Consider the following 56,571-nt stretch of genomic DNA (forward strand, 5'->3'; position numbering starts at 1 on the left):
GCGGATCGTTTTCCGGAAGCCTTCGGATCGCGGATTTTTAACCCGCTCCGATGGAGGCCCCCGACGGGCGGAAGGTTGACGCCCCTTCCGGACCGCCCGGGCGATTTCAGCCCGGGCCTGCCGCGTCCGCCGATCCTTCGCCGCCAGGGTTTCGTCCTCATGGAGGAGCCTGCCCTGGACCGCCGCGAAGGCGTTCATTCAAGAACCACCGACGAGCGCTTCCCGCTCGACCGCCCCTGTCGCACGTATCGGTCGCCGGCCGGACGTCCTCCCCACGACAGGGCGAGGACCAGTATGCGGGTGGTTTCAGCGCGGCGGTGCTTGTGACGCTGCTTTTTTTGCAGGGCGTTGAATAAGCTGGAGTTCGCCGTGGCGTTCGCGGGGATTGAGCGCGCTGTATCCCCGCGAACCCATCCCCAACGCCCTTCCCACGTCCGTCATCCTCGGACTTGTTCCGAGGACCCCTGCCTCAGCCGAGAAGAAGGATGATCCGTGAAGCGGCGAGGTCGTGGGCCAACCCAAACGGCAAACCAGCGGACACAGGGGGCCTCGGAACAAGTCCGAGGATGACGGAGGTTGGGGGTGTCGGAAAGACCGCCCGCAACGGCGAGGCCGCGCCTTGAAACCTTGGCTGCCAGCATGCTCTGGGGACTGACCGAGTCAAGGACGGCGCGCCGCGCCGCCGCTCCGCGGCCGCCGGAGGCGGTCCTTGACTCGGTCAGTCCCCAGAGCTCCCATCCACCAAGGGTTTAAGGTGGGGTCGCATCCGGCGGGGCGGATGCGGCTATCGTTCCACCGATGTCTGCTCAGTGAAACTCTCTATGGCGCCGCTAAACTACGCTCGGACGCCGTAAATTCAAAACATATTTGGATCCGACAAAGCAGTGGCGAAAGCTTCATCCATGCCTGTCGGCAGAATGTTAATCCTCAAATCATCGTCGACTTCCCAAACAAACACGCCAAACGCCCAGAGCACGCGCTCGGCGTGACGGCCCAGAGCGATCAGTTCTTTGTATGACCGCCATTGGCCGCGACGCTTCCAAGTATAATTGAGATCGCGTTTGAAGTCCTCGAACCAGGCGCGAAGACCTCGTGTAGCCAACATATCAGCCAGGCCATCGGCCTCGATCATCGCATCGATCTGCATGCCGTGTGCGGTACCTGCCAACATTCCCAGATGGCTAATCAGCGTCTCTACAAGGGCCGACGAACTGCGCCACAAAGCCCCGTAGTCGTCTGTTCGATGGAGCGCTTCGCGGGCCGCAGCCACGCCCTCCACGGCCTGCCGAAACGCCGCACGAACATTCTCCTGAGCGACGATCAAGGTACGTGGAGCGAAAGCCGCGCTGGCACGAGCGGCAAAGTAAGCCTTCCACGCATCTCGCGTCACCTCATGCATCGCTGCCTCGGATGGTCGCAGCATGGGTCTTGTGCCATCATTCCTAAAGGCGGCGTCGTAGACGGCGGAAAAGCCAGCGCGAGCGAATAGGTTCGCGACGACCATCACACCTTCTTCCCAGAATGCATCGTCATCGGCGACCAGAGCGCGGGCGATGGCACCATCGAAGACGAGATGGCACAGGACTTCCCCGTCGCGCCGGACGTGTACCAATTGCCCCACGCTTTGTGCCTGTTCAGGCGTGATCGGCGACGGCAAGGCGGCGTCATGCTGGTCGATCCTTGCCAACGCTTCAGCGTAGTCATCGGCGAAGGTCACGGCGGAGACTTTGCCGAGCGGAAGGTCCCACGTTGGATTGAAGATGATGGCCTTGATCGCTTCTGCGACCTTATTCGCCATCGCGGCGTCAAAGTCGCCGCTGAACGTTATGGGGAAGCTGTGATCCGGTGAGGTCAAGGCAAGGCCGAACACGCCCGATGGTAGGGGTGCGGGTTCATTGCCGCCGACGAACCCCTGCGGACCTTCCGCAATCACTTCGTCCAAGGCAACGGTCGACCGCGTACCAATCGAGCTTAGCAAGGCCAGAGTCTCGGGTGTTCGGCTGGCCCTGAGGAAGTATGTGTGGCTGCATGCGGCGGCCGCTTGGTTGAAGTGGCTGATATCGAAGGTCGGTGAGACGTTAACGGCGGTGCCGACTAACAATCGCCGCGATGACAGCGGCAGCAGCACCTCTTGGATATCCTTGACGCCGCTGGTCGCAAAAGGCAGCGCTCTTCCGGCCGTATCCACGCCAAGTGCGACGCAATCAGGCAAGGCGAGGTCGATGGGGCTTTCGACTACGCGCCAGACGAGCTTCCTTAGCCAAGTCTCGCGCTCGTTCGATTTGGTAGGGAGGGTGGCGAGCGCCTTGTTGTGACTCTCCTTGGCGATCTGAGGCGCTTCGCCGAGGACGGCCCCAAAGGCTGCCAACATCATCGGGCGTTGCGAACTCATCAAAGCTGGGAAGTGCTCGCGGACTAGCGCCAGGATCAGCCGCTCAAAGACCGCCATGGGAATGCCGAGGTCCTGCGCTCTGGGATCGGCCATTAGGTTGTCGACGATTTGCTTTAGCAGTTTGTCTGAACCGGTCGGGCCGTCGAGGCCCAGGAACTGCCTCAGAAGTTCGTCGTCTTGCATGACCTCGGTAACCACCCCGAGCATTCCTTGGGCCCCCAAGGTGAAGACTTCACGCAGGTGGGCATTGCGGAACGTCAGATGGACGATGATTTCAGCTGCGACCGATCCGTCGGCCTCGTCGCCGGGTGCCACGGCGCGCAGCGTCCGCACCAGTCCACTAAGGTGCTTCTCATAGTCGGTGATGTCGTCGTCGAGCGTCCGTTCCCCATCGGCGGCGGGTGAGGAGTAAAAGTCCTCTCCGTAGCCGACCTTTTCGATATTGCGGTCGAACGACCGGCCACCGCGCCGGAACACGAAGATGCGCTCTGCATCCGCGCTGGTAGGGATCAGAAAGCCTCGCTGAAATAGACGGGGGATTTCATGCTGCTTTCGGCCTGCCAAAACTACCTCCGCCCAAACAGCCTCTCAATATCCGCCAACTTCAACTCCACATACGTCGGCCGCCCGTGGTTGCACTGGCCCGAGTGCGGCGTCGCCTCCATCTCCCGCAGCAGGGCGTTCATCTCCACCGCGTTCAAACGCCGCCCGGCCCGCACACTCCCGTGGCAGGCCATGGTGGAGCAGACCTCCTCCAGGCGTTCCTTCAGGGCCAGGGCCTGGCCGTTCTCGGCCAGGTCGTCGGCGATGTCGCGGACCAGGCCCGCGGCGTCGGTCTTGCCCAGCAGGGCCGGGGTCTCGCGGACCAGGACGGCGCCGGGGCCGAAGCTTTCCAGGACCAGGCCCAGGGCCGCCAGTTCCTCGGCGCGGGCGACGACGCGTTCGGCCTCGGCGGGGTCCAGCTCGACCACCTCGGGCAGCAGCAGGGTCTGGCGGGCGACGCCGCCGGCGGCCATTTCGCCCTTCATCCGCTCGTAGACCAGGCGCTCGTGGGCGGCGTGCTGGTCGACGATGACCACGCCGTCGCGGGTCTGGGCGACGATGTAGGTCTCGTGCACCTGGGCTCGGGCCGCGCCCAGCGGGAAGTCGACGGGGTCGAAGGCCGGGGCGGGGCCGTGGTCCGGCTGGCCTGGATAGGCGATGCTGGGCGCGGCGTCGTAGCCGCCATAGGCCGCCTCGCGCACCGCCTCGGCGACGCCGCCGCCGCCGGTCCCGAAGGCCTCGGCCCGGGTGGCGTAGGCCTCCTCCGGCGCGGCCTCGTATCTCGCCGAGACGTCCGACAGGCCCGGCAGCACCTGGGGCGCGGGTCGCGTCCAGCCGCCCTGCTGCCAGGCCGAGAAGCCGGCGGGCGAGGGGCCCCCTTGATAAGAATTGGGTTGGTAGCCGGGATAGCCGCCGCCACCGCCCGGCGGCGGGACCATCGACTGCGCCCGGATGGCGTCCAGCGCGCTCGCGGCCGTGGTGGTCGAGGCCCGGTGGCCGGCCGCCGCCAGGGCGTGGCGCAGGGCCCCGACGATCAGGCCGCGCACCAGGGCCGGGTCGCGGAACCGCACTTCGGCTTTCGCGGGGTGGACGTTGACGTCGACCTCGGCGGTGTCGAGCGAGACGTAGAGGGCCGCCGTCGGGTGGCGGTCCCTCGCGAGGAAGTCGGCATAGGCCGCGCGCAGGGCGCCCTGCAGCAGGCGGTCGCGCACGGGGCGGCCGTTGACGAACAGGTACTGGTGGGCGGCGTTGCCGCGGTTGTAGGTGGGCAGGCCGATGAAGCCGGACAGGCGCACGCCGTCGCGGGTCTGGTCGATCTCCAGGGCGTTGTCGTGGAAGTCGCGGCCCAGCACGGCCGACAGGCGGGCCAGGCGGCCTTGAGGTCCGGGATGCTCGGGCGGCAGGCGCAGGATGCGGCGGCCGTCGATGTCCAGGCTGAAGCCGACGGCCTCGTGGGCCATGGCCTGGCGCTTGAGCTCCTCGGTGATGGCCAGGGCCTCGGCGCGCTCGGACTTCATGAACTTCAGGCGGGCGGGGGTGGCGTAGAACAGGTCGCGCACCTCGATCCGCGCCCCGTGGTCGCCGGCGAAGGCGGCGGGGGCCACGTCGCCGACGCTGCCGCCCTCGACCAGGATCGAGAAGGCGTCGCGCTGGCCCTTGGCGMGCGAAGAGATGGAGAGGCGCGCCACCGAGCCGATCGAGGGCAGGGCCTCGCCCCGGAAGCCCATGGTGTGGATGCGCAGCAGGTCCCACAGGCCGTCCTCGTCGGGGGCCAGCTTGGAGGTGGCGTGGCGCTCGATGGCGACGGGCAGTTCCTCGGCCGACAGGCCGCAGCCGTCGTCGGCCACCAGGATGCGGGTCAGGCCGCCGCCGTGGGCCTCGACCTCGATGCGGCTTGCGCCGGCGTCGATGGCGTTGTCGACCAGCTCCTTGATGGCGCTGGCCGGGCGCTCGACCACCTCGCCGGCGGCGATGCGGTTGACGGTCTCGGGCGGCAGGCGGCGGATGGGCATCGGGGACGGCTTTCGGCGCGGCCGGGGCCGCATTGCAGCATGGTAATTTGACGGCCCAGCTTGGGGCCCTTCCAACTGTGGAAGACCGATCATCCTAGATCGATTCCGCCTCGGCTGGAGACACACAGATAGTGACGCAGTTCCGTTTGGCCGCCTCGTTGGCGGCCCCAGTGGTCGCGATGGGCTTGATGTTCTCCGGTCCGGCCTTCGCCCAGCAGGCGGTCGACGCCTCCGGGCCGATCAACCTGCGCAAGGTCGACCCCGAGGCCAACATGGTCGAGGAACTGGTGGTCAACGCCCGCCTGCCTGGGCCGGCCTGGTGGAAGGTCAGCGACGCCGACACCACGGTCTACGTGCTGGGCGTGCCGGCCCTGACGCCCGCCAAGCTGGAGGTCGACGAGTCGGTGTTCAAGCGGCGGGTCGACGGGGCCAACGTGCTGATCATGGGCCAGGAGGCCGACGTCAGCGTGGTGCGGCTGATCTCGCTGGCCCTGGCCGGCAAGCGCTACTTCATCACCGACAAGCCGATGCGCCAGACCCTGCCGCCGGACCTGCGCGCCCGCCTGGAGGCGCGGCTGGCGGCGATGAAGGAAAAGCCCGACAGCATGGACGAGGTCAAACCCGCCTTCGCCGGCTTCCTGGTGGCCAACGGCGGGGAGGGCGGCGACATCTCGATCCATCTGGGCGGCGTCACCGACGCCATCCGCGACATCGCCAAGGGCAAGGACCTGGACAAGCGCCCGCGCATCCAGAACCTGCCGGGCTACAGCTTGGTGGACGCCATCAAGTCGCTGGGCGGGGCGCCGCAGCCGCTGCAGGAGCTGTGCCTGGACGCGGGCCTGCGGCAGGCCGAGAGCGGCCAGGAGGGGATCAAGGCCCTGGCCGAGCGCTGGGCGCGGGGCGAGGTGCGCCAGGTGGTCTCGGCGGACCGCGGGTTCCAGCGCTGCCTGGCCTCGACCCCGTCGATCGCCCGCGAGCTGCGCGACGGCCGGGACGACGCGGTGCGGGCCATCTCCGCGGCGCTGAAGACGCCCGGCAAGGCGGTGGCGGTGATCGAGCTGCGCTCGCTGCTGGCCGAGGACGGGGTGCTGGACCAGCTGCGGGCCAAGGGCTTCACGGTGACGACGCCGGGGGAGTGAGCGGTTCACCTGCCCACTTCAACAACCGTCATCCCGGGCCTTGTGCCCGGGACCCCTGGTTCAGCTGACGGTGAGACGCAAGCGGTTCGTTGGCGAACCGCCCCCGCTGCACCTGCGGCGGACAGAGGGGTCCCGGGCACAAGGCCCGGGATGACGGTTGAATAAGGATGGCGGGAAGGCGCTGATGGGACGCGGCGATTCCCGATGGAGATCAGACATGCGGCKACTGGCGATCCTGGCGGCGGGCTTCGCCCTGACCCCGGCCCTGGCCTCGACCCAGACCCCGCCCGCCCTGGACGATCCCGAGGCCAATGTCGTCGAGGCCCTGGTGGTCAGCGCCAGGCTGCCGGGACCGGCCTGGTGGCGGATCTCGGACGGCGACACCACGATCTACATGCTGGGCGTGCTGCAGGCCCTGCCCAAGGGTCAGGCCTGGGACACCAGCGTGCTGGACCATCGGCTGGACGGCGCCTTCGCGGTGATCCTGCCGCCCGAGGGCAAGGCCGGGATCGGCGACCTGCCGGCCGCCCTGGCCCTGCGCGGCAAGCTGAAGTCGAAGGAGCCGCTGGACGCGTCCGCCGGCGCCCTGGCCCCCAAGCTGGCCAAGGCCCGCGCCACGTTGGGCAAGGGGCCGGACGCCTACGAAGGCTGGAGCCCGCTGGGGGCGGGGATCATGATGGCCGGCGACTACCGCAAGTCGGTGCGGCTGGAGACGGCCGAGCCGGAGCGCACGATCGGCCGCCTGGCCCGCAAGCACGGGGTCAAGGCCCGGCCGGCCGCCACCTACAAGGCGATGCCGCTGATCAAGACGGCGGTGCGCGAGCACTCGCGCGAGGCCGGGCTGATCTGCCTGGAGGGCGTGCTGGACGAGGTCAACGCCGGCCCAGAGGCCGCCCGGGCCGCCGCCCGCGCCTGGGCGCGCGGCGACGTGCGCGGGGCGATCGCCGGGCCGAGGAACTTCCAGCGCTGCCTGCTGGCCCTGCCGGGCATGGCCGACCTGGAGCGCAAGGGGACGGGGGACGAGGTCGCGGCGTTGTCGGCGGCGATGAAGACGCCGGGGCACGCGGTGGCGGTCTACGGCATCCGCAGCCTGGTGGCCAAGGGCGGGGTGCTGGACCAGATGCGGGCGCGCGGGTTCGAGGTGAGCACGCCGGGGGAGTAGGCCCTCTTCCCCCTGTGGGGGAAGACGATCGCGAAGCGATCCGTAGGGGGCAAGTGGGTCATAGGGCGCCGAGGCTCACCCCCTTGCCCCCACCTGGCGGCTTCGCCGCCTGTCCGCCCCCATAGGGGGCGGAGGTCAAAAGAAAAGGCCCGGAAGTCTCCCCCCGGGCCTTTCGAACTTCAGCAGGTCAAAACCCGGCCCTACAGGCCCGGCAGCTTGATCTTGCTATCCTTTTCGCGGGCGATGACGATCGTGCCGTTGCCGGTCAGTTCCTTGAGGCGGGCCTCTTCGGTGGCGGCGTCGACCGGGGTGGCGTCGGTGGCGCCGGTCTCGGACGCGGTCGGGGCGGCGGTCTTGTCGCCCTTCTTCCAGAACATKACCTTCTGCGAGAAGCTCTCGTCCTTGTGGGCCAGGTCGCCGTTCTCGTCGTCGACGACGAAGCGGATCAGCGGATCGGCCTTGTCGACGCCGGCCTTGGCGACCAGCAGCTTCTCACCGTCCGAACGGCCGGCGGCGTTGCTCTGGCCGATCAGGGCCTGGCGCGCGGCGCTCTCGGGCTGCAGCTCCTGCGGGCGCGGCTCGCCGGGGGCCGGCGGGCGCAGGCTGTAGTCGGGCGGCACCACCAGCGGGGCCTTGGTGACGACGCGGAATTCGTCAGGAACCACCTTGCTCATGCCCAGCGCCTTGGACGTGGACTGGCAACCGGCGAGGCCCATGGCGGCCACGGAGGCCAGAACGCCCAGGGTCGCGACCCGATAGAAACTCATGAACCTGCTCCAGCGGCCCCCCGGGCCGTAAATTCGGACGCTCTCGATACGACATCCGAGGCCGGGCGCCAATCTTAGTTCAGATCGTGGCCAGCTTAGGGCGGTTGTGTCGCGATGAGGAGAGCCCGCGGGCGGCGTTTTGACGGGAGGGCAGGCCCCAATTCCCCCACGCATCGTCATTCCCGCCCTTGTGGCGGGAACCCCTCTGTCCGCCGCACGTGCAGCAGGGTGGCGCGCCGGCGCGCCACGGCGATTCCCTCGCGGGCTGAAGCAGGGTTTCCCGCCACAAGGGCGGGAATGACGGTGGAGGGGAGGGCGAGGCTACAGCCCGTGGCCGTCCGGATTGGCCAGCTTCTTTTCTTCCGACACGAAGCTGTCCAGCAGGAGCAGGCAGACGCCGACGGTGATGGCCGAGTCGGCCACGTTGAACACCCAGGGGAAGTGCAGGCGCGAGACGTCGATGAAGTCGACGACGTAGCCGTAGCGGATGCGGTCGATCAGGTTGTTGCCGAACGCCCCGCCCATGATCAGGCCGATTCCCGCCGCCACCAGCGGCTTGGCCGCCTTGCGCGCCCAGACCGCCAGGCCGATCACCACCACGGCCGAGAACAGGGTCAGCAGCCAGCGGCTCAGCTCCGAACCCCGGAACAGGCCGAAGCTCATGCCCAGGTTATGGACGAGGGTCAGGTAGAACGGCCCGGCCACGTGCTGGCTGGCGCCGGGCGCGGTCCCCAGGGTGGAGAGGATCCAGGCCTTGCTGATCTGGTCCAGCACGACGGTGATCGCGGCGATCAGATAGGCGGTCCAGCCGAGGCGGGTGATCTTGAGCATTCTTCGTCCTTAAGCCGCCGCAAAACCGTTGTCATCCCGGAAGCCCCGCAGGGGCTGTCCGGGACCCAGGGGACTGGGCCGGCGCGGTGCAGCCGCCCCTGGGTCCCGGACAAGCGCTGCGCGCTTTCCGGGATGACAACCGTTGGGTTCTAAGCGCTTGCTGCGGTGTGGTGAGCGTCCCACCACGCCACAGCTTCGGCGTCGCGCAGGCTAAGTTCCGGATAGCGGGGATCGGTTCCCACCTCCGGCAGGATGCGCCACGAGCGGGCGCACTTCTTGCCCTCGGCCAGCTTGGGCTCGACCGCCACGCCCTTGACCTCGTCCAGGGCGAAGGCGCCGGACGCGGTCCCGGCGACCAGGGTCGCCTGGCTGGTGCGGAAGACTTCAGCCGCGTCGACGCCGTCGAAGGCCGCCAGCAGGTCGGGCTCAGCGATGTGGACGACCGGCGCGGCCTCCAGGGCCGAACCGATACGCTTCTCGCGACGCTCGACCTCCAGGGCGGCGGTCACCACCGAGGTCACGGCCTCGACCTTGGTCCAGCGGGCGGCCTCGGCGTCGTTGCGCCAGGCGGCCGGGGTTTCCGGCATCACGCGCAGGACGTTGCTGCCCGCCTCGGGGAAGCGCGTCGTCCACGCCTCTTCCATGGTGAAGCTGGTCAGGGGCGACAGCCACACCGTCAGGCGCTCGAACACATAGTCCAGCACCGTGCGATAGGCCCGGCGGCGCAGGGCCGTGGGCGCGTCGCAATAGAGGCTGTCCTTGCGGATGTCGAAGAACAGCGCCGACAGGTCGCCCTGGCAGAAGTCGATCAGCGGCCGGATCACGTCGCTGAAGCGATAGGCCTCGTAGGCGGCCTTCACCTGGCCATCCAGCTCCCACAGGCGGTGCAGGATGTACTTCTCCAGCGGCGGGAAGTCGGCGTAGTCGGTGATCCGCTCGGCCTCGTCGAAGCCGGCCAGGGCGCCCAGCAGGTAGCGCGTGGTGTTGCGCAGCTTGCGATAGGCGTCGGTGGTGGTGGCCAGGATCGTCTTGCCGATCCGCTGGTCTTCCGAATAGTCGACCATGGCGGCCCACAGCCGCAGGATCTCGGCGCCGGACTCCTTGGTGATGGCCTGGGGCTCGACGGTGTTGCCCTTGGACTTGGACATCTTCTCGCCGTTCTCGTCCTGGGTGAACCCGTGGGTCAGGACGCCCTTGTACGGCGCGCGGCCGCGCGTGCCGCAGCTCTCGAGAAGCGACGACTGGAACCAGCCGCGGTGTTGGTCGCTGCCTTCCAGATAGAGGTCGGCCGGCGAGCGGCTGTCGTTGCGGCCTTCCAGGGTGAAGGCGTGGGTGGCGCCGCTGTCGAACCAGACGTCGAGGATGTCGACGACCTTCTCGTACTTGGCCGGGTCGTGGTCGCCCAGGAAGTGGCTGTCGGGCAGCTCGAACCAGGCGTCGCTGCCGCCGTCCTGGATGGCGTCCAGGATGCGGCGGTTGACGGCCTCGTCCATCAGCGGGACGCCCGTCTCCTTGTCGACGAACATGGCCAGGGGCGTGCCCCAGGCGCGCTGGCGGCTGATCAGCCAGTCCGGACGGGTCTCGACCATCGAGCCGATGCGGTTGCGGCCGGCGTCGGGGTGGAAGGCGGTGTCGGCGATGGCCTTCACGGCGACCTCGCGCAGGGTCTTGCCGCCCAGCGAAGGCACGGCCTGGTCCATGCGGATGAACCACTGCGGCGTGTTGCGGAAGATCACCGGGGCCTTGGAGCGCCAGCTGTGCGGATAGCTGTGCTCGACGCGGCCGCGCGCCAGCAGGTTGCCGGCCTCGATCAGCTTGTCCATCACCGCGCCGTTGGCCGGGCCGAACTTGCCGGCCTTCTTGCCCTCGGTCTCGATGACCTTCAGGCCCGCGAACAGGGGCACGTGCGGATAGTAGGCGCCGTCCGGATCGACGGTGTCGGGGATGGAGTCGAGCGCATAACCGCTCTTCAGCCAGACCAGGTAGTCGTCGGCGCCGTGGCCCGGGGCGGTGTGGACGAAGCCGGTGCCGGCGTCATCGGTCACGTGCTCGCCGGCCAGCAGCGGCACGTCGAAGCCGTAGCCGGCATCGAACTGGGCCAGCGGGTGGGCGCAGATCAGGCCGGTCGGGTCGACCGGCTCGGCGCGGCGCCATTTCGCGACCTTGGCGGCCTGGCGGACGTCCTCGGCCAGCTTGTCGGCCACGATCAGGCGGTCGCCGACCTTGGACCACGGGGCGAACTCGAGGTTCTCCTCCAGGGCCTCGACCTCGTAGAGGCCGTATTCGACCTTKGGCCCGAACGAGATCGCCCGGTTGGCCGGGATGGTCCACGGGGTGGTGGTCCAGATCACCACGCTGGCGTCGTTGGGCGGCAGGCGGAAGACATTGTCGCCGGCCGCATTGCCCGACACGGCGTAGCGGTCCTCGTCATAGGCCCTGACCGGGAACTTCACCCACACGGTCGGCGAGACGTGGTCGTGGTACTCGATCTCGGCGTCGGCCAGGGCCGTGCGCTCGACCGGGCTCCACATCACCGGCTTGGAGCCGCGATAGAGCTGGCCGGTCTTGGCGAACTTGTGGAACTCCTCGACGATCGTCGCCTCGGACGCATAGTCCATGGTGGCGTAGCGGTTCYACCAGTCGCCCAGCACGCCCAGGCGCTGGAACTCGACCTTCTGGGCCTCGATCCAGCCGGCGGCGTATTCCCGGCAGCGCTTGCGGAACTCGGCGGCGGGCACCTCGTCCTTGCGGCGGCCCTTGGCGCGGAACTCTTCCTCGATCTTCCACTCGATGGGCAGGCCGTGGCAGTCCCAGCCGGGCACGTAGTCGACGTCGTAGCCCAGGGCGAAGCGCGACCGGACCACGAAGTCCTTCAGCGTCTTGTTCAGGGCGTGGCCGATGTGGATGGCCCCGTTCGCATAAGGCGGGCCGTCGTGCAGCACGAACAGCGGGGCGCCGGCGGCCTGGCGCGCGGCGCGAACCGCGCCGTACAGGCCCTTGTCCGACAGGGCGGCCCAGCCCTCCAAGATCTCGGGCTCCTTCTTGGGCAGGCCCCCGCGCATCGGGAACGGGGTGTCGGGAAGGAAGACGGTTTCGCGGTAGTCGCGGGCGGTCGTCGTGGCGTCGTCGGCCATGGGGGAGCTATCCAGCGTAGGGGTTCGGAATGGTCAGGTGCGGGGTCGTCGTCCCGGCGCGCGCTGGAATCTCGTCCGGCGGCGTCACGCCGGGCGGTTAATTCGCGAGGTCTTCCGAACGAAAGGCATGGGCGGGGGATAGCAGACGAGGCGGGGAGGGGCAAACGCGTTGCTCTCACCATCCCCATCACCTGTACCGCCCCCAGCACCCGTCATCCTCGGACTTGTTCCGAGGACCCCTGATTCAGCCGAGAAGAAGGGCGATCCGTGGAGCGGTGAGGTCGCGGCCCAACCTCAGCCGGCAAACCGGCCGACAGAGGGGTCCTCGGAACAAGTCCGAGGATGACGGGCGTGGGGATGTTGGGTGGGTGTTGGAGAAGCACAAAAAGCAGGGGCGCGCTCGCGCACGCCCCCGAGGTCCTCCTCCGAGGTCGGAGATCAGTGGACGGCCGCGACTTCCGAGGCCGCCGGGGTCTTGGCGATCTGGGCCGGATTGCATTCGCCCAGTTCGGCGTCCGACAGGGTCACGCCGCGATAGCCGAAGCCGGTGATCGGCCCCAGTTCGCGCGCCAGGCGCTTGCAACTGCGCAGGGGCGGCAGCGACTTGACCTGGGTCGAGCGGCAGACGTCGGCCTTGCAGCGCCACAGCGTGCCGTCGAACACCAGATGGTCCCGGGTGGTGGGGGCGGCCAGCGTCAGCCAGCCAGTCTGGGGTTTGGTTTCGGCCATGGCGGGGCCGCCCGCCGCGGCCAGGGCCACGGCGGCGATGATCAGGTTACGCATGATGTTTCTCCTGGGGAGTGGAGCGGTTAGGGGCGGGGACGCTCACTCACGGCGGGGATAGGGCCGTACGGCCGCGCTGTGAGCGCGCGTCCCCAGTTCAGGCCGCGGCCTTGAACAGGGTGAATTCCTCGTCGAAGGCCGTGGCCACCGAGGGCCGGGTCTGCAGGCGGTCGCGATAGGCGGCCAGGTTCGGATAGGGCGTGAAGTCGATGGCCAGGTAGCGGGCCCAGGTCAGCATCACGAACAGGTAGGCGTCGGCCACGCTGAACTTGCCAGCCAAGAACTCGCGGCCCTTCAGGTGGGCGTCGAGGAAGGCCAGGCGCTCGGCCAGCAGCTCGCGGGCGAAGGTCTTGGCGCCCTCGGGGGCCTTGGGGTTCAGCAGGGCGATGAACACGCCGGTGTGCAGCTCGGTCCCGACGAAGCTGAGCCAGCTCTGCACCTTGCGGCGCTCGGCCCCGTCGGTTGGGATCAGGCCGGACGCCGGGAAGCGGTCGGCCACGTATTGCAGGATCACCGCGTTCTCGACGATCAGCTCGCCGTCGTCGGTCCGCAGGACCGGCACCTGGCCCATGCCGTTGAGGGTGAGGAAGGCGGTCCCGTCCTCGACCACCTTGGGCCGGGCCTTGGTGTCGACCTTCAGGAACCGGATGTCCGCGCCGGCCTCGTAGGCGGCGATCCGCGTCGCCATCGAACAGGCCATCGGCGAGAAGTAGAGATCCATCGAACCCTCCATTGCATTTCCATACTGTTTCGCATAAAAATAACGGTGGTCAAGGAATAAACTGCGAAACGGTACAAAAAGAAGATTCCGGACCAGGAGAGTCAGATGTCCGAAGCCCCCGCCAAGCGGCGCGGCAGACCCCGCGCCTACGATCCCGACGTCGCCCTGGCCAAGGCCACGGAGATCTTCTGGTCGCAGGGCTTCGCCGGCGCCTCGCTGGACGACCTGGCCGCCGCCACCGGCATGAACCGGCCCAGCCTGTACGGGGCGTTCGGCGACAAGCAGGCGCTCTTCAGGACCGCGCTGGACGCCTATATGGACCGCTCGCGCGCGGCGATGACCGAGGCGTTCCGAGGCGGCGGTTCGCTGCGCGACATCCTGACCCGCATCTATCACACGGCCCTGGGCTTCTACCTGTCGGACGACTTCGGCGGGCGAGGCTGCTTCCTGGCCAGCGCGGGCCTGGGCCAGGCGCTGATCGACGACGAGGTGCGCCGGATCGTGGCCGACGGCCTGCACGAACTGGACCGCGGCGTCGAAGGCCTGCTGGTGCGCCGCCAGGCCAAGGGCGAGCTGCCCTCGACCGTCGATCCCGTCGCCCTGGGCCGCGTGGCCAGCATGATGATGAACGCCCTGTCGGTCCGCGCCCGGGCCGGCGAGACGCGCGAGCAGCTGGAGGCCACGATCCCCGTCATGGTCGGCCTGATCTGTGGCCCAAAACTGGAACAGCAAGCATCGGAATGACGCCGTAGGTCATGGCGCGCATGCTCCTTCTCACGAAAGGAGTTTTCCCATGACCGCTTCCATCCCCACCACCGACGACGCGCGCTGGGAGGCCATGCGCCGCCGCGACCGCGACCTGGACGGCGCCTTCTTCATCGCCGTGCGCACCACCGGCGTCTACTGCCTGGCCAGCTGCGCCGGGCGGCCGCTGCGCAAGAACGTCGAGTTCCACGACACGCGGGAGAGCGCCCGCGCCGCCGGCTTCCGGGCCTGCCTGCGCTGCAAGCCCGACCAGCCGCGCGAGACCCTGCGCTGGGCCACGGTCCCGACCAGCCTGGGCCTGGCTTTGGTGGCCCGTTCGGACGCCGGCCTGCGGCTGGTGACCCTGGGCGACGACGCCGAGGTGCTGGTCCGCGACCTGGAGCGCCGCTTCCGCTCGGCCCGGCTGACCTCCGATCCGCAGGGCCTGGCCGCCGACCTGGAGGCCGTGGCCAACCAGGTCGACCATCCGGAGGCCAGGCTGGACCTGCCGCTGGACGCCCGGGGCACGCCGCTGCAGCAGGCCGTCTGGGCGGCGCTGCGGGCCATCCCGGCCGGGACGACCGCCTCGTACAAGACCGTCGCGGAAGCCATCGGCCGTCCCGCCGCCGTGCGGGCCGTGGCCCAGGCCTGCGGGGCCAATCCGCTGGCGGTGATCACCCCCTGCCACCGGGTGGTGCGGGCCGACGGCGGCCTGTCCGGCTACCGCTGGGGCGTCGAGCGCAAGCGCGCGCTTCTGGAAAAGGAAGCCGCGTGAGCCTGGACTGGACCCGCATCGCCGCCGACCTCGACACCCAGGGCTGGGCCCTGACCGGGCCCCTGCTCAAGCCCGAGACCTGCGCCAAGGTCGCCGGCCTCTACGACCAGGAGGCCGGCTTCCGCAGCCGGGTGGTGATGGCCCGCCACGGCTTCGGCCAGGGCGAGTACAAGTACTTCGGCTACCCCTTGCCCGACCCGGTGCAGCGGCTGCGCCAGGGCCTCTACGGTCCCCTGGCCGCCGTCGCCAATCGGTGGGCGGAGGTGCTCGGCGAGGACCGGCGCTTCCCGGACGAGCTGGACGACATGCTGGCCCGCTGCCACGCGGCGGGCCAGGGGCGGCCCACGCCCCTGCTGCTGACCTACGGCCCGGGCGACTACAACTGCCTGCATCAGGACCTGTACGGCGAGCACGTCTTCCCGCTGCAGGCCGCCTTCCTGCTGGACGAGCCCGGCCGCGACTTCGAGGGCGGCGAGTTCGTGCTGGTCGAGCAGCGCCCCCGCCAGCAGTCCCGGCCCCAGGTCGTGCCGCTGAAGCAGGGCGAGGGCGTGATCTTCGCGGTGCGCGAGCGCCCGGCGACGGGGACGCGCGGCGTGCATCGGCGGGTGCTGCGCCACGGGGTCAGCACCGTGCGGTCGGGGCGCCGGCGGGTGCTGGGGGTGATCTTCCACGACGCGACGTGAGGCCCCCTCCAAACCCCTCTCTCTTAGAGAGAGGGAGGGACCCGCCGCGAAGCGGTGGGAGGGTGAGTGGTTACAATCTCTCAGGATGAAGCGCTGGCGACGCGGCCTGTGTCGGCGGCTTCATCGAAGGCGCTGAACGGCTCTGGATTTGCCGGTGGGCGGTGAAACCACTCACCCTCCCACCGCCTGCGGCGGCGGGCCCCTCCCTCTCTCTATGAGAGAGGGGTTTCAGGCGCCGCCCTACTTCGCCAGCTGGATCTTCACCCCCGACGGCGCGGCCGTCAGGCGCAGGCCGCGGCTGGTGGCGTTGACCTTGATGATCACGCCCTTGTCGTTCTTCATGGTCGAGACGCTGCCGCCGCCGGCCACCGTCGCGCCCAGCGACGCGGCCTGGTAGGTGCCCTCGATGTCGGACAGCTGCTTGAGGTTGCTGACCGTGCCGCTGGCCGTGAAGCCGCTGGCGCCGATGTCCACCGCCGACAGGCCGTTGACCTTCAGGGCGTGCTTCTCGCCGCGATAGGTCAGGGTGCCCTTGCCCCAGCTGACGCCGACGCCCAGGGCGACGCCGCCGCCGTGGATTTCGATGGCCCCGGTGGCCTCCTGCGAGACCGAGCCCTTCTTGGCCGGGTCGGCGCCGCCGGCGAGGACGGGGGCCGAGGTCGCCGCCAGGGCGAAGGCGGCCAGGACAGGCGCCGCGAGGGCGCGGACGGTGGAGTTCATGACGAGGGACCTCGGTCGGGATTGCACTGACCGCAAGGTGCGCCGTCCGCCCGATCCCCGCACTCGGGCCGTTCCCTCGATCCGGCGGGGGGAAGGCCGTAGCGGCCGTTGGTTCAACCCATGGCGAAAGAATAGCGCGACGCCCTTGTAAGTTGAATTGCGTCCCGATAYCTGATTGGCTGGGGGGCGACGCACGCAGCAGGCGGGGGCGCCATGAACCGATCCGGGTCCAGTTCCAGGCCGGCCGCCCCGTCGCCGGACGCGGTGGAGAACGCCCTCGCGGCGGGATCGGAGGGAACCCTGGCGCCGCTGCTGGCGCCGGAGCCGCCCTCGCGGGCGCCCGCCGGTCGCGCCCGGATGTTCAGCATCCTGGGCCCGCGCGACCGTCGCCGGGTCGAGCTGACCACCACGGCCGCGCCCTGGCGGATGGTCTGCGCCCTGCGGATCGAGACCGCGACCGGCGTGTTCAACGGCACCGGCTGGCTGGCCGGCCCCTCCATCGTGGTCACGGCCGGCCACTGCCTGAACAACCCGGCCTTCGGCGGCTGGGCCCGACGGGTGACGGTGATCCCCGGCCAGAGCTGGAACAAGCGGCCGTTCGGCGAGGCGGTCTCCACGCGCTTCGACTGCGCCCCGTCCTGGCTGGCCGGCCGCGACCGGGCTCACGACATCGGCTGCGTCCACCTGGACGAGCCGGTCGGCGAGCGGGTGGGCTGGATGCGGTACGACGCCGTCGACCCGGCCACGCTGCCTCGGACCTCGGCCGTGGTCTCCGGCTATCCGGAATACGCCGGCAGCTACGAGCACCTGCTGGTGGCCAAGGGCCCGGTCCGCGCCGGCCTGGACGGCCGGCTCTACTACGAGATCGACACCACCGACGGCCAGAGCGGCGGCCCGGTCTGGATCGGCGACGCCGCCGCCCCGACCGTGGTCGCCGTGCACGGCTACGAGGCCGACGCCACCCCGGCCGAGGTCGGGCCCGGCGTCAATTCCGGCGCCCTGCTCACCCCCGACCACCTGCGACTGATCCAAACCTGGCAAGGCGGGTAAGCCGCCCCATTCGAGGAAACGCTCCCATGTCCGCACCTTCGAGAACGAGGATCCCCCTGCTGGCCGCCCTGGCCGCGCCACTGGCTCTCATTAGTGCGCTGCTGGCGTCCTGCGGGCCGGGCGGGACCACGGCCGAGGCGCCGCCGGCCGGGGAGGGCGCGCCGGTGCAGTTCCTGACCGCCAAGGGCCTGAACCCGCAGGCCGGCGAGGCCTCGCCCCTGGGGCGGCTGCTGATCGGGCGCGGCAAGGACTACACCCCCGTCGCCGAGGATCCCAAGGCGCTGTTCGACCGGCTGGAGGCCTCGATGGCCGACCGCCGCAAGACCGCCTGGAGCATCGTCGAGGCCCTGCTGGAGCCGCAGAAGCTGACCGTGGACGGCAAGACCTACGAGGTGCCCCTGTGGCACACCTGGTACGAAGGGATGAGCGCCAATCCCGAGGTCGACCAGAAGATCAAGCTGTTCATCGCCCAGCTGGCGGCCTGCAAGGCCGACGCCGCCTGCAAGAAGACCCGCGCCGAGATCGCCCACGAGGTGATGGCGCAGAGCGGCCCCGACAAGAACCTGGCCCGCAGCCTGGTCTCGGCCAACCTGACCCAGGTGCTCAAGCAGTCCGAGGGCTTCGACCGCGGCGCGCCGGAGGAGGAACTGGGCCGGGGCTTCACCCTGTTCAGCCCGGCGTTCGTCGAGCACGTCCTGGCCCAGGCCCAGGGCATCGAGACCTGCTCCAACAAGATCCCGTGGAACCAGCCGCCGCCCAGCGCCAGCCAGTTCTCGCCCTGCGTCGACGAGTTCCCGCGCAGCGCGGTGATGGTCAAGACCAGCTGGGACGAGATCGACGGCGCCGATCCCAAGGTCAGCGCCCACGCCACCGACGCCCCGGCGATCACCGCGGTGCTGAAGGGCGGCAGCTGGCCCAAGCCCACCCTTGAGCCGGTGACGACCAACGGCATCTACGCGGTCCAGACCACCGACGGGAAGGTGTACGGCCTGAAGTCGATCCACTTCTCGACCAAGGATACCCGCGAATGGATCTGGATTTCGCTGTGGTGGAGCCCCAAGCCCGACGAGGACTTTGGCCAGGACCGCCCGGCCGCCCTGGCCAAGTTCAACGGCGGGGTCTGGTCGCATTACAAGATGTGCGTGACCACGGCCTTCAACGAGGCCGACCCCAAGCCCTGGGGCCCCTATGAGAGCGGCCAGCCCGGCCTGGCCTCGGCGATCAAGGCCGCCTACGACGGCGCGACCGAGCAGCGGAACCCGGCCCCCTACGACAAGGTCACCACCTGGTGCAGCAATCCGAACCTGGAGCACCACACCGGCAACGGCCGCACCAACTGCATCGGCTGCCACCAGTATTCGGTCACCTGGAACGAGCTGAAGAACCGCGAGACCTATTTCAACGACACCTACACCGCCTCGATGGCCGCCGAATATCCGCAGTACGGCCGCGCCCTGCGGCGGACCAACTTCCCGGCCGAGTTCGCCTGGTCGTTCGGCATGGAGTTCCAGGACCAGATCAAGGAGGCCCGGGAAGACCAGGGCTTCAACTGGTAGGGGAGGGGGCGCGCGTCAGCCACTCCTAAGCGTCGCCATCGCTCCCTAACGGTTGTCATCCCGGAAAGCGCGCAGCGCTTGTCCGGGACCCAGGGGCGGCTGCACGGCTTCGGCCCAGTCCCCTGGGTCCCGGACAGCCCCTGCGGGGCTTCCGGGATGACAACGGTTGGGGGAGGCCAGCAAAGCTCATCCCTTCACCAGCATCCTTCCCCTCGCCCCCGCGCCCCCGCGTCCCTACATGCGCTACCGTTGACGCATCCGTCTCCGCCCGGTACCGCCCCTGTCCATGACCGATCTGCCCACTGGCCTTTCCGCCCTCGCCGACCGCTACGACGTGCTGCTGTGCGACGTCTGGGGCGTCATTCACAACGGGGTCGAGAGCTTCCCAGAGGCCTGCCAGGCCCTGGTCGAGTGGCGCAAACACCACGGGCCGGTGATCCTGATCTCCAACTCGCCGCGCCCGTCGGAGGCCGTGGTCGAGCAGTTGGACAGCCTGGGCGTGCCGCGCGAGGCCTGGAGCGCCTTCGTGACCTCGGGCGACGCGACCCGCACCCTGCTGGCCGCCCGCGCGCCGGGTCCGGCCTGGATCGTCGGCCCCGACCGCGACATGCCGCTGTATGACGGCCTGGGCCTGGAGACCGCCGGTCCCCAGGACGCCGCCTTCGTCGCCGTCACCGGCATGGTCGACGACGAGAACGAGGCCCCCGCCGACTACACCGACCGCCTGGCCATCGCCGCCGAGCGCGGCCTGACCCTGATCTGCGCCAATCCCGACCGGGTGGTTCAGCGCGGCTCCAAGCTGATCTATTGCGGCGGCGCCCTGGCCGACCTGTACGAGACCCTGGGCGGCCAGGTGCTGATGGCCGGCAAGCCTTACGGCCCGATCTACGACCTGGCCCTGGCCGAAGCCGAAGCCCTGAAGGGCGGCCCGGTCGACCGCTCGCGGGTGCTGTGCATCGGCGACGGCGTGATCACCGACGTCAAAGGCGCCCACGACCAGGGCCTGGCCTGCCTGTTCATCGCCAAGGGCATCCACGGCGCGGCCGCGGTCGGCCCCGACGGCAAGCTGGACCCGACCAAGGTCGAGGGCCTGCTGGCCGCCGAACAGGTTGGCGCGACCCACGCCATGGGCGATCTGGTCTGGTAGGGATCGGCGGCCGGCCGCTAAGGTCGGCCCGGAGTACAAGAACAAGAGGGGCGTGATGCACGGACTGTTTCTCGAGGACCTCAGCGTCGGCCAGTCGGCCGAGTTGGTCCGTACCGTGGCCGAGGCCGACATCGTCGCCTTCGCCCAGGTGACCGGCGACACCAATCCCGTGCACCTGGACGCCGACTACGCCGCGACCACCTCCTTCGGCGAGCGCATCGCCCACGGCATGCTGTCGGCCGGCTACATCTCGGCGGTGCTGGGCACGACCCTGCCGGGTCCCGGCGCGGTCTATCTGTCCCAGACCCTGACCTTCAAGCGCCCGGTCAAGATCGGCGCGGAAGTGGTCGCGCGGGTCACCGTGACGGCGATCGACGAGGCCAAGGCCCGCGTCACCCTGGACACCAGCTGCCTGGTGAACGGCAAGGCGGTGGTCGGCGGCGAGGCCGTGGTCCTCGTCCCGCGAAAGGCGGCCTAGGGTGTCCTCGATGCGCCTGAAGACGATCCACGGCTGGAAGGACCTGCCCGACAGCGAGCGGGGCGCCTGCGTTGCCCTGGGCAATTTCGACGGCGTGCATCGCGGCCACCAGCAGGTGATCGCCCAGGCGGCGAACGCGGCGCGGGAGTCCAAGACCCCGCTGGGCGTGGTCACCTTCGACCCGCACCCGCGCCGGCTGTTCCGCCCCACCGAGCCGGCGTTCAAGCTGATGACCCACAACCAGCAGGCCCGAGCGCTCGAGGCCCTGGGCGTGGACCTGCTGTACCTGCTGCCGTTTGACTTCGAGATGGCCAGCTTCGGCGACCGCGAGTTCGTCGAGAAGGTGCTGGTGGCCGGGCTGGGCGTGAAGCACGTGGCCGTCGGCTTCGACATCTCGTTCGGCCGGGGCCGCACGGGCAGCGCCGACCTGATGCGCAAGTACGGCGAAGAGTACGGCTTCTCGGTCTCGGTGGCCGAGCCGGTGGCCAATCGCGAGGGCGAGAAGTTCTCGTCCACGGGCGTGCGCGACGCCCTGCGCGACGGCCATCCCGAGGGCGCCGCCCGCATCCTGGGCCGGCCGTTCGCCATCGAGGGCGTGGTCCGCCGCGGCCAGCAGCTGGGCCGCCAGCTGGGCTTCCCCACGGCCAATGTCGAGGTCGAGGACTATGTGGTGCCGCGCCTGGGCGTCTACGCCACCCGCACCCGCCTGCCCGACGGCCGCGAGGTGCCGGGCGTGGCCAACCTGGGCAACAACCCCACCACCGGCGAGGTCGAGACCCGGCTGGAGACCTGGCTGTTCGACTTCGACGAGGACCTCTACGGCCAGGTCATCGAAACCGACCTGATCGCCTTCCTGCGCCCCGAACTGAAGTTCGGCAGCATCGAGCTGATGGTCGAGCAGATCCTCCGCGACGAACAGGCCGCCCGGGCCATCGTGGCGCCGGCGTTCTGATCCTTCTCCCGCAAGGGGAGAAGGGCTAGGCGGCGGCCTCGTAACGTTGTTAACCTTCGCCGTGCACGGGGCGGGGGCCGGATCTTGAAAGCGCGCAAGTACCAGATGTTCGCCAAGGCCCGGCGGCCCAAGGCGCCGCGCGGGCACGAGATTCTGGCCTATCCGGACCAGGAGTCCGAGGCGGTCTTCGTGCTCGACGCGGGCGAACAGCCGCCGTTCTGCGTGATCCCGCCGTCGGACGACAGCCTGCTGGACGCCTATTCCAACGCCGTGGTGCGCGCCGTCGAGGCGGTGGGGCCCAGCGTCGTGCGCATCCATCCGATGATGGAGGACCCGCGCATGCAGGGCGTGGGCTCGGGCTTMGCCATCGCGCCGAACGGCCTGATCCTGACCAACAGCCACGTGGTCCAGGGGGCCAGCCGCTTCATCGTCATCACCGCCGAGGGCCGCAGCGTGACGGCGCGCTGCGTGGGCGACGATCCCGACACCGACCTGGCCTTGCTGCAACTGGACCAGAGGCTGGACCTGCCGGTGGCGCGGCTGGGCGACTCCAAGGCCCTGCGGCGCGGCCAGCTGGTGATCGCCATCGGCGCCCCGCTGGGCTTCGAGGCGACGGTGACCACCGGGGTGGTCTCGGCCATGGGCCGGTCCCTGCGCGGCGAGCGCGGCCGGCTGATCGAGGACCTGATCCAGACCGACGCCGCCCTCAATCCCGGCAACAGCGGCGGCCCGCTGGTCGCCTCCAACGGCGAGGTGGTGGGGATCGCGACGGCGATCATCGCCGGCTATCAGGGCCTGTGCTTCGCGGTGGCCTCCAACACCGCCAGCTTCGTGATCGCCGAGCTGCTCGCCCACGGCCACGTGCGGCGCGGCTCGATCGGCCTGGTCGCCCAGCAGGCCCCGATCCCGCCCGGCCTGGCCCGCGCCACGGGCGTGACCCAGGGCTATGCGGTGTTCGTGGCCCAGGTCGACGCCGGCGGTCCCGCCGCCAAGGCCGGGGTGCGCGAGGGCGACCTGCTGATCAGCGCCGGCGGCGCGCCCCTGACCGGCCTGGACGACCTGCTGCGCGCCCTGGACCACCACAGCATCGACAAACCCGCGCCGTTCGTCCTGATCCGCCAGGGCAAGCTGATGACGGTGACGATTACCCCTCGGGCGCGCAAGCGCGGTTGAACATCGTCGGCGGCACGACACTAACCGGCAAGGCCGTGTCGAAAAGATCGAGAAAACACGGATAACGTTGTTTTTCCCCGTGGACGCAACCGGCGCTCACCCCTACACTTTTGCCGTCAGTGTGGAGGGGCTCTCTCGTGCGGCTTGGGGTTCGAGCAAGACGTCTGTGGCGAAAGACTTGGCGCGCCGTCCGTTTCCTCCTGCCTCCCAAACCGATCCTGACCTCGCTGGAAGGCAAGGTGCTGGCCTCGGCCTGGGCCGTCGCCGCCCTGACCACCCTCAGCGTCGCCCTGGCCCAGGGCCTGCGGATGTTCCTGCTCTCGGCCTTGGCCGTGCTGTTCGGCACCCTGGCGGCGCTATGGATGCTGGACGGCCTGGCGCGGCGGTAGCTGCACCGCACTACCCACCACCACGTCCGTCATCCTCGGACTTGTTCCGAGGACCCCTCTGTCCGCCGGTTTGTCGTTGGACGGTTGAGCGGCGACCTCACAGCTCCACGGATCATCCTTCTTCGCGGCTGAACCAGGGGTCCTCGGAACAAGTCCGAGGATGACGGCGGTGGAGGATGAGGGGTGGGGGAGTGCGAATGCGCGCTAGACCCCCACCGCCCAGCAGACCAGCTCCCCGTCCTCGTCGTCGGTGCGCTGGCCCGTGCGCGTGAAGCCGTTGGCTTCCAGCACGCGCTGGGAGACGGCGTTGTGGATCGCGGTCTCGGCGGTGACGGTGGTGACGCGCCAGTCGGAGCGCGCCCAGGCCAGCAGCTCGGCCACGGCCCGGCGGGCGATCCCGCGGCCCCGGCGCGAGGCGGCGACGCCGTAGCCGATCATCACCGTGTCGCCGACATAGGGCGTGCGGACCAGCGAGGTCAGGCCCGCCACCTCGCCGTCCTCGACGATCAGCCAGGCGTTGGGCTGGAAGCTCTCGCCGACCTCGGCCGACAGGCCGCGCAGCATGGCCAGCACCTCCGGCGTCTCGACCCCGCCTTCGGCGACCGCCAAGCCGTCGGGGGCCCGTCCGGCGATCAGGGCGGCGAAGTGGGCGTCGGTGGCTTCGATCAGCATGGGCGGGCGGACGTGTCGGTTGGCGTGAGCCGGGAACAGGCCCGCGTTCGGCCGGTCTGTCCAGACACCGCGATAGTCGCCAGGAGCGACGGTTGCCGCCGTCGCGCGGCCGGTCCAAGCTGCGCCCTTCCGTGACGAGGTTTCCATGGCCCGATCCGACGCCAAGCCCATGCTCCGCTCCGTCCTGACGGCCACGGCCCTGGCGGTCGCCTGCCTGCTGGCCGGCTGCGGGCAGGGGTCCACGACGACCAAGGTCGTGCTGACCGGCCCGGTCGACAAGGTCGAGGCCCTGATCGCTGAGCACAAGCTGCTGAAGGCGCCGGTCCAGGCGCATGTCGAGAAGCTCCCCGACGGCCGTGAACGCGCCATCTTCATCAAGGTCGGTGCGGCGCCGGCCCCCGAGCTGATCGACCTGGGCAAGGCCGCGGCCAAGGCCGGGGTGAGCCTCGAGTTTTCCAGCGGGACCCAGTGGGGCTCGGCGTCGTCCCCCCAAGGCGCGAGCCCTCAGACCGCTCCCCCGGCCGATCCGGCCGCGAGCCCGCCCGCGCGAAACAAGGGTCCGGTGGCCTGACGGCCTTCGCCAGGTGCTTGTCGCCACCCTGACTGCCCCTTAGGTTGCAAGCGTGACTTTGGGACGGGGGGCTCGATGAAGCGTTTTGGCGTCTTGGCGGCGGTGGTCGCGGCTTGCCTGGCTGGGCGCGCGGCGGCCCAGGAAGGAACCGGCCAGCCGGAGTTCCGCCTGCGGGGCCAGGAGGTCCAGGCGGTCTATCCGCCGGAAGCCCGGGCCAAGGGCGTTGAAGGCGAAGCGGTGGTGGCCTGCCAGACCTACGGCGCCAGCTTCTGGTCCTGCGCGCTGATCTCGGAAAGCCCCGCCGGCGCGGGCTTCGGCCCGGCCGCCCTGGCCCTGATCAAGCGCTATGAAGTCGGCGGCCCCAAGAACCCCGATCCCGGCCTCGTCCGGTCCGAACCGTTCCTGATCCCGTTCAGGCTACCCGAGAACAACCCGATCCACGCGGCCGGGGTGGAGTATCGGCTCCCGGCGAGGATCGACGGGCCGTCGCTGGACGCCCTCTACGACGCCTGGCCGCGCGCCGCGCGCTTCAGCGGCGTCGAAGGCTGGGCCAGCCTGTGGTGCACGGTGACGGTCGAGGGGCGGACGACCGCCTGCACGCTGGGCCGGGAAAGCCAGGTCGGGCTGGGCTTCGGCGAGGCCGCCCTAAAGCTGGCGCCGCTCCATCGGTTCACGCCCGGACGCAAGGCGGGCGCGCCGGCGGCGATGTCGATCCCCATCATGGTCGGTTTCAGCTGCGACGCCCGTTGCCGTCCGTTCGAAGGCGAGGGCGCGACGCCGGGCGAATGGACCGCCGTTCCCACCCCAGCCCAGGTCCAGGCGGCCTATCCGGCGTCGGCCAAGGCCCGGGGCGTGGCGGGCGCCGCTCGCCTCACCTGCACACAGGCCCCGGCCGGCGAACTGCGTGAGTGCCGCGTCCTGGCGCAGTCGCCCGTCGGCGAAGGGTTCGGGGCGGCGGCCCTGGCGCTTGCGGACCGGTTCAGAGCCAGGCCGTCCGCCTATTCCAGCCGCATCTCCTTTTCGGTCGCCTTCGACCAGAGCCCCGGCGCGGTCGACTGGGTTTGGCTGACCAACCCCTTCCCGGGGAGTACGCCGGCCGCGCCCCAGGGAAAGGCGGGCAAGCGGGGCAAGGACAAGGCGCCGCCCGCACTCATCGCGCCGCCGCCGTCGCCCATCGCCGGACGCTCGCGCCTGCGCTGCCAGGTCGCCCAGGGGGGCGAACTGGAGGCCTGCGCGGTGCTGGAAAGCATCCCTTCGGACCCGGAGGTGGCGCGCCAGGCGCTCGAGAACCTGAAGGGGATCAGGACGCGCACATGGACCAAGGAAGGACATTCGACGATCGGATCGGCGGTCGAACTGAACGTCGCCACGGGCCCGTACACGCCGCCGTGGCTGGTCGCCGCCGCGCCGGTTGCGCCCGTCGTCGCGCCGGGGGTGATCGACTACCGCCCCAACACTCCCCTGCGGACGCCGAACGGGGAAGACATGGCGCGGTACTATCCGGATCGCGCGCAGCGGATGGAGGTCGGCGGCACAGCCAAGATGAGCTGCGCCATCGGGGCGAGGGGGGGCTGGAAAGCTGCCAGGTGCTGTCGGAATCGCCGCTCGAATACGGYTTCGGCGATGCGGCGCTGAAGGTGAGCCGGCTTTTCCGCTACAGCCCCGAGAGCGTCGACGGGACGATCACCGGCGAGCCGGTCGTGATCCCGTTCAGCTTCGCCGTGCCGCGCTGAACCCTACCGCCCGGCCCGCCGGCGCAGGGCGCCGCGCATGAAGTCCTGGGGCGGGTCGGCCTCGGCGATGATCGAGTCGCGGATGGCGCGGGGCTCGCCGAACAGGTGGCCCTGGCCGTAGCCGATGTCGAGCTCCAGCACCTCGGCGACCTGGCGCTCCTCCTCGACCTTCTCGGCGATCACCTCGATGCCGTAGCGGCGGGTCAGGCCGGCGAAGTCCTCGGCGTTCAGGTCGGGCAGCGAGGCGAGCACCAGCTTGCCGTCCTGCTCCTCGAGCTGATCCATGATCATCTGGGCGCCGACCTTCAGGAACTTGACGTCGGCCCGGGCCAGGTCCTGGAAGTCCAGGTCCAGGTCGGTGACCTTGTCGAGGCTGAAGTGGAAGCCCAGGCTCGCGAGACGCGCCATGTGGCGGGCCTCGACCGGGCCGCGGTCGTTGAAGGCGGCCTGGCCCAGTTCGAAGATCAGGGCGCCGTGCAGGTCCTTGTTGACCTGCAGGAACTCCAGGAACTGGGCGAAGAACGCCTCGTCGGCCAAGCTGGCCAGCGAGATGTTGCAGAAGATCCCGACCTTGCGGTCCTGCTTGGCCAGGCGGCGGACGATCTGCACGCAGCGGAACAGCAGCAGGTTGTCGATCGCGGCGGTCAGGCCCTCGGGCTCGGCCACGGCCAGGTACTCGGCCGGCATCATCACGCGGCCGGTCTCGTCGCGCAGGCGCGAGAAGCTTTCGTAGAAGACGGTGCGGCGCTGGGGCAGGCTGACCACCGGCTGCAGGTAGAGGTCGACGCGGTTCTCGGCCAGGGCGTCCTGCACCACCTCGATCAGGGCGGTCGACTGGGGCGAGCGGCCGCGCGGCGCGGCGCGGGCCACCTCGACCTGGTAGCTCAGCTGGTGCTCGAGGCGCTCGCTCATGCGCACGACCAGGTCTTCCAGCTGGTGGACCTCGCTGGTCAGTTCGGCCGAACGGCGCTGGGCGTCGTCGGCGACGCTCTCCAGCAGGCCGCTGATGCGGGCGTCGACCTTCTCGACCTGCTCCAGCAGGATGCCATGGGCCTCGCGGATGGTCTCGATGTCGACGCGCAGGGCCGCGCCCTGCAGGACGTTGGCGATCACGGCGTGGATGGCGAAGCACAGGCCCATCGTCCCGGTGAAGGCCGCGACGCCGATAGCCGGCGCCGCTCCCCTGTTCGAAACAACGAGGGAGACAATCAAGGCCAGGGTAAGATAGGCGCCGGTCAGCAGCGCCAGCATCAGCCTTCGCATTCGAGGGTCCCTACGAATCGTCAAGCTCAGTATGCGAGTCGCGCTGGCCGTGAGTCGAACAGATTAACGACTCTGAGCCATTACGCCGCGCCTTAACCACAAATCATCTGTTCGTGAACGCGCGGGGCCGGGCGGCGGGCGCCGCGCCCTGTCGCTATTTCGCGGGACAGACTCGCCCTATGGGCGGTGCTTTCCTCCGCCGCGCGCATGACGAGTGCGCCAACAAGGCGGGGCGACGGGCGTCCTACGACGCCGGCCCGTCGGGAGGAAACCAGCGATGGACAAGCTCTACACGTTCCACCGCACGGCCAACAGCAACGGCTTCGTGTACCAAAGCCTGAACGACGACGACTGGTCCAACGAGCAGTCGGTCCAGAACCAGGGCGGGATCGACGCCACGCCGGGCGCGGCCGTGCTGAACGGCGTGCTCTACCTGTTCTACGGGCGCGGCGGCATCTTCTACTACGTCTCCACCGACGACGGCGACACGTTCAGCGACGAGGCCCAGGTGCCCAACACCGGCGGGCTGGCGGCCGGCGTCGCGGCCGTGACCTACAACGAGAAGATCTACCTCTTCCACACCATCCCCAACGACCCGGCGCTGCGCTGCAAGACGTTCGACGGGACCAACTGGGGCCCGGACGAGTACATCAAGTCCGAGCCCGCCGCCTTCGACACCCTGGGCACCCCCGCGGCGGCGGTGTGGGACAACAAGATCTACGTCCTGGTGCGGGGCGGCGAGGGGCGCGATCCCCGCAACCAGACCCGGCTGTGGTACGCCGCCTACGACGGCGCCCTGTGGCAGACCACCCAGGTCGACAACACCCCCGGCGTGATCGACGGGGTCGGGGCGGCGGGCTTCGACGGCAAGCTCTGGGTGGTGTTCTCCGAGCCCAGCCGGCAGTTCGTCTACAAGACCTTTGACGGGACCAGCTGGTCGGACGACGCCGTGATCCCCGGCACCGTCGGCCAGATCTCGACCCCGGCGGCGGTCGTCTACAACGGCAGCCTTTATCTGCTGTACCAGCGTCGCGACCAGCCGGGCGGCTTCCTCTACCACTCGGTGGACGCCGACGGGAACTGGTCGACCGAGAGCGCGGTCGCCAATTCGGCGGGCGTCAGCAACGGTCCGGCGGCCGTGGTCTTCAACGCCTAGGGCGCGGAGGCGCGACATCGGGTCCCACCGCGATGTCGCGCCGCCCTTCAATCGCCGCATGACAGCGTGACCTTGGACTGATAATCGTTCGCAAGTTTTTCCGGTGCGATCATGTCCGACGCTCTCAGCCTAGCCCCCGAAATCTCCGACCTCGCCGCCGCGCCCTCGGGCGCGCGCGGCGCTGAAAGCCCGCTGAGCAAGGCCGGCAAGGGCCAGCGCGGCGTGATCGTGCGGGTGGGCGGCGAGACGGGCCGATCGGAGTCGATCGACCCGGACGAGCTGGAGCGCCGCCTGCTGGAGATGGGCTTCGTGGAGGGCGCCGCGTTCGAGGTGCTGCACGAGGGCCTGTTCGGCCGCGACCCCATCGCCGTCCGCATCGACGACATGCGCGTGGCCCTGCGCCGCCGCGAGGCCGCCGCCGTCACCGTCCGTTTCGAAGAGGCCTGAGGTCTTGACCGACACCGTCCTGCGTCCCGCGCGCCTCGCGCTGGTCGGCAATCCCAACTCCGGCAAGACCGCCCTGTTCAACGCCCTGACCGGCAGCCGCCAAAAGGTCGCCAACTACGCCGGCGTCACCGTCGAGCGGAAGGAGGGCGTGCTGACCCTGCCCGGCGGCCGCGGCGCCCACGTGCTGGACCTGCCCGGCACCTATTCCCTGCGCGCCCGCAGCCCGGACGAGATCGTCACCCGCGACGCGGTGCTGGGCAAGCTGTCGGGCGAAGCCGCGCCCGACGTCCTGATCTGCGTGGCCGACGCCACCAACCTGCGCCTGGTGCTGCGCCTGGTGCTGGAGCTGAAGCAGGTGGGCCGCCCGTTCGTGCTGGCCCTCAACATGTTCGACATCGCCCAGCGCCAGGGCCTGCGCATCGACCTGGAGCGGCTGTCCCAGGAGATCGGCGCGCCGATCGCCACCACCGTGGCCACCCGCAAGCGCGGACTGGACGAGCTGGTCGAGAAGGCCAGCGCCCTGGCCGCCAGCCACGCCAAACTTGTCGAAGAAGGGGGCGCGCACGACAACGTCTGGCGCGAGCCGACCGCCGCCGAAATCCGCGCCGCCCACGCCGAGGCCCAGCGCATCTTCAAGGCCAGCGTGAAGCCGCCCGAGCGCCCCGACACCGTCACCGGCAAGGTCGACGCGGTGCTGCTGAACCCGGTCGGCGGCCTGCTGATCCTGTTCGCCCTGCTGTTCGTGATGTTCCAGGCGGTGTTCACCTGGGCCACGGTGCCGGCCGACGCGATCGACGGGGGCTTCCAGGCCCTGGCCGCCTTCATCGGCGACCACATGCCCAAGGGCCTGCTGTCCAGCTTCCTGACCGACGGCCTGATCGCCGGGGTGGGMAGCGTGCTGGTCTTCCTGCCCCAGATCCTGATCCTGTTCTTCTTCATCCTGCTCTTGGAAGACAGCGGCTACATGACCCGCGCGGCCTTCCTGATGGACAAGATCATGGGCGGGGCGGGCCTGCACGGCCGGGCGTTCATCCCGCTGCTCAGCAGCTTCGCCTGCGCCATCCCCGGGATCATGTCCACGCGGGTGATCGACAACAAGCAGGACCGGCTCACGACGATCCTGGTCGCGCCGCTGATGACCTGCTCGGCGCGCATCCCGGTCTACACCCTGATCATCGCCGCCTTCATCCCGCACACCAAGGTCTGGGGCGTGCTCAGCCTGCAGGGCCTGGTGATGTTCGGGCTCTACGCCGCCGGCATCGTCAGCGCGCTGGTCGTGTCGTTCGTGATCCGCCGGGTGTTCTGGCGGGGCACGGTCGAGCCCTTCATGATGGAGCTGCCGACCTATCGCTGGCCCGAGCCGCGCAACGTGGCGATGAACCTGTGGACCCGGGCCAAGATCTTCCTCAGCCGCGCCGGTCGCATCATCCTGCCGCTGATGATCGTGGTCTGGGTGCTGTCGACCTTCCCCTATCCGCCCGAGGGCGCGACCGGACCGGCCATCGACTACAGCCTGGCCGGCCGCATCGGGCATTTCATCGCCCCCGTCATGGAGCCCATCGGCTTCAACTGGCAGATGACCGTGGCCCTGATCCCCGGCTTCGCGGCGCGCGAAGTGGCGGTGGCGGCCCTGGGCACGGTCTACGCGGTGGGCGGCGACGCCGACTCCCACGAGGCGCTCAGCACCCTGCTGTCGCACCAGTGGTCGCTGGCCACGGCCCTGTCGTTCCTGGCCTGGTACGTCTTCGCCCCGCAGTGCATGGCCACCCTGGGCGTGGTCAAGCGCGAGACCAACGGCTGGACTTGGCCGACGGTGATGTTCGTCTACATGACCGCCCTGGCCTACCTGGCCTCGTTCGTCGTCTACCACGTGGCCGTGGGGATGGGGGCGGGCTGAGGAGGCCCGCCCTCACGCCCTAGCTCTTCGGCATCAGGGCCTCGACGATCTGGTCGATGCTGAAGCTGGCCGACTTGGCGCGCGGCGGGAATTCCTTGAAGCTCTCCAGCCACTCGTGGACGACGACCTGCGCGGCGTACTGGAACGGCACGTTCTCGACGAACCAGTCGTTGTACTTGAAGCTCTCCTCGCCGCGCTCGAATGGGTCGGCCCGCAGGTCGAAGAGGCGGGGGATGCGCAGCGAGGTGAGCGGCTCGCGCCACACCTCCAGCCCCTTGGCCCGCTGCTCGCTGAACACCAGCTTGAAGCGGCCGAAGCGGATGGCCATCAGGTCGCCGTCGTCGCTCCAGTAGAGGAAGCCCGCGCGCGGCGGTTCCTTGGTCTCGCCCTTCAGGAAAGGCAGCAGGTTCACCCCGTCGAGATGGACCTTGAAGGTCTTGCCTCCGATCTCGTGACCCGCCTTGACCTTCTCGACCAGGTCCGGCTCGCCGTTGGCCGCCGCGAAGGTCGGGATGAAGTCGAGCAGGGCGGCGGTCTCGGTGATCACGCGGCCGGGCTCGACCACGCCGGGCCAGCGGACGACGCACGGGATGCGCCAGCCGCCCTCCCAGTTGGTGTCCTTCTCGCCCCGGAACGGCGTCGTCCCGCCGTCGGGCCAGGACAGCACCTCGGCGCCGTTGTCGGTGGTGAAGACAACGATGGTGTCGTCGGCGACGCCGAGCTCTTGCAGCTTGTCGAGCAGCTGGCCGACATAGCCGTCCAGCTCGACCATGCCGTCGGGATAGAGGCCCAGGCCCGTGACCCCGACCGACGACGGCTTCAGATGGGTGAAGACGTGCATGCGGGTCGGGTTGAAGTAGCAGAACCAGGGCTCGTCGGCCTTGGTCTTGCGGTCCATGAAATCCAGCGCCGCGCCGATGAACTCCTCGTCCACCGTCTCCATGCGCTTCTTGGTCAGCGGGCCGGTGTTCTCGATCACCTGCTTGCCGACGCGGCCGAACTGCTCGTCGACCGTGGCGTCGTCGGTCTCGGACGCCTTGCACTTCATCACGCCGCGCGGGCCGAAGCGTTTCCGGAACGCCGGGTCCTCGGGGTAGTTCGGGTACTCCGGCTCCTCCTCGGCGTTGAGGTGGTAGAGATTGCCGAAGAACTCGTCGAAGCCGTGGACGGTGGGCAGGTGCTCGTTGCGGTCGCCCAGGTGGTTCTTGCCGAACTGGCCGGTGGCGTAGCCGTAGGCCTTCAGGAACTGGGCGACGGAGGGGTCCTCGGCGCTGAGCCCCAGGGTCGCGCCCGGCATGCCCACCTTGGTCAGGCCCGTGCGGATCGGCGACTGGCCGGTGATGAACGAGGCCCGGCCGGCGGTGCAGCTCTGCTGGCCGTAGAAGTCGGTGAACTTCGCGCCTCCCTTGGCGATGCGGTCGATGTTGGGCGTCTCGTAGCCCATCACCCCGCCGTGGTAGCAGCTGGGGTTAAACCAGCCGATGTCGTCGGCCATGATGAACAGGATGTTGGGCTTGCCGCCGGGCATGGTCGCCTCCTTCGGCGCGCCAGGGACTGGGCGCGCGAGGCGACTATCCGGGAGCCCGCCCTAGCGGGACATCGGCGAAATTCCCGACTTCGCGGCCCGCGATTTCCCCAGGCCTCCCGCCCTCACTTCCCCAGTTCGATCGTCACCTTCTCGACCTTGCCGGTAAACCGGAACGGCAGCTTGTAGGTCCAGTCGACGGGCGAGCCGGTGTCGAGGCCGATGTCCAGGCCCTCGAAGATGGCGAACTGGATCGGCACGGAGCGCTCGATCCGCCCGCCGGCGACTTTCTTGCCGCCGGCCTTCAGGGTGAACGCGCCGCCCTTGCCCATGCCGCCGCCGTCGTAGTCGAAGGCCACCTCGATCGTCGTCCTGCCCGCCGGCAGGGCCGCTTCGCCGGCGAAGGTGGGCCGCTCCTGGCCCAGGAAATTGTAGACGAACACCGGGCGCCCCTCGCGCAGATAGAGGCCGTAGCCGCCCTCCGATCCGCCCTGGGTGACGATCATGCCGCTGGCCTTGTCGTCCGGCAGGTCGACCTCGGCGGTGATGGTCCAGGACTTGTTGAGCATGGGCAGGCAGGCCGCGCCGGGCAGGGCGGTCATGCCCTCGTAGTAGATGGCCCTGGTGCGCTTGCCGATCAGGCTGGGGCGGCCCATGGCCTCGGCGTTCATGCGGATCGTGGCCCGCCAGTCCAGCGGCAGGACGCTGTACTTCGAGGCCTCGGCCCACCACAGGTCCTGCAGTTCGCGCAGCTTGTCGGGATGGTCCTTGGCCAGGTCCCGGGCCTGGGAGAAATCCTCGTCGACCTTGTAGAGCTCCCAGACGGCCTTGTCGGGATTCCAGTTCTCGTCGCGGGTCGGCTCCCAGGGCACGAACGACGGCGCGGAGGCCATCCAGCCGTCATGGTAGAGGCCGCGGTTGCAGCCCAGTTCGAAGTACTGGGTGCGGCGCAGGCTGGGCGCCTTGGCGTCGCCGGTGGTGAAGGCGAAGCTGATCCCCTCGATGGGCTTCTGCGCCACGCCGTTCAGCTCCAGCGGCGCGGTGATCCCGGCCCACTCGTAGAGGGTGGGGACGATGTCGATCACGTGCAGGAACTGGTCGCGCAGGGCCCCCTTGTCCTTGATGCCCTTGGGCCAGCTGACGATCAGCGGGTTGCGGGTGCCGCCRAAGTGGCTGGCCACCTGCTTGGTCCACTGGAACGGCGTGTTCATCGCGTGGGCCCAGGACGAGGGGAAGTGGTTGAAGTGCTTGGGCCCGCCCAGCTCGTCGATGGCCTTGAGATTGTCCTGCCAGGTTTCCGGGAAGCCGTTGAAGAACAGGTTCTCGTTCAGCGAGCCCTCCAGCCCCCCCTCGGCCGATGATCCGTTGTCGCCGGCGATGTAGAGGATGACGGTGTTGTCGGCGTCGGGCAGGTCCTTCACCGCGTCGACCACCCGGCCCATGGCTTCGTCGACCTGGGCCCCGTAGGCGGCGAAGCATTCCATCATCCGGGCGTAGAGGCGCTTCTGGTCGGGGTTCAGGCCGTCCCAGGCCGGCAGGCCCTTGGAGCGTTCGGTCAGCTGGGTGTCGGGCGGGACCACGCCCAGCGCCTTCTGCCGCTCCAGGGTCTTCTCACGATAGGCGTCCCAGCCGTCGTCGAACTGGCCCTTGAACCGGTCGATCCAGGCCTTGGGGGCCTGGTGCGGCGCGTGGGTGGCGCCGGGCGCGACATACAGGAAGTAGGGCTTGTCGGGGCGATGCTCTTGACCCGCCGGACCCACTCGACGGCCTTGTCGGCCAGGTCCTCGGTCAGGTGGTAGTCGGGGTCGTCCGAGGCCGGGACCAGGTTGTGGTTCTCGTACAGCACCGGGTGCCAGTGGTTCATGTCGCCGGCGTTGAAGCCGTAGAAGTAGTCGAAGCCCAGGCCGTTGGCCCAGCGGTCGAACGGGCCGGCGGGGCTGGTCTCCCAGGTTGGGGTGTTGTGGTTCTTGCCGATCCAGGCGGTCATGTAGCCGTTCTGGCGCAGCACTTCGGCCACCGTGCCGCAGTTCCGGGGCAGCACGCAGGTGTAGCCGTCGAAGCCCGTGGCCGCCTCGGTGATGCCGGCGAAGGTGGCCGAGTGGTGGTTGCGGCCGGTGATCAGGGCGGCCCGCGTCGGACTGCACAGGGCCGTGGTGTGGAAGCGGTTGTAGCGGATCCCCTCCTCGGCCAGCCGGTCCATGGTGGGCGAGGGCACCCCGCCGCCGAAGGTCGAGAACTGGCCGAAGCCCACGTCGTCCAGCAGGATCAGCACGATGTTGGGCGCGCCTTGCGGCGGCTGCACGGGCTGGGGGAACTGGGCCGGATCGGAGTCCTTGAAGGTCCGGCCGACCTGGCCGGTGAAGTGGAAATCGGGGCGCGGAAGGTGGTCGGGCGTGGACACGGCGGGGCTCCCTGGCGGGCTGCGGGCCAGGGGGAGAATTCGGCCGGTCCAGGGGAAAAACGCCATTGGGCGAACCCCTCCGGGCGCGGGGGAAACACCCTATTCGGCGGTCTCGGCATTCCGGGTCTCGCGGTCCGGGTGCGCGGGAAGGGTGGGTGTTGTTCTGGTTGTGTTCCGGTGTTAAGCTCGCGTCATGACAGTCCGGGTCGATATCGACGAACTGGCCGATCTGGCTGAACTTCTTGCCTACATCGAGGCAGGGCAGGAGGTGACGTTGGCGCGAGGCGGGGAAACAATCGCGATTGTTCGTCCGCCCGAGCCCGTGGTGAAACCACGAGATCGTATTCCGGGAGCTCTGGCTCATTTAGGGCCGATGGACGATCCCGACCTTTTCTTTCATCCGGATCCTGAATTCATCGAGTTGGCGGAATCGCGCGACGAGGATGACTTCTATCGGCCGCTGCCGTCTGACGAATGAACGTCCTGCTCGATACGCACGCGGTGATCTGGTGGCTGCTCGATCCGAGAAGGCTTTCGGAGTGGGCCAGGGCCTGTATCGGTGATCGCGAACGACGCCTCTGGGTGAGCGCAGCGAGCGCTTACGAGATCGAATACAAGCGCAATCGAGACAGGTCGCTCCATCGCTTTCCAGCGAACATCCCCGACACCATTCCGATGTTTGGTTTCGAGTGGCTGCCGATAGACGCCCACGACAGCTTTCACGCCGCCCGTCTCGACCAAGTCCATCGAGATCCGTGGGATAGGACGATCGCGGCGCAGGCCGCACGCCGCGATCTTATCTTGGTCACCAAGGATGAGGTGCTGTCGACGGCCTGCAGAAGGTGGAAGGTGTCGACCGCCTGGTAGCTCTACCGCGTCGGGACCGGCACGTCGCCGCGGTAGTCGTAGAAGCCGCGGCCGGTCTTCTTGCCCAGCCAGCCGGCCTCGACGTACTTCACCAGCAGCGGGCAGGGGCGGTACTTGCTGTCGGCCAGGCCCTCGTAGAGCACGTTCATGATGCTCAGCACGGTGTCCAGGCCGATGAAGTCGCCCAGCTCCAGCGGGCCCATCGGATGGTTGGCGCCCAGCTTCATGGCGGTGTCGATGGCGTCGACCGTGCCGACCCCCTCGTACAGGGTGTAGATCGCCTCGTTGATCATCGGCACCAGCACGCGGTTGACGATGAAGGCGGGGAAGTCCTCGGCGTTGCTGGTGATCTTGCCCAGCGACTTGGCGAAGGCCACGGCCCGCTCGTAGGTCGGCACGTCGGTGGCGATGCCGCGGATGATCTCGACCAGCTTCATCAGCGGGACGGGGTTCATGAAGTGCAGGCCGATGAACCGCTCGGGGCGGTCGGTGGCGCTGGCCAGTCGGGTGATCGAGATCGACGAGGTGTTCGAGGCCAGCAGGGTGTTGGGGCCCAGGTGGGGCTGCAGGCCGCGGAAGATCGACTTCTTGATCTCCTCGTTCTCGGTCGCCGCCTCGATGGCCAGGTCCGTGGCGCCGACCAGGGCCAGGTCCTCGGCGGGGGTGATCCGCTTCAGGGCGGCGTCCATCGCGTCCTGGTCGATGATCCCGCGGTGCACCTGGCGGGCCATGTTCTTCTCGACCAGGGCCAGGCCGGCGTCGATGCGCTCGCGCGAGACGTCGTGCAGGCGCACGTCGTAGCCGCCCAGGGCGACGACATGAGCGATCCCCGACCCCATCTGGCCGGCGCCGATCACGCCGACCGTCTTGATATCCGTMATTCAGACTAGCCTTGTTCGAGGCGAGGCAGGGCGTCGCGCGCCGTGCCCGAGTTCATGCCGGCTTTTCTAGCACGACGAACCCCGTCGTCGCCAAGGCTTTGCTGCGACGCAGCGGAAAGGCCGCAGGGCTCCCCCTTCAAGGTTGTGAATGCGGTTGTCATCCCGGAAAGCGCGAAGCGCTTGTCCGGGACCTAGGTGAGCCGCGAGGCCTTCGCCCAGTCCCCTGGGTCCCGGACAGCCTCTTCGAGGCTTCCGGGATGACAACAATGGGAGATAGGCTCCGCTTCATGAACAGCCTCCGCCCCTCCCGCCGCCACGCCCTGGCCCTGGTCGCCGCGGCCGCCGCGACCCCCGCTTTCGCCGCCGCGCCCGCCGAGGACTGGAAGGCCCTGGCCGCCGATGTCCGGTCCGAGTTCCAGTGGGCCTGGCGCGGCTATGTCGCCAAGGCCTGGGGCAAGGACGAGATCAATCCGGTCAGCGGCACGTCGTCGTCGTTCTTCGTCGAGGGCCACGACCTGGGCCTGTCGCTGGTCGAGGCGCTGGACACCCTGTGGATCATGGGGCTGGACGCCGAGTTCCAGGCGGGCGTCGATTGGGTGAAGTCCAGCCTCGACTTCGACGTCGACGGCAATGCCCAGGTCTTCGAGACCAACATCCGCCTGGTCGGCGGGCTGTTGTCGGCCCACCTGGCCTGCGGCGATCCCGTGCTGCTGGCCAAGGCCCGCGACCTGGCCGACCGCCTGGCCAAGGCCTTCGAGGCCTCGCCCCACGGCCTGCCGTATCGCTACGTGAACCTGCGCACCGGGGCGGTCAGCGACCCGGAGACCAACCTGGCCGAGATCGGCACCTACCTGTCGGAGTTCGGCGTGCTCAGCCAGCTGACCGGCGACCGGAAGTATTTCGACATGGCCAAGCGGGCCATGCGCCACGCCCTCGACCGCCGCTCGAAGATCGGCCTGATGGCGGCCAACATCCATGCCGTGACCGGCGACTTCACCAGCCGTAACGCCAGCATCGACGTCTATGCCGACAGCTTCTACGAGTACCTGTGGGACGCCTGGGAGCTGTTCGGCGACAAGGACTGCAAGCGCTGGGCGGTCGAGTGCGTCGACGCCCAGCTGGCCCATCAGGCCAAGCGCTACGACGGCCGGCTGTGGTTCCCGATGGTCGACTTCGAGACCGGGGCGGTGACCGCCACGGCCCAGAGCGAGCTGGCCTGCTACTATGCCGGCCTGCTGGGCCAGGTGGGGCGCAAGGCCCAGGGCGACGACTACCTGGCCTCGTTCACCTACCTCCAGCAGACCTTCGGGGTGATCCCGGAGTCCATCGACGTCACCACGGCCCAGCCGCGCCGCAAGCACACCGGCCTGCGCCCGGAATATCCCGACGCCTGCCTGAACCTGTGGCTGGGCGACCGCGACGAGCGCTATCGCAGGCTGGCCGCCATCCACTATCGCGAGATGAAGGCCACCAGCCGCGCGGCCTTCGGCTACACGGCCCTGAAGGACATCACCACCCGGCCGATGACCCAGGGCGACAACTGCCCCGGCTACTGGTGGTCCGAGCAGATGAAGTACTACTACCTGCTGTTCTCGGACACGCCGCGCATCGACTACGCCCGGCTGCAACTGAGCACCGAGGCCAATGTGCTGCGCGGGTTCAGGACGGCGTAGGTCTGCGCCTTTGGCGAGAGTGATCCTCCCCGTGGATTGAAAACCTTCAACTCTGGGTTAGGCTGGCCGGCGACGGCGCCCTGGAGCGCCGACCTCGGGGGGCGGGGCGCGATGGACGATCAATCGGAAGGCGGGCAACCGGAAAACGGCCAACCGGAAAACGGGCAACCGGAAAAGGCCTCGGCCTGGAAGCGGTTCAAAGGCCGCCTCGCGCCGATCCAGGCGTTCTGGGCCGCGCTGGTCTCCGACCTGGAAGCCATCCGCGGCGCGCCGGCCGTGGCCGCCCTGCTGGTGGTCTGCGCGGCGCTGATGTTCATGGAGCAGGGCGCGGACCTGGCGGTGACCGCCGGGTCGGACACCTGCAAGGCCAGCTGGATGGTGCTGGCCACCGCCTTCTACGGCTTCCAGTGCTGGTTCTGGACCCGCTACATCATCGAGCAGCACCGGCGGCGCGAGCCCCAGGCGTTCGCCGCCCGTCGCCGGCAGTCCAAGCTGATCGACTGGCTGCGCGAGTGGACGCCGCGCCTTCTGGGCGGCGGGCCGTTCTTCATCGCCGGGGTGGCGACCTGGCGGGCCGAGGTCGACCTCTGGGCCTTGCCCTGGATCTTCTTCGGCCTGGGCCTGGTGGCCGTGTTCGTGCTCTGGGCCCGACGCCACGTCACGATATACTTCCAGCTGGACAACCGCCGGCTCAGCCGGCTGACCCGATGGGGCACCTTCGTCCTGGGCCTCGTGTCGATGGCGGTGCTGTGCGTCTGGCCGGTCGGTCCGTCGCAGTTCCTGGGCGCGATCAGCGTGGTCTTCCTGGGCCTGGCCTTCATCACCGCCGCCCTGGCCTCGATGCTTCACGCCAGCCGTTCGACCCGCCTGCCGGTGCTGACCGGACTGGTGTTGCTGGCCCTGGCGTTCAGCTTCATCAACGACAACCACGCGATCGGCCGGCGCACCCTGCAGCGCCGGCTGGAGGCCGACCAGGCCTTGCCGCTGCCGCCCGCCCGCCCGGTCGCCCCTGCGGCGGCCGACCGTCCCGACCCCAAGACCGGCAAGGACACCATCGCCATGCGGCTGGAGGCCTGGTGCCGGGCCCAGGGGCCGCAGGCGTGCCAGCCGGGCGGGCCGGAGACGCCGATCGTCTTCGTCGCCGCCCAGGGCGGGGCGTCGCGCGCCGGCTACTGGGCCGCCGACGTCCTGGGCAAGCTGCAGTACGAGACCAAGGACCAGCCCCGGCCCTTCAGCGACCGGGTGTTCGCCATCAGCAGCGTCTCGGGCGGCTCGGTGGGGGTGATGGCCTATGTCTCGACCCTGGCCGACCGGCCCGACCTGGACGGCGCGCCGTTCGCCGACCGCGTGGCCGACGTGGCGGGGATCGACTATCTGAGTCCGGCCATTTCGGGCCTGCTGTTCCCCGACCTGGCCCAGCGCTTCCTGCCCGTGGCCCTGCCGGTCCTGCCCGACCGCGCCGAGACCCTGGAGACCGGCTTCGAGTCCGGCTGGCGGCAGCATTGCGCGTGGGCCGGCGACGAGAGCGCGGGCCAGGCGCGGTGCGCCGAGACCGACCTGTGGACCCGGCCGTTCCTGTCGCTGTGGCGGCCGCGCGCCGGCGCGCCGGCCCCGTCCTGGCTGCCCATCGTGATGATCAACGGCGCGCGGCAGGAGGACGGCCGGCGGATSATCACCGCCGACATCGCCATCACGCCCGAGGACTTCCCCAACGCCGTGGACTTCCACGCCCTGACCGGCCGCGACGTGCGGATTTCGACGGCCATTCACAACGGCGCGCGCTTCCCGCTGGTCAGCCCGGGCGGGACCCTGATCGACGCCAACCGCCAGAGCCAGGGCCACCTGCTGGACGGGGGCTATTTCGACGGCGGCGGGGTGACCTCGATGGCCGACGTCGCCGCGGCGGCCCTGCGCCTGGCCAACGCCGGCGGGTACAAGCTCAAGCCGGTCTTCATCGAGCTGAACAACGCCACCAACAGCGACGACACGGCCGCCGACCTGATCCGGGCGGGGGCCGAGGTCTGCGAGACGCCGCCGGGCGGCAAGCCGCCCGAGGGCTGCGAGCCCAACCCGCTGTTCAAGGCCAAGCCGCAGGACTTCGCGCCCGACGTGCTGGGGCCGCTGCTGGGCCTGGCCGCCTCGCGCGGCTCGCACGACACGGCGGCCGCCATGTCCCTGGCCCAGACCGTGCGCAACCACGGCGGCGACATCGCCCCCGACGACCGCCCCGCCCCCGGCGAGGCCGCGCCGAAGGCGGGTCCCGAGGAGGCCGGGGAATGKGGCGTGTCGCCGACCTATCGCCTGGTGCATCTGTGCCGGCCCAGCAGCGGCCAGGTGCCGATGGACTGGGCGCTGTCCAAGAGCGCCATGCAGCATGCCGACGAGGCCCTGGGCATCCAACCCAAGCCGAAAGGGGCCCAGCTGCTGATCGCGCCGGACCTGAAGATGAAGAGCGCCTGCCTGGCCGAGACCCGGCTGCGCGACATCCTGGCGGACGTCGGCCTCCAGGCCGTCGGCGGCCAGACCCGCCCCGCGCCGGGCAAGGCCAAGGGCCAGGACCTGTGGCGGTGGCTGGCGGCGGCGCTCCTGGCGATGGCGATCGGCGCCGGCGTCATCGGCTGGGCCGACCGCAAGCTGCGCCGGATGAAGCTGCCCACCACCCTGGGCCTGCAGCGGCGGCGGACAGCCGAGGCGTTCGACGCGGCGGTCGCGCGGTGGCGGGCCGCGTCGGCGGATCAGCCCAAGGTCTTCGCCTATGTCCGGACCGCGTTCGGCTTCGACCTGGTGTTCATCGCCGGCTATGCGGCCTTCGCCGTGGTGCTGGCCCGGCTGCTGTTCCTCAACCAGCCGGTCACCGGCGCCGGCGCCCCGCTGCATGCCTATCTGACGCCGATGTTCCAGGCCGGGGCCGGGCTGGTGCTGCTGGCCGCGCTGGCCGATCTGGTCGAGGACGGGCTCGAGGCCTGGATGATCGCCAAGGGCGCCCGCAGCGGGACGGCTTGGGCGGCCCAGGTCGCGACCTGGGCCAAGTTCCTCCTGCTGGTGGCGGGCGCCCTGGCCCTGGTGGTCGGGGCCGTGCTGGGGTGCGAGCGGGGCGGCTAGCGCTAGGCCGCCCGCGCCGCCCGGGCGGGCGCGTCCAGCCCCACGCTCGCCAGATACGCCTCCAGCCGCGCCCCGTCCGTCGCGGCCAGGAACGCCGCGACATAGCCGTCCGGCCGGATCAGGGCCGTCTGGCCCTCGGCCAGGCCGAAGGTCCCGCCCAGCACGTCGCCGGGGTCCTGGAGGTCGCCGCTCGCGCCGCCGACGCGGTGGACGTGCAGGCCAGGGCGGGGCGCCGGCAGGGCGGCCGGGTCGGCGGCGCGCGCCAGCAGGGTCCAGTGCGGACCGGCCAGCAGGTCGAACAGGCGCTTGGATCCGCCGGCCGCGCCCTCCAGGCGGCCGTCGGGCGCGCGGTCGCCGGGCTGCAGCAGGTCTTCCGGCCGGACGGCGTCCAGGGCCAGCGGCGAGAAGCGGTAGCCCAGGTCCAGCTGGTGCACTTCGCGGCCGCGCTTGATCTCGCCCTGCTTGGCCTTCTCCAGCAGGCCCGTGGCCAGGCCCAGCATGCCGGCGGCGATGGGGCGGCGCTCGGCCTCGTAGGTGTCGATCAGKGCGTCGGGCGCGCCGGCCAGCACGGCGGCCAGCTTCCAGCCCAGATTGTAGGCGTCCTGCAGGCTGGTGTTCAGGCCCTGGCCCCCGGTCGGCGGGTGGATGTGGGCGGCGTCGCCCATCAGCAGCACCCGACCCACGCGGTAACGGTCGGCCAGGCGGGCGTTCATGCTGTAGGCCGAGGCCCAGTCCACGCGGTTCACCTTCAGGCGGCCGACGGTCCAACGGTCGTCGATGAAGGCCTGCAGGCCGGCGACGGACAGGTCGATCTCGGCTTCGAGGGGGATCGGCGCCTGAAGCTGGAACAGGTCGGTGTGGGGCAGGGGGCACAGGCCGATCTGCCGGTCCATGTCGCCCTCGCCGCAGCGATGCCAGAAGTCCCGCGACAGGCCTTCCAGGGCGATGTCGGCGACCACGGCCCGCACGCCCAGCGTCTTGCCGGGGAAGCCGATATCCAGGGCGTGACGCACGAACGAGCGGCCGCCGTCGCCGCCGACCAGCCAGCCGCAGCGGATCGTCTCGACCCCGTCCGGGCCGGCGACCGTGGCCGTGACCCCGTCGGCGTCCTGGTCGAAGCCCGTCAGCTCGAGCCCGTACTCGACCGTCCCGCCCAGCTCGGCCAGGCGCTCGCGCAGCACCGCCTCGGTGCGAAACTGCGGGACCATCAGGGGCGTGCGGTAGGGCTCCTCTGGCGTCGGCGGCGAGACCATGACCTCCTGGCTGTCGGTGAAGGTCCCATCGGCCTTGTGCAGGCGCTGGACCGGATAGGGCGCGCCCACGGCCGCCAGGCGGTCGATGACGCCCAGGTCCTCCAGCACCTCCAGGGTGCGGGGCTGGATCCCCTTGCCGCGCGAGCCGGCGAACGGGGCGGGCAGCTTGTCGATCAGCCGGATCGCCACGCCGCGCCGGGCCAGGTCGATCGCCAGGGTCAGGCCGGCCGCGCCGGCGCCGCAGATCAGGACTTGAGTGGAGGTGGAAACTTGCTTGTTCATGGCCGCCTCGATAATGTGTGTATTGCGCACACATATCGAGACCGCGAGATCCATGTCAACAAATAATGTGCAAAATACACATATCTTGCGTTCGCTGCCCGAGCTGCACCGGTCGCTGATCGACATCGCCAGCGTGCTGAACCGGCCCGAGAACGACGCCGCCCTGCTGGAAAAGGCCGGGCTGGCGCTGGAGCGCGCGCTGTTCCCGCTGCTGGTGTTCATCCAGCGCCTGGGACCGATCGGCGTGGTCGACCTGGCCGGCCGGGTGGGGCGCGACCACACCACGGTCAGCCGCCAGGTGGCGCGGCTGGAGGAGCTGGGCCTGGTCGAGCGCCGGGCCGGTCAGGCCGACCGCCGGGTCCGCGAGGCGGTGGTCACCGCCAAGGGCCGCGCCGCCACCGACGCCCTGGACGCCGCGCGCGGGCGGATGGCGGTCCAACTGTTCGAGGACTGGAGCCCGCAGGACTTCGACGACCTGGTGCGCCTGATGCGCAAGTTCGCCGACGGGATGAGCGGGATGACCGAGGACGGCGGCTAGGACGCGGCCGCCGGCAGGCCCAGCGAGGTCCGCAGGAAGGCGTCGGCGCGGTCCAGCATCTGGGCGCGGACGACGCCGTCGTCCAGCTGGTGGTCCAGGCCCGGGAAGACCACGAGGTCGGCCTTGCCGCCGGCGGCCTTCAGGCGCGCCAGCATCAGGCGGGACTCGGCCACGCCGACATTGGCGTCCTGGTCGCCGTGGAACATCAGGACCGGGGCCTTGATCCGCGCGGCGTTCTGGGCGGGCGAGCCCTCCTGCACGTGCGGGCCGCGACCGATGAAGGCGTCGACCAGCTTGAAGCTGGTGTAGTGGCGCGACTCCTCGCGCAGGGCGTCCAGGTCGGTGACCGGGGCCACGGCGACGATGGCCTTGAACAGGTCCGGGTCCAGCACCGACGACTGCAGGGCCGCGTAGCCGCCGTACGACCAGCCGACGATGGCCAGCTTGCCCGGCGCGGCGATCCCCTGGTCCTTCAGCCAGCGGCCGGCGTCGTTGACGTCGCCGATCGCGGTCCGCCACGACTGGAAGCCGTTCTTCTGGAACCAAGCCTCGCCATAGCCGGTCGAGCCGCGGAAGTTGGGCTGCAGCACCGCGTAGCCGCGATTGGCGAAGTACTGGGCCAGCCAGTCGAAGCCCCACTCGTCACGGGCGCCCGGTCCGCCGTGCGGCATGACGATGGCCGGCAGGTTCTTGCCGTCGCTGCCCGCGGGCAGGGTCAGATAGGCCGGGATCTGGGTCCCGTCGGCGGCCTTGTAGGTGACCGACTGGACGGTCGCCAGCTTGAACGCCGCCAGCTCGGGGCGCTCGTCCACCACCTCGCTGAGCTGGTGGGTGCTCTTCTGGTAGATGTAGTAGCGGCCCGGATCGACATCGCCGCCGGCCCACAGCAGCAGGTGGTCCTCGTCCAGGCTGGCGTCGACGAAGCTGATCAGCGGATGGCCGGGCAGGGCCTTGGTCAGGCCCGCGGCCAGCTTCTGCAGGGCCGGGTCGAAGAACACGGTCTGGCGCTTGTCGGTCACGAAGCTGGCGCCGACCACGCGGCTCTGGCGGCCGATCTCCACCAGCTCGTCCACGTCGACGTCGTCGCGCGCCACCAGCACCTCGTGCTTGCGGGCTTCGTCCAACGAGATGCGGCTGACCACCCGCCGGCCGTCCACCCACTCGAAGCCGTAGGCGGCGTTCAGGTCGCGATCCACCGCCACGGGCGCGAAGCCGGTGTCGGCGTCGGTGTCGTAGGTGGTGAAGGGCCGCCAGTCGCCGCCGTCGGTCGGGCGATAGTAGTAGTTCAGCTGGCTCCGGCTGTAGCCGTCCGTGGTCTTGGGTTGCCGGGCGTAGAGCCGGACCACGCCGTGCTGGTCGGAGACATAGTCGACCACGTCGGGGCGCGGCTGTTCCACCGTCAGGCGCTTTAGGGTGTTGGTGTCGACCCGCTCGACGGCCAGGCCCTGCTTGTGGTTGGCCAGGATGGTGCCGGTGCTGGCCTCGGGCACGTAGGTGCGGGTCATCAGGACCGAGCCGCTGGTGTCGCCGGCCAGCCAGTCGACCACCTCGCCGCCGTCCTGGTGATAGCCCAGTTCCAGGCCCCGCTGGCGGACGCTCAGTTCCTGGACTTTGCCCCCGTCGGCGTCGAGGGCGATCGTGCGGGTGTAGGCCAGTCGGTTTCCGTCCTGCACGACGTTCATGAAGACGCCGCAGACCAGGCGGGTGTTGGACACCCAGCGGCAGCTGGTCAGGCGGTCCGGGTCGCCGCTGGAGGTCAGGATCGGCTTGAGCGCGCTTTCGCCGTTCAGCCGCGCCACGAACAGGGCCGAGCCTCGGCCCGCCAGCGACTGGACCAGGGCGATCGACTGGCCGTCGGGAGACAGGCTGGCCTGCTGCACCCGGGGACGCGCTCCGAAGGCCAGGGCCGCCGGGCTGGCGGCGGGACGGTCGGCCGCGTGCGCGGCGGTCCAGGGCGTGGTCAGGACGAGGGCGGAGGCGGACAGGGTCAGGCCGGCGACGGCGGCGTGGAAGGCTTTGGGCATCGGTGTCTCAAGCGAAAAACAACCCCTGATAGGCTGGAGTCGGCCGGCCGCCCATAGCCAAGCTTGGTGAAAACTTGATCAGGCGTCCCTCAGCCCCGCCGTCTCGGCCAGGAACCAGTCCCGAAGCTTCAGGATCCGCGCCAGCTTGGGGCTGTCGGCGCGCCAGACGAAGTGGTTGCCGGTGTCGACGGCCACCTCGCCGGGGAAGGGGCGGACCAGGCGGCCCTCGCGCAGGTCGCGGTCGGCCAGGCCGCTGCGGGCCAGGGCCACGCCCACGCCGTGGGCGGCGGTGTCCAGCATCAGGGCGGTGTCCTCGAAGCCCAGGCCCTGCCGGCGCGGAGCCTCGTCCACGCCCATGGCCGTCAGCCACATCGACCACGGCAGGCCCACGTGGCGCAGCAACGGCGCGTCCAGCAGGTCGCGCGGCTCCTTGATCGGATGTCGGACCAGGAAGTCGGGACTGCAGACCGGGAACAGCCGCTCGATCATCAGGGTGGCCGACTCCACGCCCGGCCAGTTCCCCAGGCCGAAGCGCAAGGCGATGTCGACGCCGTCGGTGGTCAGGTCGGCGACGCGGTCCTCGGCGCGGACGATCAGGTCGGGCTCGTCCAGTTCACGCGACAGGCGCTCCAGGCGGGTGACCAGCCAGCCCCGGGCGAAGGCGGCGCTGCTGCTGATCACCAGCGGGCCGTTGGCCGCCAGCCGCGCCTCGTCGACGCCCGCTCGCAAGGCGGCCAGGGCGTCGGTGACGTGGCCGGCCAGGCGCTGGCCGGTGGCGGTGGGGACCATGGCGTTGCCCTGGCGGACGAACAGCTTGGTCCCCAGTTCCTCTTCCAGCTTGCGGATCTGCTGGCTGACCGCGCCGTGGGTGACGAACAGCTCGCGGGCCGCGCKGCTGTAGCTGCGATGGCGGGCGGCGGCCTCCAGGGCGGTCAGGGTCAGGAACGGCGGCAGGCGCATAGCGGCTCGAACTTGTTAGTCAGGCTGACAAGTTCGCTTAGATACCATCGTTCGTAAAGCCCGCTGCGGAGGGGCATCTTACCTGTGACAGGCCGCTGAGGCCGAAACCCATGCTCACAGGTGCTCCCATGAAGCTGCTTCTGATCTCCGGCGTCGCCGTCCTGACCTTCCTGTTCGCCTCGATCGACAAGCTGTCGGCCCCCCTGCCCAACGCCGAAGTCCCCTGGGMGGCCAGCGTGCCGATCCACAGCCCGCGCTAGCCCTCCAGGAACGCAACCAGCCGCGCCACCGTCTCCACCCCCGGCGTGACGATGGCCGGCACGTGGCCGCCGTCGCTCGACAGGAACGGCAGGCCCTGCGCGGCGGCGAAGGCCTGCATCGGGGCGTGATAGGGGTCTTCCCGCCCGTCCCACAGCAGCACGGGGAAACCTCCGCCCAACACCGCCTCGGGCGCGCCGTCCAGCTGGGAGAGGGCCTCGAAGCACGCGCGCATGGCCGGCTCGATCTCCGGGGTGACCCAGCCCACCAGGGCCGGGGCCGTGGCGCGGGCGAAGGCCATGAAGATGTCGAAGGTCAGCGGGCCCTGCGGCCCTTTCGGCACGCCGTTGACCAGGTCCCAGCCGCCGACGATCAGGCGCGAGACCTTCTCGGGGTGATGCTTGGCTAGGCCCACGGCCATCCAGGCGCCCATCGAATAGCCGAACACCGCAGCACTGGACTCTCCCAGGTCGTCGATCACCGCCGCGAGGTCGCCTGCCCGCTGCTCCTGGTCGTAGAGCCGGGCTTCGGCCGGCTTGTCGCTGAGCCCGTGGCCCAGCGAGTCGACGCAGGCCACGCGGTGGCGGCCCTTCAGGGCGTCGACGATCCCGTTGGCCCGCCAGCTCTCGCCGTCCATGAACAGCCCGTGCTGCAGCACCACCAACGGCCCCTCGCCCTCGACGGTGTAGTGGATGCGCTGGCCGCGATGGGTGACGTAGGGCATGCGGGGTCCTTGGCAGGGGAGGGGACAGACACGGGGGACACACACTCACCCCACGGCTCATGGTCAAGGGGCGAGGCGGTGGGGTGAGTGTGTGTCCCCACCTTCATCCACCGCGCCCAAAGAAAAAGGCCCGGGATCGCGCCCGGGCCTTTCCTGTCTTCGTCTCGCGACGAAAGTCTTACTTACCGGCCGCCGTCAGGGCGTCCATCAGTTCCGGCACGGCGGTCTTGTAGTCGGCGACCAGGCCGTAGTCGGCGATCTGGAAGATCGGGGCGTCGGCGTCCTTGTTGATCGCGACGATCACCTTGGAGTCCTTCATCCCGGCCAGGTGCTGGATGGCGCCCGAGATGCCGATGGCGATGTACAGCGACGGGGCGACCACCTTGCCGGTCTGGCCGACCTGGTAGTCGTTCGGCGCGTAGCCGGCGTCCACGGCCGCGCGCGAGGCGCCGACGGCCGCGCCCAGCTTGTCGGCCAGGGGCTCGATCACCTTCTGGAACTCCTCGGCCGAGCCCATGGCGCGGCCGCCCGAGACGACGATCTTGGCCGCGGCCAGTTCCGGACGGTCGGACTTGACCATCTCTTCGCTGACGAAGCGGGTCTTGCCGGCGTCGGCGCCGCCCACGGTTTCCACCGAGGCCGAGCCGCCTTCGCCCGCCGCCGCGAAGGCGGTGGGGCGCACGGTGATCACCTTCTTGGCGTCGCTGGTCTGGATGGTCTCCAGGGCGTTGCCGGCGTAGATCGGGCGGGTGAAGGTGTCGGCCGAGACGACCTCGACGATGTCGCTGATCGGGGCCACGTCCAGCTTGGCCGCGACGCGCGGGGCGAAGTTCTTGCCGCCCGAGGTGGCCGGAACCAGGATCGCGTCGTAGTTGCCCGCGACGGCCAGCACCGCGTCGGCTTCCGCCTCGGCGATGCCGTGGCCCAGGGCCTCGCTCTCCGAGACCAGCACCTTGCGGACGCCGGCGATCTTGGCGGCTTCGGCGGCGACGCCGCTGACGCCCTTGCCCAGCACCAGCACGTCCACGTCGCCCGACAGCTTCAGGGCGGCGGTGACGGTCTTGTGGGTGCCATCGCGCAGGTGCGCGTTGTMGTTATCGGCGACGACGAGAACGGCCATTACAGCACCCCCGCGGTTTTGAGCTTGGAGACGAGATCGGCGGCGGTCTCGACCTTGACGCCGGCCGAGCGCTTGGCCGGTTCGGCGACCTTCACGACCTTGAGGCGCGGGGCGATGTCGACGCCGTAGTCGGCGACCGTCTTGCTGACGATCTCCTTCTTCTTGGCCTTCATGATGTTGGGCAGAGACGCGTAGCGCGGCTCGTTGAGGCGCAGGTCGGCGGTGACCACGGCCGGCAGGTCGACGTCCAGGGTCTGGAGGCCGCCGTCGACTTCGCGGGTGACCTTGGCGGTCGAGCCCGACACTTCCACGGCCGAGGCGTAGGTGGCCTGCGGCCAGCCCAGCAGGGCCGACAGCATCTGGCCCACGGCGTTGTTGTCGCCGTCGATGGCCTGCTTGCCCATCAGCACCAGGTTGGGCTGCTCCTCGGCGACCACGGCCGCCAGCAGCTTGGCCACGGCCAGGGGCTCGGGATCGGCGTCGGTCGTGATCAGCACGCCGCGGTCGCCGCCCATGGCCAGGGCCGTGCGGATGGTTTCCTGCGCCTGGGCCGGGCCGATCGAGACGATCACCACCTCGGTGGCGACGCCCTTTTCCTTCAGACGCACGGCTTCCTCGACCGCGATCTCGCAGAAGGGGTTCATCGACATCTTGACGTTCGCCAGGTCGACGCCGGTCTGATCGGGCTTCACCCGGACCTTCACATTGTAATMGATAACCCGTTTGACCGGGACCAGAACCTTCATCGGTCTACGCCGCCTCCTGGCTAGTTTTTCCTGCCTGCGCGAACGCACTTACCGCGTTGCGGCAGGTTTGCAAGTTTCCCCTGACGTAAGCGTAACGCATAAACAGCCGCTACGTTCAAACAGTTGTACGATACTTCGCCGCCCGCGTCCGCTGCGCTGCACACTTAAGGACGGGATCGTTCAAGGCGACAACCATCGGAACGCCCTGGCGATGAAGGCCTGGCCGTCGTTMTCGACGGGCGGGGCGTGGGCCATCACCACCTTCCGGGTGGGCSAGGCCAGGATCTTGTCGAGCGCCATGCGGGCGGCGCGGCGATCGACGAAGGCGGCGCGGAATTTTCGCGGCACCTCGGGCTCGGGCGCCGTCATCAGGTCCAGCCGGGCGACCACGGCCCGCCAGCCGGTGAACCAGGTCGGGCCGAAATGCTGGATCAGGTCGGTGAAGATCGTCGTGCCGCTGCGACGGTGGAAGAACACGACCTCGGTGGTGATCCTGTTGCCCCGCACCAGGACCTGGTCGATCTCGCCGGCCCAGCCGGGCGCCGGCGCGTCCTCGAGGTCGCTGTCGAAGGCGAGGTCCTGGCGCTTCTGGCGCAGGCCCAGCGTGGCGTGGAGCCTGGCGGCGGGATAGGCGCGCTGCCAGTCGGTCACGAACAGGTGGTGCATCGAGTTGGGGGCGATCAGGTGGCGCACCTCGCCCAGGGCGTCGACCGCCGCCTTCAGCTCGTCCGAAAGCCGGATGGGCGACCAGACGAACAGCCCGCCGTCAGGCAGGCGGATGACGGCGGTCCGGGTCGGGAAGCGGAAGCCCGCCACCACGGCGATGGAGCCGTCCGCCAGCCAGATTTCCTCACCGAACGGCTGCAGCATGGAAGGCCCTCGCGCTGGCGGTCAGCTAAGCGCATCCGGCGGCGCCTTTCCAGCGCCGCCCGCCGCGACGCAGAAGCCTCTGGCCAGCCGCGCGGCGGCCCAGTATGAGGCGGCTCCATGAAGAGCAACATCTCCCGCCTGCAGAAGATCTTCTTCGCCGTGTTCATCGGCGCCACGCTGAGCGTCTTCTGCTTCCACTACTTCTACGTCTGGCCGCGCGACCGCTGCGTCGCGCGCGGGCCGGACTACGCCTGGGCGGGCAAGTGGATGAAGTGCGCCAAGCTCTATTCGATCGAGACCATCACGCAGCGCCCGCTGAACGTGCCGCCGATCAACACCGACCCCAACAAGATGGAAGGCCCCCGGGCCGAGCATTCGGCCAAGAAGTAGGGTTAGGCGGGCAGGGGCTCAGAGGCGACGGACTTCGTAGGCCCAGATGCCCCCAATCCCTTTGAGGTCTTCGCAGGGGCGTGTCTCGATTGCCCCCGTCTCGCCGAGGGCTCGAAGGCGCGAGACCAGCACGTACTCGCTGACCTGAAAAATCCAGTCGTCGAAGACGTCGCCCAGCGCGCCGCCGATCACGCGGACGGCTCGGGTCCATTCGGGTTCGACGTGGGACAGCAATTGCTGGTCGAAGGCCTCCAGCGGCGCCGACACAAGTTCGCCCGCCCGGATCATCCGCAACGGCGCGTTCTCGTCCCGTAGGCGGCGCCAGGTCTGGCGAAGGCGGTGACGGTCGGACGGCTCCAGCGGGCGGGCGAGGTCCAGCAGGCCAAATTCCCGGATTTTGTCGCCATTGAGCAGCGGCAGCACGGCCGGGTCGCGGCCGGCGCGGACTGCCGACAGGTCGATCAGCTCGCAGGGCGCATCGCCCAGCCGCCAGAGCCATTCCAGGAAGCCGGCCCGTTCCTGGGCCACGCGCGTCGAGGTCCAGCCGATCAGGCGGCGGTCCGGGTCCAGCGCCTGGCGCCAGAAGTCGTCATCGGACCCGAAAGGCTCGGGATTCAGATCCAGCGTTTCGCGCAGCCAGGCTTCGCGCTGGGCCGGATCGACCGGGGCGATGGGGCCGTAGGCGAAGTTGTCGGCGCAGAACACGACTTCGTCCGGGCGTCCGGCCTGGATCAGGGCCTCTTGCAGTTCCGGAGCCCCCGACTGGGTGAAGACGACGTGGAGCGCCGGCCTCACCGCGTCGCCCCGGGCTTCCACAGCACGTCGGCGGCCCCGTCGTCGTTGGCTCGCCGCGCCGCGACGAACAGCAGGTCCGACAGACGGTTGAGATAGCGAAGGGCCGGCTCGCCGACGATCTCGCCCTGGACGCCCATCAGTTCCACCAGCTTGCGCTCGGCCCTGCGGCAGACGGTGCGGGCCACGTGCAGGGCCGCGGCGGCGGGGCTGCCGGCCGGCAGGACGAACGAGGTCAGGGGCGAGAGCCGGGCGTTCATCGCGTCGATCTCCCGTTCCAGCCGCTCGACCTGGCTGTCGACCACGCGCAGGGGCTCCCATTCGGGCTTTTCGTTCTGCTCGGGCGTGGCCAGGTCGGCGCCCAGGTCGAACAGGTCGTTCTGGATGCGCTCGAGCAGGGCGTCCAGCTCGGCGTCGCCCTTCGTATGCTGGCGCGCGACGCCGATGAAGGCGTTGGTCTCGTCGACCCCGCCATAGGCCTCGACCCGCAGGGAGGCCTTGCTGACCGGCTGGCCGGTGGACAGCCGCGTCAGGCCCTTGTCGCCGGTGCGGGTGTAGATGCGGTTCAGCGTCACCATCGGCGGACCTCCAATCCAGCGGCCTAATCTATCTGAAGGCGAACGATCCGGGCCGCGTCGCGCAACCGAACGGGCGCTGGCCCATTGAGAGAACGACGGTCAGTGGTTGCGCCACCAGAAGGCGGCGACCAGCACCAGCACCGCCACGAACTGCAGCGCCACGCGCAGGCGCATCAGCTTGTTGGAATAGGAACGCCCGAAATCCCCGCCCCGGAACAGGGCGTAGATGCCGACGCAAAGGGTGATCAGGACCGCGCCCAGGGCGATCGGGATCAGGAAGTCGAACAGGTGGCTCATGACGGCGGAAAGTAGGCCCTCGCTTCAGGCTTGGCCAGAGCGCTGGAGGGATCGCCCGAGAGGTCTATCGCAAGCTTGGCCGCGCGAGTCGGTCGCCCCTGCATCCTTGGGTTCCATACCGGCATTCGCCGACTCTGTTCGTTGAGTGCATTTGTCGCAGTGACCCCGCGAGAACGGTACCATACATGACAGAAACGCTGCTGTTCGATGATTTTGGTTCGGTTTTTTGGTTGCGCGCCCTTGCAGCAGGGGATAAACGCGCCACCTTCAAATTCTAGTGCGCGTTCGTTGAACATGATCAACTCCTCACCGCAGGTCATGTCAGCGCCCATCCTCAGCGGGGAGGCAGGAGAAAACCGAATGGCCCAGAGCGCTTGCGCCGCTGTCGCCGACTTCTCCGCGTCCGAGCGCGAAGACGCCATGGCGGAAGTCCGCCAACTGATCATCGACCTGCGTGACGCCGCGCAGGACGGACGCGCCCTGGCGCGTCGCTACGCCGACGTCCTCACCGCCGTCGTCGACGAATATTGCAATGAATTCGAGAAGCGCGCCGAAGCCGCGCTTGCTCGCCTGGAGACTGCCYAATGAGCTTTGTTTCGCTGAACATCGAGTCCCCGACCGAAACCCCGGTCAAGCTGACCCGCCGGGCCCTGGCCAAGCAGCGCACGCGCGAACGCGTCCTGTCGGCCGCCCGCCGTCTCTTCACCGAGCGTGGCTACGAAGGCGCGACCATCCGCGACATCGCCCAGGCCGCCGGCATGTCGACGGGCGCGGTGTTCGCCAGCTTCTCGGACAAGAGCGAGCTGTTCGACGAGATCCTGACCGCCGACTACGAAGTCATCTACGCCCAGATGAAGCAGGCCAGCCTGGCCGCCGCCACCGTGGAAGAAGGCGTGATCGGCATGTTCGCCGTGGCCTATGGCTTCCATGTCGAGCAGCTGCCGCTGCTGCAGGCCAGCATCGCCGTGTCGTGGACCCGCTCGGAAACCGCCGAGCGCCGCAACCGCTCGCACCTCAAGCACATCTTCAACCTGCTGAATGGCGTGCTGACCCGCGGCGTCGAGCGTGGTGAACTTAAGGGTGAAGCCGACGTTAAGCTGCTCGCCGAGATCATCTGGGACGTGTATGTGGCCAACTATCGCCGGGCGATTTTCGACGCCTGGTCGGTCGAAGCACTGCTGTCGCGACTTTCGGATCAACTGAAGGTCATCCTGGCGGGCGCGCGCGCGTAAGATCACGACCTGGGGCGGACGCTCTTTGTCGGAGCGTCCGCCGCCGGGACAATAGTACGACGCAGGCTATCCGGGGGGACATGCGTGGGCGTAAGAGACGAGCAGAAACAGGCGACGCGCGAGAAGGTTCTCGAGGCCGCTCGCGACCTGTTCAACGAGACGGGCTACGAAGAGACCACCATCCGGGCGATCGCCGAACGGGCGGGGGTTTCTGTCGGCAGCGTGTTCACCACGGCCCACATCGCGGCCTCCTACAGCCCGAGCCAAGATCCCGGCGTCACGCCGTACGGCCGTAACGAGCCCCTGACCGAGATGCTGCGCGACGTCCTGCTGGGCGGCGTCGAGCGCGGCGACGTCCGCCCCGACCTCGACCCGCAGCTGGCCATCGACGTGCTCAAGGCCGCCTACGCCTGGAACTACCGCCTCGCCGCCTGCCGCCAGGCGACGGCCGCCGAGCTGTCGGCGATGATGGACAAGCAGATCCTGTTCATCGCCGAGGGGTGGCGGGTTAGCTAGTCACCCTCTCCCTTGGGAGAGGGAGGGGCCCACGCGAAGCGTGGGAGGGTGAGGGGTTAAAACCTCAGCCGGAGCGCCGCGCCAATGGCCTCCGCGACTGCGCCGGGGTCGGACAGCACGGCCTCGTTGTCGAACCGCAGGACATGAAAACCGCAGCGCTCCAGCACCTCGGTCCGAGCCTGATCCTGCAGGAAGCGATCCTCGTGTGAAGCGCCGTCGAGCTCGATGATCAGCTTGGCGTCCCGGCAAACAAAGTCGGCGAAGTAGCGGTCGATCGGAACCTGGCGACGAAACTTGTAACCATCGAGGCGGCGTCCGCGCAGGATCGTCCAAAGCTTTTCTTCGGCCAAGGTTTGGCTCTGACGCAGGCGACGGGCGTTGACGATCCGGTCCATGGCGAGAGCTTGGCCTTGGCCATGCCAATGGCAAGCGAAGTAACGGGCGTTTCGCTTTTCGCGGCTTCACCCCTCACCCTCCCAACGCTGCGCGTTGGGCCCCTCCCTCTCCCCTTCGGGAGAGGGGGTCAAATCCTCACCAGCTTCAAATCCTGATAGTCGTACGAGAAGTCCGCCAGCGGCGAGACGGCCCGCATCGTGGCGCCCGTCACCGCCCCGGCCTTCACCGAGAACACCACGAAGGCGTCCTCCTGCGAGCGGTCGTCGAACCGGGTCTTGAAGGTGTCGCCGTCGAAGGTCTGCAGGGCGCCGCGCAGGGCGGGGGTTTTGTCGAAGGCGATCTTCAGGCCGGCCTTCTTGCCCTTCCCGACGAGCGAAACCGTCACCGTGCCGTACCAGGGGTCGCGATAGGTCCCGGCATAGGCGGCCAGCGGCAGGGTGGGGGCCACGCCGCCGCCCTTGGGGGTCACCGCCTCGGCGGCGTCCTTGATGGTCTTGGCGTCGTTCTCGGCCTGGACCTTCCGGCTCGACGCGATCCAGTCGAAGTCGCTGCGCCCCTGCAGCCGGTCGGGACCGCCGTAGCGCAGGCTGCGGAAGACCGGCGCCTCCTCGGCGTTGGTCATGACCATGATCCCCGACTTCCGGCCCGGCAGCAGGCCCGTATACGAGATGAAGCCGGCCAGGCCCCCGGTGTGCCAGACGATCTTCTCGCCGCGATGGTCGTTGACGAACCAGCCCAGGGCGTAGGCCTGCAAGGACGCGCGCACCGGATTGTCGGCCGTCGGGCCGTCGGACCAGGCGGTGATGGTCTGGGGCTTCCACATCTCGCGGCCCGAAGCCTCGGTCCACAGCTTGACCCCGCCCGGCGCCGTGCCCAGGCCCAGCTGGACCTGCATCCACTTGCCGATGTCGCGCGGGCTGGCGTTCAGGCCGCCCGCCGCGCCGGCCGAGTCGAAGCTGCCGTCGAACGGCAGCACGGTCTGCGGCCCCAGGCCCCGCACCGGCGGACCCATGCGGGCGTGAGGCTCGGCGCGCGAGCGGTTCCCGATCAGCGAGGGCAGGGGCACGCTGTCGGTCATCTTCAGCGGGTCCAGGATCCGCTTCTGGATGAACGCCTCCCACGGGGCGCCGGTGACGGCGGCGATCACCTCGCCGGCGGCCACGTACAGCACGTTGTCATAGGCGTAGCCGCCCCGGAACTGGCCGCCGATCGGCAGGTACTTCAGCCCCGCCACGATGTCGGCGCGCGTGTGGGTGGGGTTGGGCCAGATCATCAGGTCGCCGGCCCCCAGGGTCAGGCCCGAGCGGTGGCAGAGGAGGTCGCGCACGGTCATCAGCTTGGTGACGACCGGGTCGCTCATCTCGAAGGCGGGCAGGTACTTGGTGACCGGATCGTCCCATTTGACCTTGTCCTCCTCGACCAGCATGGCCAGGGCCGCCGCCGTGAAGGCCTTGGTGTTGGACGCCACGCCGAACAGGGTGGAGTCGGTGACCCTGTCGGGCGCGCCCAGGCGCTTGACGCCATAGCCCTTGGCCAGGGTGATCTCGCCGTCCTCGACCACGCAGATCCCCAGGCCCGGCTCGTCGGGGAAGGCGGCCATCACCTCCTGGGCGAACTGGTCGACCGCGGCGCCGGCCTTGCCCTGTTGCCGCGCGAAGGCCGGCTTCGCCAGGGCGGCGGCCCCGACGGTGGCGAAGGCCGACAGCAGGGCGGCGCGGCGGGTGGTGGCGATCATGGTGGCGTCCCGGAAAAGTCAGGCCCGCACTGAAGCCTAGCGGTGGAGTCGGGGCAAGGCGCAGCACGGCGCCTGGGCGGTCGCGCCAAGCGGTGCTATGGCGGCGACCATCGAGGGGGAGTTTCATGATCCATATCCGCAAGACCGTCGTGGCCGGTCTGGGCTTCATCGGCCTGCTGGCGGGCGCGTCCCAGGCTTGGGCGCAAACCGCGCCGCCGGTTCAGCCCCAGGCCGAGGCGTCGGTCCAGATCGACGCCCAGGCCAAGGCCAAGACCGAGGCCGAGGCGCTGCAGGCCCAGAACAGCGCGGCGGTCGCCGTCGCCCTGGGGACGCAGCCGATCCCGGCCGGCCAGCTGGCCCTGGGCGGCCGCTTCGTCAAGGCGCTGGGCTTCCGCGCCACCCTGGACGAAACCCTGAAACAGGCGCTGGCGCCGGTGCGCGACATGACCGCCCAGGGACTGGTGAACGCGCCGCCCGGACAGAAGGCCCAGTTCCTGGCGGCCGTCKACGACGCCCTGGTG

53 protein-coding genes and 1 pseudogene (1 of these 54 only partly in view) are annotated in these 56,571 nt (G+C 69.5%); 28 read left to right on the top strand and 26 right to left on the bottom strand.

Annotation, left to right across the window (positions count from 1 at the left end):
- Positions 1–856 precede the first annotated feature (856 nt).
- Together AC1U89_RS18155 and mutL are read right to left on the bottom strand one after the other, a co-directional pair.
- On the bottom strand, positions 857–2,956 hold the full coding sequence (locus tag AC1U89_RS18155; RefSeq protein ID WP_479901055.1) for a hypothetical protein: 2,100 nt from the start codon (positions 2,954–2,956) through the stop codon (positions 857–859).
- A gap of 2 nt (positions 2,957–2,958) precedes the next feature.
- The gene (mutL, locus tag AC1U89_RS18160) at positions 2,959–4,947 is read right to left on the bottom strand and encodes a DNA mismatch repair endonuclease MutL (RefSeq protein WP_479901056.1); all 1,989 of its coding nucleotides are present in this window, start codon (positions 4,945–4,947) and stop codon (positions 2,959–2,961) included.
- Between the two features lie 131 nt (positions 4,948–5,078).
- Here mutL and AC1U89_RS18165 point away from each other — a divergent pair, with 131 nt between their 5' ends.
- Positions 5,079–6,086: a TraB/GumN family protein gene (locus AC1U89_RS18165; RefSeq protein ID WP_479901057.1), complete on the top strand. Its 1,008-nt coding sequence runs from the start codon at positions 5,079–5,081 to the stop codon at positions 6,084–6,086.
- 217 nt (positions 6,087–6,303) lie between these two features.
- Positions 6,304–7,248 carry a TraB/GumN family protein gene (locus tag AC1U89_RS18170; protein ID WP_479901058.1) on the top strand — a complete coding sequence of 315 codons (945 nt, stop codon included), beginning with the start codon at positions 6,304–6,306 and terminating at the stop codon, positions 7,246–7,248.
- A 200-nt stretch (positions 7,249–7,448) separates the two neighbouring features.
- Here AC1U89_RS18170 and AC1U89_RS18175 read toward each other — a convergent pair whose 3' ends face one another.
- From AC1U89_RS18175 to AC1U89_RS18195, 5 genes are all read right to left on the bottom strand, one after another.
- The gene (locus tag AC1U89_RS18175; protein WP_479901059.1) at positions 7,449–8,015 is read right to left on the bottom strand and encodes a DUF3035 domain-containing protein; all 567 of its coding nucleotides are present in this window, start codon (positions 8,013–8,015) and stop codon (positions 7,449–7,451) included.
- A 321-nt stretch (positions 8,016–8,336) separates the two neighbouring features.
- The gene (gene lspA / locus AC1U89_RS18180) at positions 8,337–8,846 is read right to left on the bottom strand and encodes a signal peptidase II (RefSeq protein ID WP_479901060.1); all 510 of its coding nucleotides are present in this window, start codon (positions 8,844–8,846) and stop codon (positions 8,337–8,339) included.
- A 149-nt stretch (positions 8,847–8,995) separates the two neighbouring features.
- Positions 8,996–11,980 (bottom strand): isoleucine--tRNA ligase, encoded by a 2,985-nt coding sequence (ileS, locus tag AC1U89_RS18185; protein ID WP_479901061.1) that lies wholly within the window; start codon positions 11,978–11,980, stop codon positions 8,996–8,998.
- A 438-nt stretch (positions 11,981–12,418) separates the two neighbouring features.
- Positions 12,419–12,763, bottom strand: coding sequence for a DUF8200 family protein (locus AC1U89_RS18190; protein ID WP_479901062.1), 345 nt, complete (start codon positions 12,761–12,763; stop codon positions 12,419–12,421).
- A 97-nt stretch (positions 12,764–12,860) separates the two neighbouring features.
- Positions 12,861–13,484 (bottom strand): glutathione S-transferase C-terminal domain-containing protein, encoded by a 624-nt coding sequence (locus tag AC1U89_RS18195; RefSeq protein ID WP_479901063.1) that lies wholly within the window; start codon positions 13,482–13,484, stop codon positions 12,861–12,863.
- Positions 13,485–13,589: 105 nt separating this feature from the next.
- Between AC1U89_RS18195 and AC1U89_RS18200 the strand changes: the two genes are divergently transcribed.
- Genes AC1U89_RS18200 through AC1U89_RS18210 form a run of 3 tightly spaced genes read left to right on the top strand, consistent with a single transcriptional unit; the run spans position 13,590 to position 15,686 of the window.
- Complete coding sequence (locus AC1U89_RS18200) at positions 13,590–14,228, top strand: TetR/AcrR family transcriptional regulator (protein ID WP_479901064.1); 639 nt, start codon at positions 13,590–13,592, stop codon at positions 14,226–14,228.
- Positions 14,229–14,277: 49 nt separating this feature from the next.
- Positions 14,278–15,003 carry a methylated-DNA--[protein]-cysteine S-methyltransferase gene (locus AC1U89_RS18205; RefSeq protein ID WP_479901065.1) on the top strand — a complete coding sequence of 242 codons (726 nt, stop codon included), beginning with the start codon at positions 14,278–14,280 and terminating at the stop codon, positions 15,001–15,003.
- Complete coding sequence (locus AC1U89_RS18210; protein WP_479901066.1) at positions 15,000–15,686, top strand: 2OG-Fe(II) oxygenase; 687 nt, start codon at positions 15,000–15,002, stop codon at positions 15,684–15,686. The genes AC1U89_RS18205 and AC1U89_RS18210 overlap by 4 nt, the downstream gene beginning before the upstream one ends.
- Before the next feature lie 240 nt (positions 15,687–15,926).
- Here the strand turns inward: AC1U89_RS18210 and AC1U89_RS18215 are convergent, their stop codons facing one another.
- Positions 15,927–16,406: a hypothetical protein gene (locus AC1U89_RS18215; RefSeq protein ID WP_479901067.1), complete on the bottom strand. Its 480-nt coding sequence runs from the start codon at positions 16,404–16,406 to the stop codon at positions 15,927–15,929.
- A 213-nt stretch (positions 16,407–16,619) separates the two neighbouring features.
- On the opposite strand from AC1U89_RS18215, the gene AC1U89_RS18220 reads away from it, so the two are divergent.
- The 7 genes from AC1U89_RS18220 (at position 16,620) to AC1U89_RS18250 (ending at position 23,151) form a co-directional block, all read left to right on the top strand.
- A complete protein-coding gene (locus AC1U89_RS18220) occupies positions 16,620–17,456 on the top strand; it encodes a trypsin-like serine peptidase (RefSeq protein WP_479901068.1) in 837 nt (278 codons plus the stop codon).
- Between the two features lie 26 nt (positions 17,457–17,482).
- The gene (locus tag AC1U89_RS18225) at positions 17,483–19,012 is read left to right on the top strand and encodes a hypothetical protein (protein ID WP_479901069.1); all 1,530 of its coding nucleotides are present in this window, start codon (positions 17,483–17,485) and stop codon (positions 19,010–19,012) included.
- 286 nt (positions 19,013–19,298) lie between these two features.
- Positions 19,299–20,159: a TIGR01459 family HAD-type hydrolase gene (locus tag AC1U89_RS18230; RefSeq protein WP_479901070.1), complete on the top strand. Its 861-nt coding sequence runs from the start codon at positions 19,299–19,301 to the stop codon at positions 20,157–20,159.
- Between the two features lie 52 nt (positions 20,160–20,211).
- Positions 20,212–20,637: a MaoC family dehydratase gene (locus AC1U89_RS18235; RefSeq protein ID WP_479901071.1), complete on the top strand. Its 426-nt coding sequence runs from the start codon at positions 20,212–20,214 to the stop codon at positions 20,635–20,637.
- Positions 20,638–20,647: 10 nt separating this feature from the next.
- A complete protein-coding gene (locus AC1U89_RS18240; protein ID WP_479901072.1) occupies positions 20,648–21,589 on the top strand; it encodes a bifunctional riboflavin kinase/FAD synthetase in 942 nt (313 codons plus the stop codon).
- Positions 21,590–21,670: 81 nt separating this feature from the next.
- A complete protein-coding gene (locus tag AC1U89_RS18245; RefSeq protein WP_479901184.1) occupies positions 21,671–22,762 on the top strand; it encodes a S1C family serine protease in 1,092 nt (363 codons plus the stop codon).
- 239 nt (positions 22,763–23,001) lie between these two features.
- The gene (locus tag AC1U89_RS18250) at positions 23,002–23,151 is read left to right on the top strand and encodes a hypothetical protein (RefSeq protein WP_479901073.1); all 150 of its coding nucleotides are present in this window, start codon (positions 23,002–23,004) and stop codon (positions 23,149–23,151) included.
- Between the two features lie 204 nt (positions 23,152–23,355).
- Here the strand turns inward: AC1U89_RS18250 and AC1U89_RS18255 are convergent, their stop codons facing one another.
- Positions 23,356–23,823 (bottom strand): GNAT family N-acetyltransferase, encoded by a 468-nt coding sequence (locus tag AC1U89_RS18255; protein WP_479901074.1) that lies wholly within the window; start codon positions 23,821–23,823, stop codon positions 23,356–23,358.
- Positions 23,824–23,968: 145 nt separating this feature from the next.
- Between AC1U89_RS18255 and AC1U89_RS18260 the strand changes: the two genes are divergently transcribed.
- Together AC1U89_RS18260 and AC1U89_RS18265 are read left to right on the top strand one after the other, a co-directional pair.
- Positions 23,969–24,394, top strand: a complete 426-nt coding sequence (locus tag AC1U89_RS18260; protein WP_479901075.1) for a hypothetical protein — start codon at positions 23,969–23,971, stop codon at positions 24,392–24,394.
- A gap of 75 nt (positions 24,395–24,469) precedes the next feature.
- Positions 24,470–26,029: an energy transducer TonB gene (locus AC1U89_RS18265; protein WP_479901076.1), complete on the top strand. Its 1,560-nt coding sequence runs from the start codon at positions 24,470–24,472 to the stop codon at positions 26,027–26,029.
- A 101-nt stretch (positions 26,030–26,130) separates the two neighbouring features.
- Here the strand turns inward: AC1U89_RS18265 and tipF are convergent, their stop codons facing one another.
- Entirely contained in the window at positions 26,131–27,390 is a 1,260-nt protein-coding gene (tipF, locus tag AC1U89_RS18270) for a flagella assembly cyclic-di-GMP phosphodiesterase TipF (protein WP_479901077.1), read from the bottom strand.
- 277 nt (positions 27,391–27,667) lie between these two features.
- Between tipF and AC1U89_RS18275 the strand changes: the two genes are divergently transcribed.
- From AC1U89_RS18275 to feoB, 3 genes are all read left to right on the top strand, one after another.
- Entirely contained in the window at positions 27,668–28,546 is an 879-nt protein-coding gene (locus AC1U89_RS18275; RefSeq protein ID WP_479901078.1) for a hypothetical protein, read from the top strand.
- A gap of 111 nt (positions 28,547–28,657) precedes the next feature.
- A complete protein-coding gene (locus tag AC1U89_RS18280) occupies positions 28,658–28,993 on the top strand; it encodes a FeoA family protein (protein ID WP_479901079.1) in 336 nt (111 codons plus the stop codon).
- A 4-nt stretch (positions 28,994–28,997) separates the two neighbouring features.
- Positions 28,998–30,890, top strand: coding sequence for a ferrous iron transport protein B (gene feoB / locus AC1U89_RS18285; protein ID WP_479901080.1), 1,893 nt, complete (start codon positions 28,998–29,000; stop codon positions 30,888–30,890).
- 19 nt (positions 30,891–30,909) lie between these two features.
- Here feoB and AC1U89_RS18290 read toward each other — a convergent pair whose 3' ends face one another.
- The 3 genes and pseudogenes from AC1U89_RS18290 to AC1U89_RS18300 all read right to left on the bottom strand — a co-directional run.
- Complete coding sequence (locus AC1U89_RS18290) at positions 30,910–32,418, bottom strand: arylsulfatase (protein WP_479901081.1); 1,509 nt, start codon at positions 32,416–32,418, stop codon at positions 30,910–30,912.
- A 122-nt stretch (positions 32,419–32,540) separates the two neighbouring features.
- Complete coding sequence (locus tag AC1U89_RS18295; protein ID WP_479901082.1) at positions 32,541–34,175, bottom strand: sulfatase-like hydrolase/transferase; 1,635 nt, start codon at positions 34,173–34,175, stop codon at positions 32,541–32,543.
- Positions 34,176–34,228: 53 nt separating this feature from the next.
- Positions 34,229–34,882 (bottom strand): annotated as a pseudogene (locus tag AC1U89_RS18300) (sulfatase-like hydrolase/transferase); the annotation flags it as partial.
- Between the two features lie 127 nt (positions 34,883–35,009).
- On the opposite strand from AC1U89_RS18300, the gene AC1U89_RS18305 reads away from it, so the two are divergent.
- Together AC1U89_RS18305 and AC1U89_RS18310 are read left to right on the top strand one after the other, a co-directional pair.
- A complete protein-coding gene (locus tag AC1U89_RS18305) occupies positions 35,010–35,294 on the top strand; it encodes a type II toxin-antitoxin system Phd/YefM family antitoxin (protein ID WP_479901083.1) in 285 nt (94 codons plus the stop codon).
- Positions 35,291–35,683, top strand: a complete 393-nt coding sequence (locus AC1U89_RS18310; protein ID WP_479901084.1) for a type II toxin-antitoxin system VapC family toxin — start codon at positions 35,291–35,293, stop codon at positions 35,681–35,683. The genes AC1U89_RS18305 and AC1U89_RS18310 overlap by 4 nt, the downstream gene beginning before the upstream one ends.
- Before the next feature lie 2 nt (positions 35,684–35,685).
- Here AC1U89_RS18310 and AC1U89_RS18315 read toward each other — a convergent pair whose 3' ends face one another.
- Positions 35,686–36,564, bottom strand: a complete 879-nt coding sequence (locus AC1U89_RS18315) for a 3-hydroxybutyryl-CoA dehydrogenase (protein WP_479901185.1) — start codon at positions 36,562–36,564, stop codon at positions 35,686–35,688.
- Positions 36,565–36,851: 287 nt separating this feature from the next.
- Here AC1U89_RS18315 and AC1U89_RS18320 point away from each other — a divergent pair, with 287 nt between their 5' ends.
- Together AC1U89_RS18320 and AC1U89_RS18325 are read left to right on the top strand one after the other, a co-directional pair.
- Entirely contained in the window at positions 36,852–38,237 is a 1,386-nt protein-coding gene (locus AC1U89_RS18320) for a glycoside hydrolase family 47 protein (protein ID WP_479901085.1), read from the top strand.
- A gap of 111 nt (positions 38,238–38,348) precedes the next feature.
- The gene (locus AC1U89_RS18325) at positions 38,349–41,339 is read left to right on the top strand and encodes a hypothetical protein (RefSeq protein ID WP_479901086.1); all 2,991 of its coding nucleotides are present in this window, start codon (positions 38,349–38,351) and stop codon (positions 41,337–41,339) included.
- A 2-nt stretch (positions 41,340–41,341) separates the two neighbouring features.
- Here AC1U89_RS18325 and AC1U89_RS18330 read toward each other — a convergent pair whose 3' ends face one another.
- The gene (locus AC1U89_RS18330) at positions 41,342–42,874 is read right to left on the bottom strand and encodes an FAD-dependent oxidoreductase (protein WP_479901087.1); all 1,533 of its coding nucleotides are present in this window, start codon (positions 42,872–42,874) and stop codon (positions 41,342–41,344) included.
- An 85-nt stretch (positions 42,875–42,959) separates the two neighbouring features.
- Between AC1U89_RS18330 and AC1U89_RS18335 the strand changes: the two genes are divergently transcribed.
- Entirely contained in the window at positions 42,960–43,412 is a 453-nt protein-coding gene (locus tag AC1U89_RS18335; protein WP_479901088.1) for a MarR family winged helix-turn-helix transcriptional regulator, read from the top strand.
- On the opposite strand, the gene AC1U89_RS18340 is transcribed toward AC1U89_RS18335, so the two are convergent.
- Both AC1U89_RS18340 and AC1U89_RS18345 read right to left on the bottom strand, forming a co-directional pair.
- A complete protein-coding gene (locus AC1U89_RS18340; RefSeq protein WP_479901089.1) occupies positions 43,409–45,436 on the bottom strand; it encodes an alpha/beta hydrolase family protein in 2,028 nt (675 codons plus the stop codon). The two genes, AC1U89_RS18335 and AC1U89_RS18340, sit on opposite strands and share 4 nt — an antisense overlap.
- 78 nt (positions 45,437–45,514) lie before the next feature.
- Positions 45,515–46,396 (bottom strand): LysR substrate-binding domain-containing protein, encoded by an 882-nt coding sequence (locus tag AC1U89_RS18345; protein WP_479901090.1) that lies wholly within the window; start codon positions 46,394–46,396, stop codon positions 45,515–45,517.
- A gap of 128 nt (positions 46,397–46,524) precedes the next feature.
- Here AC1U89_RS18345 and AC1U89_RS18350 point away from each other — a divergent pair, with 128 nt between their 5' ends.
- A complete protein-coding gene (locus AC1U89_RS18350; protein WP_479901091.1) occupies positions 46,525–46,656 on the top strand; it encodes a hypothetical protein in 132 nt (43 codons plus the stop codon).
- Here AC1U89_RS18350 and AC1U89_RS18355 read toward each other — a convergent pair.
- The 4 genes from AC1U89_RS18355 to AC1U89_RS18370 form a co-directional block, all read right to left on the bottom strand.
- Positions 46,653–47,378, bottom strand: a complete 726-nt coding sequence (locus tag AC1U89_RS18355; protein WP_479901092.1) for an alpha/beta fold hydrolase — start codon at positions 47,376–47,378, stop codon at positions 46,653–46,655. The two genes, AC1U89_RS18350 and AC1U89_RS18355, sit on opposite strands and share 4 nt — an antisense overlap.
- A gap of 178 nt (positions 47,379–47,556) precedes the next feature.
- Positions 47,557–48,498 (bottom strand): electron transfer flavoprotein subunit alpha/FixB family protein, encoded by a 942-nt coding sequence (locus AC1U89_RS18360; protein ID WP_479901093.1) that lies wholly within the window; start codon positions 48,496–48,498, stop codon positions 47,557–47,559.
- On the bottom strand, positions 48,498–49,244 hold the full coding sequence (locus tag AC1U89_RS18365) for an electron transfer flavoprotein subunit beta/FixA family protein (RefSeq protein WP_479901094.1): 747 nt from the start codon (positions 49,242–49,244) through the stop codon (positions 48,498–48,500). Before AC1U89_RS18365 ends, AC1U89_RS18360 begins: the two co-directional genes overlap by 1 nt.
- Before the next feature lie 180 nt (positions 49,245–49,424).
- Complete coding sequence (locus tag AC1U89_RS18370; RefSeq protein ID WP_479901095.1) at positions 49,425–50,114, bottom strand: DUF4336 domain-containing protein; 690 nt, start codon at positions 50,112–50,114, stop codon at positions 49,425–49,427.
- Between the two features lie 117 nt (positions 50,115–50,231).
- On the opposite strand from AC1U89_RS18370, the gene AC1U89_RS18375 reads away from it, so the two are divergent.
- The gene (locus AC1U89_RS18375; protein WP_479901096.1) at positions 50,232–50,504 is read left to right on the top strand and encodes a hypothetical protein; all 273 of its coding nucleotides are present in this window, start codon (positions 50,232–50,234) and stop codon (positions 50,502–50,504) included.
- An 18-nt stretch (positions 50,505–50,522) separates the two neighbouring features.
- Here the strand turns inward: AC1U89_RS18375 and AC1U89_RS18380 are convergent, their stop codons facing one another.
- From AC1U89_RS18380 to AC1U89_RS18390, 3 genes are all read right to left on the bottom strand, one after another.
- A complete protein-coding gene (locus AC1U89_RS18380) occupies positions 50,523–51,320 on the bottom strand; it encodes a DUF3658 domain-containing protein (RefSeq protein ID WP_479901097.1) in 798 nt (265 codons plus the stop codon).
- Entirely contained in the window at positions 51,296–51,874 is a 579-nt protein-coding gene (locus AC1U89_RS18385) for a cob(I)yrinic acid a,c-diamide adenosyltransferase (RefSeq protein WP_479901098.1), read from the bottom strand. Before AC1U89_RS18385 ends, AC1U89_RS18380 begins: the two co-directional genes overlap by 25 nt.
- 99 nt (positions 51,875–51,973) lie before the next feature.
- Entirely contained in the window at positions 51,974–52,171 is a 198-nt protein-coding gene (locus tag AC1U89_RS18390) for a twin transmembrane helix small protein (RefSeq protein WP_479901099.1), read from the bottom strand.
- Between the two features lie 360 nt (positions 52,172–52,531).
- Here AC1U89_RS18390 and AC1U89_RS18395 point away from each other — a divergent pair, with 360 nt between their 5' ends.
- From AC1U89_RS18395 to AC1U89_RS18405, 3 genes are all read left to right on the top strand, one after another.
- Positions 52,532–52,759 (top strand): CC0731 family SpdR-regulated protein, encoded by a 228-nt coding sequence (locus AC1U89_RS18395; protein WP_479901100.1) that lies wholly within the window; start codon positions 52,532–52,534, stop codon positions 52,757–52,759.
- Positions 52,756–53,403 carry a TetR/AcrR family transcriptional regulator gene (locus AC1U89_RS18400; protein WP_337686148.1) on the top strand — a complete coding sequence of 216 codons (648 nt, stop codon included), beginning with the start codon at positions 52,756–52,758 and terminating at the stop codon, positions 53,401–53,403. The genes AC1U89_RS18395 and AC1U89_RS18400 overlap by 4 nt, the downstream gene beginning before the upstream one ends.
- Before the next feature lie 84 nt (positions 53,404–53,487).
- Positions 53,488–53,919 (top strand): TetR/AcrR family transcriptional regulator, encoded by a 432-nt coding sequence (locus AC1U89_RS18405; RefSeq protein WP_479901101.1) that lies wholly within the window; start codon positions 53,488–53,490, stop codon positions 53,917–53,919.
- A gap of 56 nt (positions 53,920–53,975) precedes the next feature.
- On the opposite strand, the gene AC1U89_RS18410 is transcribed toward AC1U89_RS18405, so the two are convergent.
- A complete protein-coding gene (locus tag AC1U89_RS18410) occupies positions 53,976–54,314 on the bottom strand; it encodes an endonuclease domain-containing protein (protein WP_479901102.1) in 339 nt (112 codons plus the stop codon).
- Between the two features lie 128 nt (positions 54,315–54,442).
- Positions 54,443–56,050 (bottom strand): serine hydrolase, encoded by a 1,608-nt coding sequence (locus AC1U89_RS18415; RefSeq protein WP_479901103.1) that lies wholly within the window; start codon positions 56,048–56,050, stop codon positions 54,443–54,445.
- Positions 56,051–56,175: 125 nt separating this feature from the next.
- On the opposite strand from AC1U89_RS18415, the gene AC1U89_RS18420 reads away from it, so the two are divergent.
- Positions 56,176–56,571: the 5' portion of a DUF2059 domain-containing protein gene (locus AC1U89_RS18420; RefSeq protein ID WP_479901104.1), read on the top strand. 354 nt of this gene lie beyond the right edge of the window; 396 of the gene's 750 nt are visible here — the first part of the coding sequence; the start codon lies at positions 56,176–56,178; its stop codon lies beyond the right edge, outside the window.

Source organism: Caulobacter sp. 05T431 (genome assembly GCF_056665975.1).

Bases quoted from the DNA above. Each gene is read 5' to 3' on its own strand.
- lspA (WP_479901060.1), bottom strand. From the start codon at position 8,846: ATGCTCAAGATCACCCGCCTCGGCTGGACCGCCTATCTGATCGCCGCG.
- AC1U89_RS18190 (WP_479901062.1), bottom strand. From the start codon at position 12,763: ATGCGTAACCTGATCATCGCCGCCGTGGCCCTGGCCGCGGCGGGCGGC.
- AC1U89_RS18195 (WP_479901063.1), bottom strand. From the start codon at position 13,484: ATGGATCTCTACTTCTCGCCGATGGCCTGTTCGATGGCGACGCGGATC.
- AC1U89_RS18200 (WP_479901064.1), top strand. From the start codon at position 13,590: ATGTCCGAAGCCCCCGCCAAGCGGCGCGGCAGACCCCGCGCCTACGAT.
- AC1U89_RS18205 (WP_479901065.1), top strand. From the start codon at position 14,278: ATGACCGCTTCCATCCCCACCACCGACGACGCGCGCTGGGAGGCCATG.
- AC1U89_RS18215 (WP_479901067.1), bottom strand. From the start codon at position 16,406: ATGAACTCCACCGTCCGCGCCCTCGCGGCGCCTGTCCTGGCCGCCTTC.
- AC1U89_RS18220 (WP_479901068.1), top strand. From the start codon at position 16,620: ATGAACCGATCCGGGTCCAGTTCCAGGCCGGCCGCCCCGTCGCCGGAC.
- AC1U89_RS18225 (WP_479901069.1), top strand. From the start codon at position 17,483: ATGTCCGCACCTTCGAGAACGAGGATCCCCCTGCTGGCCGCCCTGGCC.
- AC1U89_RS18230 (WP_479901070.1), top strand. From the start codon at position 19,299: ATGACCGATCTGCCCACTGGCCTTTCCGCCCTCGCCGACCGCTACGAC.
- AC1U89_RS18240 (WP_479901072.1), top strand. From the start codon at position 20,648: ATGCGCCTGAAGACGATCCACGGCTGGAAGGACCTGCCCGACAGCGAG.
- AC1U89_RS18255 (WP_479901074.1), bottom strand. From the start codon at position 23,823: ATGCTGATCGAAGCCACCGACGCCCACTTCGCCGCCCTGATCGCCGGA.
- AC1U89_RS18260 (WP_479901075.1), top strand. From the start codon at position 23,969: ATGGCCCGATCCGACGCCAAGCCCATGCTCCGCTCCGTCCTGACGGCC.
- tipF (WP_479901077.1), bottom strand. From the start codon at position 27,390: ATGCGAAGGCTGATGCTGGCGCTGCTGACCGGCGCCTATCTTACCCTG.
- AC1U89_RS18275 (WP_479901078.1), top strand. From the start codon at position 27,668: ATGGACAAGCTCTACACGTTCCACCGCACGGCCAACAGCAACGGCTTC.
- AC1U89_RS18280 (WP_479901079.1), top strand. From the start codon at position 28,658: ATGTCCGACGCTCTCAGCCTAGCCCCCGAAATCTCCGACCTCGCCGCC.
- AC1U89_RS18290 (WP_479901081.1), bottom strand. From the start codon at position 32,418: ATGCCCGGCGGCAAGCCCAACATCCTGTTCATCATGGCCGACGACATC.
- AC1U89_RS18305 (WP_479901083.1), top strand. From the start codon at position 35,010: ATGACAGTCCGGGTCGATATCGACGAACTGGCCGATCTGGCTGAACTT.
- AC1U89_RS18310 (WP_479901084.1), top strand. From the start codon at position 35,291: ATGAACGTCCTGCTCGATACGCACGCGGTGATCTGGTGGCTGCTCGAT.
- AC1U89_RS18320 (WP_479901085.1), top strand. From the start codon at position 36,852: ATGAACAGCCTCCGCCCCTCCCGCCGCCACGCCCTGGCCCTGGTCGCC.
- AC1U89_RS18340 (WP_479901089.1), bottom strand. From the start codon at position 45,436: ATGCCCAAAGCCTTCCACGCCGCCGTCGCCGGCCTGACCCTGTCCGCC.
- AC1U89_RS18355 (WP_479901092.1), bottom strand. From the start codon at position 47,378: ATGCCCTACGTCACCCATCGCGGCCAGCGCATCCACTACACCGTCGAG.
- AC1U89_RS18375 (WP_479901096.1), top strand. From the start codon at position 50,232: ATGAAGAGCAACATCTCCCGCCTGCAGAAGATCTTCTTCGCCGTGTTC.
- AC1U89_RS18385 (WP_479901098.1), bottom strand. From the start codon at position 51,874: ATGGTGACGCTGAACCGCATCTACACCCGCACCGGCGACAAGGGCCTG.
- AC1U89_RS18390 (WP_479901099.1), bottom strand. From the start codon at position 52,171: ATGAGCCACCTGTTCGACTTCCTGATCCCGATCGCCCTGGGCGCGGTC.
- AC1U89_RS18400 (WP_337686148.1), top strand. From the start codon at position 52,756: ATGAGCTTTGTTTCGCTGAACATCGAGTCCCCGACCGAAACCCCGGTC.
- AC1U89_RS18410 (WP_479901102.1), bottom strand. From the start codon at position 54,314: ATGGACCGGATCGTCAACGCCCGTCGCCTGCGTCAGAGCCAAACCTTG.
- AC1U89_RS18415 (WP_479901103.1), bottom strand. From the start codon at position 56,050: ATGATCGCCACCACCCGCCGCGCCGCCCTGCTGTCGGCCTTCGCCACC.